52 protein-coding genes and 1 riboswitch are annotated in these 56,011 nt (G+C 68.5%); of the genes, 31 read left to right on the top strand and 21 right to left on the bottom strand.

What is annotated here, in order from left to right; translation table 11 throughout:
• Positions 1-219: 219 nt before the first annotated feature.
• The 3 genes from NX780_RS10545 (at position 220) to NX780_RS10535 (ending at position 2,872) form a co-directional block, all read left to right on the top strand.
• A complete protein-coding gene (locus NX780_RS10545; RefSeq protein WP_258827825.1) occupies positions 220-900 on the top strand; it encodes a choice-of-anchor J family PEP-CTERM protein in 681 nt (226 codons plus the stop codon).
• 108 nt (positions 901-1,008) lie between these two features.
• Complete coding sequence (locus tag NX780_RS10540) at positions 1,009-1,446, top strand: post-PEP-CTERM-1 domain-containing protein (RefSeq protein ID WP_258827824.1); 438 nt, start codon at positions 1,009-1,011, stop codon at positions 1,444-1,446.
• Entirely contained in the window at positions 1,436-2,872 is a 1,437-nt protein-coding gene (locus NX780_RS10535) for a PA domain-containing protein (protein WP_258827823.1), read from the top strand. Before NX780_RS10540 ends, NX780_RS10535 begins: the two co-directional genes overlap by 11 nt.
• A 75-nt stretch (positions 2,873-2,947) precedes the next feature.
• Here the strand turns inward: NX780_RS10535 and ppa are convergent, their stop codons facing one another.
• The 5 genes from ppa to hemC all read right to left on the bottom strand — a co-directional run bounded on the left by ppa (position 2,948) and on the right by hemC (position 7,795).
• Positions 2,948-3,484 carry an inorganic diphosphatase gene (gene ppa, locus NX780_RS10530; protein ID WP_258827822.1) on the bottom strand — a complete coding sequence of 179 codons (537 nt, stop codon included), beginning with the start codon at positions 3,482-3,484 and terminating at the stop codon, positions 2,948-2,950.
• 294 nt (positions 3,485-3,778) lie between these two features.
• Positions 3,779-4,975: a heme biosynthesis HemY N-terminal domain-containing protein gene (locus NX780_RS10525; protein WP_307732759.1), complete on the bottom strand. Its 1,197-nt coding sequence runs from the start codon at positions 4,973-4,975 to the stop codon at positions 3,779-3,781.
• A gap of 3 nt (positions 4,976-4,978) precedes the next feature.
• Positions 4,979-6,085 (bottom strand): uroporphyrinogen-III C-methyltransferase, encoded by a 1,107-nt coding sequence (locus tag NX780_RS10520; RefSeq protein WP_258827821.1) that lies wholly within the window; start codon positions 6,083-6,085, stop codon positions 4,979-4,981.
• Positions 6,082-6,855, bottom strand: a complete 774-nt coding sequence (locus NX780_RS10515) for a uroporphyrinogen-III synthase (protein ID WP_258827820.1) — start codon at positions 6,853-6,855, stop codon at positions 6,082-6,084. The genes NX780_RS10520 and NX780_RS10515 overlap by 4 nt, the downstream gene beginning before the upstream one ends.
• Positions 6,848-7,795: a hydroxymethylbilane synthase gene (gene hemC, locus NX780_RS10510; RefSeq protein ID WP_370663601.1), complete on the bottom strand. Its 948-nt coding sequence runs from the start codon at positions 7,793-7,795 to the stop codon at positions 6,848-6,850. Before hemC ends, NX780_RS10515 begins: the two co-directional genes overlap by 8 nt.
• 227 nt (positions 7,796-8,022) lie before the next feature.
• Between hemC and ppc the strand changes: the two genes are divergently transcribed.
• The 5 genes from ppc to bluB all read left to right on the top strand — a co-directional run bounded on the left by ppc (position 8,023) and on the right by bluB (position 16,977).
• Entirely contained in the window at positions 8,023-10,845 is a 2,823-nt protein-coding gene (ppc, locus tag NX780_RS10505; RefSeq protein WP_370663597.1) for a phosphoenolpyruvate carboxylase, read from the top strand.
• Between the two features lie 48 nt (positions 10,846-10,893).
• Positions 10,894-11,110: riboswitch (cobalamin riboswitch) on the top strand.
• A gap of 153 nt (positions 11,111-11,263) precedes the next feature.
• Positions 11,264-15,580, top strand: coding sequence for a cobaltochelatase subunit CobN (locus NX780_RS10500; protein ID WP_258827817.1), 4,317 nt, complete (start codon positions 11,264-11,266; stop codon positions 15,578-15,580).
• Positions 15,573-16,016 carry a MotA/TolQ/ExbB proton channel family protein gene (locus NX780_RS10495; RefSeq protein WP_258827816.1) on the top strand — a complete coding sequence of 148 codons (444 nt, stop codon included), beginning with the start codon at positions 15,573-15,575 and terminating at the stop codon, positions 16,014-16,016. Before NX780_RS10500 ends, NX780_RS10495 begins: the two co-directional genes overlap by 8 nt.
• Complete coding sequence (locus tag NX780_RS10490) at positions 16,013-16,321, top strand: DUF2149 domain-containing protein (RefSeq protein WP_258827815.1); 309 nt, start codon at positions 16,013-16,015, stop codon at positions 16,319-16,321. The genes NX780_RS10495 and NX780_RS10490 overlap by 4 nt, the downstream gene beginning before the upstream one ends.
• Positions 16,318-16,977: a 5,6-dimethylbenzimidazole synthase gene (bluB, locus tag NX780_RS10485; protein WP_258827814.1), complete on the top strand. Its 660-nt coding sequence runs from the start codon at positions 16,318-16,320 to the stop codon at positions 16,975-16,977. Before NX780_RS10490 ends, bluB begins: the two co-directional genes overlap by 4 nt.
• 1 nt (position 16,978) lies before the next feature.
• Here bluB and NX780_RS10480 read toward each other — a convergent pair whose 3' ends face one another.
• Entirely contained in the window at positions 16,979-19,183 is a 2,205-nt protein-coding gene (locus NX780_RS10480) for a family 10 glycosylhydrolase (protein ID WP_258827813.1), read from the bottom strand.
• 263 nt (positions 19,184-19,446) lie between these two features.
• On the opposite strand from NX780_RS10480, the gene NX780_RS10475 reads away from it, so the two are divergent.
• Complete coding sequence (locus NX780_RS10475) at positions 19,447-20,286, top strand: hypothetical protein (protein WP_258827812.1); 840 nt, start codon at positions 19,447-19,449, stop codon at positions 20,284-20,286.
• Positions 20,287-20,295: 9 nt separating this feature from the next.
• On the opposite strand, the gene NX780_RS10470 is transcribed toward NX780_RS10475, so the two are convergent.
• From NX780_RS10470 to rpoD, 3 genes are all read right to left on the bottom strand, one after another.
• Positions 20,296-22,194 carry a methyl-accepting chemotaxis protein gene (locus NX780_RS10470; protein WP_258827811.1) on the bottom strand — a complete coding sequence of 633 codons (1,899 nt, stop codon included), beginning with the start codon at positions 22,192-22,194 and terminating at the stop codon, positions 20,296-20,298.
• A 114-nt stretch (positions 22,195-22,308) separates the two neighbouring features.
• A complete protein-coding gene (locus NX780_RS10465; protein ID WP_258827810.1) occupies positions 22,309-23,079 on the bottom strand; it encodes a transporter in 771 nt (256 codons plus the stop codon).
• A gap of 111 nt (positions 23,080-23,190) precedes the next feature.
• Positions 23,191-25,878 (bottom strand): RNA polymerase sigma factor RpoD, encoded by a 2,688-nt coding sequence (rpoD, locus tag NX780_RS10460; RefSeq protein WP_258827809.1) that lies wholly within the window; start codon positions 25,876-25,878, stop codon positions 23,191-23,193.
• A gap of 92 nt (positions 25,879-25,970) precedes the next feature.
• Between rpoD and NX780_RS10455 the strand changes: the two genes are divergently transcribed.
• The 10 genes from NX780_RS10455 to NX780_RS10415 all read left to right on the top strand — a co-directional run bounded on the left by NX780_RS10455 (position 25,971) and on the right by NX780_RS10415 (position 33,260).
• Positions 25,971-26,447, top strand: a complete 477-nt coding sequence (locus tag NX780_RS10455; protein WP_258827808.1) for a hypothetical protein — start codon at positions 25,971-25,973, stop codon at positions 26,445-26,447.
• Between the two features lie 8 nt (positions 26,448-26,455).
• Entirely contained in the window at positions 26,456-26,965 is a 510-nt protein-coding gene (locus NX780_RS10450; RefSeq protein ID WP_258827807.1) for a ProQ/FINO family protein, read from the top strand.
• On the top strand, positions 26,962-27,624 hold the full coding sequence (locus NX780_RS10445) for a 3'-5' exonuclease (protein ID WP_258827806.1): 663 nt from the start codon (positions 26,962-26,964) through the stop codon (positions 27,622-27,624). Before NX780_RS10450 ends, NX780_RS10445 begins: the two co-directional genes overlap by 4 nt.
• Before the next feature lie 209 nt (positions 27,625-27,833).
• A complete protein-coding gene (locus NX780_RS10440; protein WP_258827805.1) occupies positions 27,834-28,559 on the top strand; it encodes a c-type cytochrome in 726 nt (241 codons plus the stop codon).
• Positions 28,556-29,821, top strand: coding sequence for a cytochrome c (locus tag NX780_RS10435; protein ID WP_258827804.1), 1,266 nt, complete (start codon positions 28,556-28,558; stop codon positions 29,819-29,821). Before NX780_RS10440 ends, NX780_RS10435 begins: the two co-directional genes overlap by 4 nt.
• A 29-nt stretch (positions 29,822-29,850) precedes the next feature.
• Positions 29,851-30,258 (top strand): DUF1428 domain-containing protein, encoded by a 408-nt coding sequence (locus NX780_RS10430; protein WP_258827803.1) that lies wholly within the window; start codon positions 29,851-29,853, stop codon positions 30,256-30,258.
• Positions 30,259-30,379: 121 nt separating this feature from the next.
• On the top strand, positions 30,380-30,919 hold the full coding sequence (locus tag NX780_RS10425) for a GbsR/MarR family transcriptional regulator (RefSeq protein ID WP_258827802.1): 540 nt from the start codon (positions 30,380-30,382) through the stop codon (positions 30,917-30,919).
• The gene (locus tag NX780_RS25205) at positions 30,916-31,332 is read left to right on the top strand and encodes a thiol-disulfide oxidoreductase DCC family protein (RefSeq protein ID WP_307732758.1); all 417 of its coding nucleotides are present in this window, start codon (positions 30,916-30,918) and stop codon (positions 31,330-31,332) included. Before NX780_RS10425 ends, NX780_RS25205 begins: the two co-directional genes overlap by 4 nt.
• 15 nt (positions 31,333-31,347) lie before the next feature.
• On the top strand, positions 31,348-31,809 hold the full coding sequence (locus NX780_RS25200; RefSeq protein ID WP_370663596.1) for a cell division protein: 462 nt from the start codon (positions 31,348-31,350) through the stop codon (positions 31,807-31,809).
• On the top strand, positions 31,806-33,260 hold the full coding sequence (locus NX780_RS10415; protein ID WP_258827801.1) for a TIGR01777 family oxidoreductase: 1,455 nt from the start codon (positions 31,806-31,808) through the stop codon (positions 33,258-33,260). Before NX780_RS25200 ends, NX780_RS10415 begins: the two co-directional genes overlap by 4 nt.
• 6 nt (positions 33,261-33,266) lie before the next feature.
• Here the strand turns inward: NX780_RS10415 and NX780_RS10410 are convergent, their stop codons facing one another.
• From NX780_RS10410 to NX780_RS10400, 3 genes are all read right to left on the bottom strand, one after another.
• Positions 33,267-33,614, bottom strand: a complete 348-nt coding sequence (locus NX780_RS10410) for a DUF2200 domain-containing protein (RefSeq protein WP_258827800.1) — start codon at positions 33,612-33,614, stop codon at positions 33,267-33,269.
• 18 nt (positions 33,615-33,632) lie between these two features.
• Entirely contained in the window at positions 33,633-34,754 is a 1,122-nt protein-coding gene (locus NX780_RS10405) for a type IV pilus twitching motility protein PilT (protein WP_258827799.1), read from the bottom strand.
• Between the two features lie 88 nt (positions 34,755-34,842).
• A complete protein-coding gene (locus NX780_RS10400; RefSeq protein ID WP_258827798.1) occupies positions 34,843-35,316 on the bottom strand; it encodes a DMT family transporter in 474 nt (157 codons plus the stop codon).
• A 220-nt stretch (positions 35,317-35,536) separates the two neighbouring features.
• On the opposite strand from NX780_RS10400, the gene NX780_RS10395 reads away from it, so the two are divergent.
• Entirely contained in the window at positions 35,537-36,316 is a 780-nt protein-coding gene (locus NX780_RS10395; RefSeq protein ID WP_258827797.1) for a head GIN domain-containing protein, read from the top strand.
• 42 nt (positions 36,317-36,358) lie between these two features.
• Here the strand turns inward: NX780_RS10395 and NX780_RS10390 are convergent, their stop codons facing one another.
• Together NX780_RS10390 and NX780_RS10385 are read right to left on the bottom strand one after the other, a co-directional pair.
• Positions 36,359-36,808 (bottom strand): copper chaperone PCu(A)C, encoded by a 450-nt coding sequence (locus NX780_RS10390; protein ID WP_258827796.1) that lies wholly within the window; start codon positions 36,806-36,808, stop codon positions 36,359-36,361.
• A gap of 39 nt (positions 36,809-36,847) precedes the next feature.
• Positions 36,848-37,390: a YaeQ family protein gene (locus NX780_RS10385; protein ID WP_258827795.1), complete on the bottom strand. Its 543-nt coding sequence runs from the start codon at positions 37,388-37,390 to the stop codon at positions 36,848-36,850.
• 126 nt (positions 37,391-37,516) lie between these two features.
• On the opposite strand from NX780_RS10385, the gene NX780_RS10380 reads away from it, so the two are divergent.
• The 10 genes from NX780_RS10380 (at position 37,517) to NX780_RS10335 (ending at position 48,965) form a co-directional block, all read left to right on the top strand.
• Entirely contained in the window at positions 37,517-38,548 is a 1,032-nt protein-coding gene (locus tag NX780_RS10380; RefSeq protein WP_258827794.1) for an NADP-dependent oxidoreductase, read from the top strand.
• Positions 38,549-38,747: 199 nt separating this feature from the next.
• Positions 38,748-39,314 carry a hemerythrin domain-containing protein gene (locus tag NX780_RS10375; protein WP_258827793.1) on the top strand — a complete coding sequence of 189 codons (567 nt, stop codon included), beginning with the start codon at positions 38,748-38,750 and terminating at the stop codon, positions 39,312-39,314.
• A gap of 112 nt (positions 39,315-39,426) precedes the next feature.
• Complete coding sequence (locus NX780_RS10370) at positions 39,427-39,780, top strand: KGG domain-containing protein (protein ID WP_258827792.1); 354 nt, start codon at positions 39,427-39,429, stop codon at positions 39,778-39,780.
• Between the two features lie 91 nt (positions 39,781-39,871).
• The gene (locus tag NX780_RS10365; protein WP_258827791.1) at positions 39,872-40,414 is read left to right on the top strand and encodes a M48 family metallopeptidase; all 543 of its coding nucleotides are present in this window, start codon (positions 39,872-39,874) and stop codon (positions 40,412-40,414) included.
• A 133-nt stretch (positions 40,415-40,547) separates the two neighbouring features.
• Positions 40,548-41,834 carry a hypothetical protein gene (locus NX780_RS10360; protein ID WP_258827790.1) on the top strand — a complete coding sequence of 429 codons (1,287 nt, stop codon included), beginning with the start codon at positions 40,548-40,550 and terminating at the stop codon, positions 41,832-41,834.
• Between the two features lie 8 nt (positions 41,835-41,842).
• Positions 41,843-42,280: a type 2 periplasmic-binding domain-containing protein gene (locus NX780_RS10355; RefSeq protein WP_258828026.1), complete on the top strand. Its 438-nt coding sequence runs from the start codon at positions 41,843-41,845 to the stop codon at positions 42,278-42,280.
• 2 nt (positions 42,281-42,282) lie between these two features.
• On the top strand, positions 42,283-44,979 hold the full coding sequence (locus NX780_RS10350) for a bifunctional diguanylate cyclase/phosphodiesterase (RefSeq protein WP_258827789.1): 2,697 nt from the start codon (positions 42,283-42,285) through the stop codon (positions 44,977-44,979).
• Entirely contained in the window at positions 44,976-46,085 is a 1,110-nt protein-coding gene (locus NX780_RS10345) for a GGDEF domain-containing protein (RefSeq protein WP_258827788.1), read from the top strand. The genes NX780_RS10350 and NX780_RS10345 overlap by 4 nt, the downstream gene beginning before the upstream one ends.
• A gap of 121 nt (positions 46,086-46,206) precedes the next feature.
• Positions 46,207-48,045: a glycoside hydrolase family 13 protein gene (locus NX780_RS10340; protein WP_258827787.1), complete on the top strand. Its 1,839-nt coding sequence runs from the start codon at positions 46,207-46,209 to the stop codon at positions 48,043-48,045.
• Positions 48,039-48,965, top strand: coding sequence for a carbohydrate kinase family protein (locus tag NX780_RS10335; protein ID WP_258827786.1), 927 nt, complete (start codon positions 48,039-48,041; stop codon positions 48,963-48,965). The genes NX780_RS10340 and NX780_RS10335 overlap by 7 nt, the downstream gene beginning before the upstream one ends.
• Here NX780_RS10335 and NX780_RS10330 read toward each other — a convergent pair.
• The 7 genes from NX780_RS10330 to NX780_RS10300 all read right to left on the bottom strand — a co-directional run bounded on the left by NX780_RS10330 (position 48,962) and on the right by NX780_RS10300 (position 54,713).
• Entirely contained in the window at positions 48,962-49,501 is a 540-nt protein-coding gene (locus NX780_RS10330) for an LOG family protein (protein WP_258827785.1), read from the bottom strand. The two genes, NX780_RS10335 and NX780_RS10330, sit on opposite strands and share 4 nt — an antisense overlap.
• A gap of 7 nt (positions 49,502-49,508) precedes the next feature.
• On the bottom strand, positions 49,509-50,204 hold the full coding sequence (locus NX780_RS10325; protein WP_258827784.1) for a TetR/AcrR family transcriptional regulator: 696 nt from the start codon (positions 50,202-50,204) through the stop codon (positions 49,509-49,511).
• A gap of 76 nt (positions 50,205-50,280) precedes the next feature.
• A complete protein-coding gene (locus tag NX780_RS10320) occupies positions 50,281-50,757 on the bottom strand; it encodes a phasin family protein (RefSeq protein ID WP_258827783.1) in 477 nt (158 codons plus the stop codon).
• A 59-nt stretch (positions 50,758-50,816) separates the two neighbouring features.
• Positions 50,817-51,596, bottom strand: a complete 780-nt coding sequence (locus tag NX780_RS10315) for a response regulator (RefSeq protein WP_258827782.1) — start codon at positions 51,594-51,596, stop codon at positions 50,817-50,819.
• 47 nt (positions 51,597-51,643) lie between these two features.
• Entirely contained in the window at positions 51,644-52,600 is a 957-nt protein-coding gene (locus NX780_RS10310) for an esterase/lipase family protein (RefSeq protein WP_258827781.1), read from the bottom strand.
• Positions 52,597-54,198 (bottom strand): GMC family oxidoreductase, encoded by a 1,602-nt coding sequence (locus tag NX780_RS10305; RefSeq protein ID WP_258827780.1) that lies wholly within the window; start codon positions 54,196-54,198, stop codon positions 52,597-52,599. The genes NX780_RS10310 and NX780_RS10305 overlap by 4 nt, the downstream gene beginning before the upstream one ends.
• Positions 54,195-54,713 carry a twin-arginine translocation signal domain-containing protein gene (locus NX780_RS10300; protein WP_258827779.1) on the bottom strand — a complete coding sequence of 173 codons (519 nt, stop codon included), beginning with the start codon at positions 54,711-54,713 and terminating at the stop codon, positions 54,195-54,197. Before NX780_RS10300 ends, NX780_RS10305 begins: the two co-directional genes overlap by 4 nt.
• Before the next feature lie 202 nt (positions 54,714-54,915).
• Between NX780_RS10300 and NX780_RS10295 the strand changes: the two genes are divergently transcribed.
• Positions 54,916-55,935, top strand: a complete 1,020-nt coding sequence (locus NX780_RS10295) for a sodium:calcium antiporter (protein ID WP_258827778.1) — start codon at positions 54,916-54,918, stop codon at positions 55,933-55,935.
• Positions 55,936-56,011 lie beyond the last annotated feature (76 nt).

The raw sequence follows: 56,011 nt of genomic DNA, 5'->3' as shown, positions 1-56,011 counted from the left end.
TCCTCACGGCCTCCCATCGCGGAGGCCGTTTTCATTTCGTCTCCGTTCAGTTCCCTTCCCGCAGTTGAGGCGGGCCGAGCCTTGGTCCGCCGGCATTGAATACATCTCAATGTTTGTTATCTCCTTGCTCATACCATAAAGACAACAATGGCTTCGACGTCAGCCAGCGCGAGCCGCGGTTCATCCACTTTCCATCTGGCTCAGCATGAAAGGGCAATCATGAAAAGTCTTACCCGGATTACCGGCGCGGCGCTGCTCGCCTGCGCTGCCTGGGCGCCCCTGTCCAGCCACGCCGTCGAGGTGCTCAATGAAGGCTTCGGCAGCGTCCCGAACCTCTCGGGCTGGTCGCAGCTCAACAACAGCGTACCGCCGGGCACCGGCTGGTTCCAGGGCTATACCGATGCCTTCAGCGCCCAGTCCGGCCCGGGCAACTCCTACGCCGCCGCCAACTTCCTCGGCGCAGCCAATGGGATTGGAACGGTCGACAACTGGCTGATCACGCCCACCCTGTCCCTGTCGGGCATTACCACCCTGTCCTTCTGGACCAGGAGCGAGGGCAACCCCGGTTTTTCCGACCTGCTCGAAGTGCGTTTCGCCTCCGGCAGCGGCGCTACCCCTGACGATTTCGACACCCTGCTGCTCGCCATCGGCGGGGAAGCCGCGTATCCGAACCGATGGCAGCAATGGAGCGCCGATCTGACGGTCGAAGGAGAAGGCCGTTTCGCTTTCCGCTACCTCGGCGACGCCGCCACGCTCGACTATATCGGCCTCGACACGGTTCGGGTCGTCACCGCGGTGCCGGAGCCATCGAGCTACCTGATGCTGCTGGGCGGGCTCGGCGCCCTCGGCGTCAGCGCGCGTCGCCTGCGCAGGCAAGCGGCCGACACCGCCGCCCGCTAGGCCGACGGACAGGCGGCCGGACGCGCGGCCGCCGCATTTCGGCCATCTGCGGCCACAGTTCGACCGGGCGCGTCCACGCGCCTGAAACCGTATCGCCAGGAGAAAGCCATGCCCACCCATACACCGAAGTTCCTGCTGCCGCTCGCCATCCTGTGCCTGCCGGCCGCCGCCCAGCAGGCCACGCAGGAGGCCACACCGGAGGCCCGGCAGCCGGCCGCGCCCCAGGCCGGGGCGCCCTCCGGAATGGTCGTCGTACGCGACGCCCAGACCGGCCAGCTGCGCACCCCGGCTCCCGCCGAAATGCGCGCACTGCAGCCACGCACGCCAAGCACCGCCCTCGCCCCGAGCCAGCCCAAGATGGTCACCGGCCCCGGCGGGCGGCGCTCGGTGCAGCTGGGCGAGCGCCACATGGTGTACTCGGTCGTGACCCGCGGCGCCGACGGCAAGCTCAGCGACCAGTGCGTCCACGGCGTGCATGCCGCCGAGAATGCCGTCGACCATCCCGCCCCCGCCAGCAAGCCAGAGGAGCATCGCCATGACCGCTAAATCCCTGCGCGGCCTGGCCGCCGCCTTCGCCCTGGCCTTCGCCGGCCTGGCCGGCACCAGCACGGCCCAGGCGGCCGCCACCATCGTCATCGTCAACCAGAACGCGCCGGGCGAAGGCTTCAACGACCCGACGCCGGCGGCGCCGGTGGGCGGCAACCCCGGCACCACGCTCGGCCAGCAGCGCCTGAACGCCTTCCAGCACGCCGCCAACATCTGGGGCGCCACCCTCACCAGCACGGTCACGATCCGCATCGGCGCGGCCTTCGTGCCGCTGGCCTGTAACGCCACCGGGGCCGTGCTCGGCTCGGCCGGCGCCTACGAGGTCTGGACCGATTTCCCCAACGCGCCGCGCACCAATACCTGGTACCCTTCCGCGCTGGCGAGCAAGCTGGCGGGCACCGACCTCACCGCCCCGACCGACCCGCACATCATCGCGCGCTTCAACTCGCGCCTGGGCCTCTTCCCCGACTGCCTGCCCGGCTCGCCCTTCTACCTGGGCCTCGACAACCGCCACGGCGACCAGATCGACCTGGTCACCGTGCTGCTGCACGAGATGGCGCATGGCCTGGGCTTCCAGACCTTCACGGACGACGAGAGCGGCGAGCAGTTCTTCGGCATTCCCTCGGTCTGGGACTACCACCTGGTGGACAACCGCAACAACACGCCCTGGGTCGCCATGACCGACGCCCAGCGCGCCGCCTCGGCCATCACCTGGCGCGGCCTGTCGTGGAACGGCCCCAACGTGAACGCCGCCGTGCCCAAGGTGCTGGCGCCGCGCTCCAACCTGAACATCGGCGGCGCCAACGCGGGCGGCGCGGCGGGCGACTATTACGTCGGCGACGCCACCTTCGGCGCCCCCCTGGCCAAGCGGGCCGTCAGCGGCCAGTTGATGCCGGTGGTCGACCAGGCCAACGGCACGGGCCTGGCCTGCGCGCCTTTGAACGCCGTCAACGCCCTCGCGGTGCGCAACAACATCGCCCTGGTGGACCGCGGCAGCTGCGACTTCACCGTGAAGGCGGCCAATGTGCAGGCGGCCGGTGCGATCGGCATGGTGGTGGTGGACAATGTGCCGGGTGACGTCGTCGGCCTGAGCGGCACCGACCCGAGCATCACCATCCCGGCGGTGCGCATCACCCTGGCCGACGGCACGGTAATCAAGGCGGCCCTGCAGCAGCGCTCGCGCACCAAGTCGGGCGTCATCGCCAGCCTCGGCCTCGACCTCAGGCAGCTGGCCGGCACCGATGCGCAGCGCCGCATCCTGATGTACACGCCGAGCATCAATGTGCCTGGCTCCTCGGTGTCGCACTACACGACGGAGGCCAAGCCGAACCAGCTGATGGAGCCGTCGATCAACGACGACCTGCTGCACGTCGTCAAGCCGCCGCGCGACCTCACCTATCCGCTGCTGCGCGATATCGGCTGGTAAGCCCTGCCTGGCCCTGAAACGCAAAAAGCCGGCGCCCCTTGCGGGACGCCGGCTTTTCCAACGAGCAGCAAATTATTACTGGCCCTTGACCTTGAACGCTTCCACGCCCTTGGTGATCTCGGCCTCGGCGGCTGCCTTGTCGGCCCAGCCTTCGATCTTGACCCACTTGCCTGGCTCGAGGTCCTTGTAGTGCTCGAAGAAGTGCTGGATCTGCTTCAGGCGCAGTTCCTCGACGTCGTCCAGCGACTGGATTTTCTTGTACATCGGCAGCACCTTCTCGACCGGCACCGCGATGACCTTGGCGTCGCCGCCGCCGTCATCGGTCATGTTCAGCACGCCCAGTGCGCGGCAGCGCACCACCACGCCCGGCGGCAGCGGGAACGGGGTGATCACCAGCACGTCGCAAGGGTCGCCGTCGTCGGCGATGGTCTGCGGCACGTAGCCGTAGTTGCACGGATAGTGCATGGCAGTACCCATGAAGCGGTCCACGAAGATCGCGCCGCTGTCCTTGTCGACCTCGTACTTGATCGGGTCGGCGTTCATCGGGATTTCGATGATGACGTTGAAGTCGTTCGGCACGTCTTTGCCGGCTGGGACGTTATTCAGGCTCATGGATATTCCTTGGTTGCTGAAGTTTCAATAAAGTTCGTCATTATAGCGAAACGCACCACGCTTGTGCGCCGCAGCAGGGGCAATGGTGCGGCAGCGTCACGGGGTCCGTAGGGTGGACGGCTCCATTGCAAGGTGTGATACGCCACCGCCGGAACTGCCGTCCGCGCGTTCAAGCGGCTGGTGCGTTGCCGAAGCGTCGTTCAATTCCTGCATCTGCATATTGCCCGATTTGACCGTGCAACGAATCATCGACTGTTTGAACGCGCGGACGGCGGAGCCGTCCACCCTACATGTTTACAGGATGCTGGCCAGCGCGCACTGGCGGTAATGGTTCGCCGCCTCCTGCTCCTGGCCCAGCGCCTCGTGCATCTGGGCCAGCTTCAGATGGGCCTCGCGCACCATCGCGCTTTCCGTGGCATCCGACAGCGCCTGCTCCAGGTAGCGCTGCGCCTTGCCCCACAGTTTCTGCTTCAGGCAGAGCGAACCCAGGGTCAGCGCCAGCTCGGCGTCCATCGGGCGCTCCTTGAGCCAGGTTTCGCAGTGCTCGATCTGCGCCAGCAGCGAGGCCGAGCCGGACGGGCCGGCGGCTTCGCGGTAGGCGCGCACCACGCAGTCGTCCCAGTTGGCCTTGAGCGCCTCCTCGGCGATCACGCGCGCTTCGTCATGCAGGCCGCAGGCATTGAAGGCATTCGCCGCGCGCGCCGCGATGAAGGGCACGGTGCGATCGAGCTGCGGCACGCCGGCCCAGACGCGGCGGATCGATTCGGCGTCAATGCCCTCCTCGCCCAGCAGCGCCTCGTAGGCCATCTCGCGCAGGCGCGTGGACAGCGCCGGGTGCAGGGCCTTGCGCTTGTCCAGGATGCGCACCAGGCGCAGCACCTCCGGCCAGTTGCGGGCCTGCTGGTTGGCCTTCATCGACCATTGCAGGGCATGGATGTGGCGCTGGCCGCTGGCGTTCAGTTCGGCCACCGCTTCCAGGGCCGCTTCCGGCTGGTGGTCGTCGACCAGCAGCTCGGTGATCGTCATCAGGCGCGCGGTCTTGAGCGCATTGTCGTGCACGATGCCGGCCAGCCAGGCGTCGCGCCTGCCTGGTTCGCGCATGCGGTGGGCGGCGCGCGCGCCGATCAGGGCGGCCAGGCCCGCGTTCTCGGGCAGTTCGGCGGCGCGCATGGCGGCCTTCTCGGCATGGCCGAAGCGCCCTTCGAACAGGGCCTTGAGCGCATCGCGCAAGCCCTTGTTGCCATCGCGCTCACGCTTGCGCTGGCGGTAGGCCGCCACGCGCTCGGGCATCTTCATGGTCGACTTGATCGCCCGCACCAGGCCGTAGACCAGCGCGAACAGCAGGACCAGCAACACGATGAAGAGGTTGAGCGACATGTCGAGCCGGTGCGGCGGGTAGAACAGCACCACGTTGCCCGGGTTGAAACGCGCCGTCACGGCGATGCCGATGGCCGCAGCCATCAGCGCAACCAGCCAGAGAAGGAGCCGCATCGATTAACCCTTCGCCTTGTAGTTGCGCACCGCGTTCAGGCTCTCGGACAGCGTCGGCATCTCGATGTTCAGGTCGTTCGCCTGCACCTGGCGCAGCGCGCCTTGCGCCGACTGGGTGGCACGGGCACGCGTGTCGAAGTACTTGAGCAGGATTTCCTGTGCACTGGCGAGGTCGTCGCGGAAGGTCGACTCGTTGCGCGACAGCAGCGCCAGGCGCGCGTTCAGCAGGCGCAGCTTGAGGTTCTCACGCACGAAGAAGGATTCGGTCGGCGACAGCATCAGCGCCTCCGGCGTGTCGACGCTGCGCACGCGCACCAGCTGGCGCACGTCGTCCCACATCTCCTGGCTCCAGTTGCGCCAGGTCTGGACCATGCGCTGGCCCAGGCTCAGCGTCTCCGGCGCCGGCTCGGCGCCTTTCTTGCGCAGCGAGCGCACCGGCGCGGCCGGCAGCAGCGGTTTTTCGTCCGACAGCATCGGCAGCGTGTCCACCTGGGCGATCACATTGTCCAGGCGCAGCGCCACACCAGCCAGGTCGACCGCCGGCATCGCCTTCAGGCGCTCGATGTCGGCGCCGATCGCGCGGCGGATGTTCAGGAACTGCGGCTTGTCCGAGCGGCCCAGCGAGCGGTCGGCATTCTGCAGCGCGATCAGGGCGCCCTGCACGTTGCCGGCCAGCTGCAGCTGCTGGCTGGCGGTGTTCAAGACCTGCTCGACCTCGGACAGCGCCCACTCGTCGCGGTTCTTGGAGAGGTCCTGGTAGAGCTGCTCCAGGGCCAGCTGCTGGGTCTGGGCCTCGCTCTGGCGGCTTTCCAGCACCCCGACCTTGACCTGCAGTTCCTTGGCCGTGTCCGCCACTTCGCGCGCCAGCGCGGCAGTCTCGGCGTTGACGGCATTGCCTTTCTGCAGGCTCTGCGCCATGTCGCGACGCAAGGTGTTGATGCGGCTGTGCGAGCTCACGGTCTGCACCGCCAGCAGCACGGCGAGCACGGTCACCGCCAGCGGGAGCGGACGCTGCAGCGTCTGCAGCAGGCCGCCGGTGCGCATCGGCGCCTTCTGGACGGCCAGGCTGGTCGAGGGAGTGTGGTCTGGATTGTTGGGCAATTCGTTCATTCTTGTGATTGTATCGCGGCAAGTAATCGTGCGTCGCCGGAACCCGTCAGCGTGATCCGGTTGCAAGCGAGGGCGCGCGCCGTCTCGGCGATGCGCGTGTGGGGAACGATCAGGTGCTGTGCGCGCAGGCGCGCGGGGCCGTCGACCGGATCGAGCTCCCGCACCAGGCTCGCCAATCCGCGCAAGGCTTCCGAGCTCGTGATTATCCAGTCGTTTGGCTGCGCCAGCAAGACGGCCAGCTGCGCGGCGAGCGCCGCGTCGAGCCGGGGCACGCTGCGGCGGTAGGCGGCCACGGTCTCGACCAGCGCCCCAGCCGCGCGCAAGGTATCGGCCATCAACTCGCGCCCGCTCTCGCCACGCACGATCAGCACCCGCTTGCCCCGCAGGGCGGCCAGGTCGAGACTGGCCAGCAGGTGTTCGGAATCGCTGTTGGCCGGGTCAGGCGGGCAATGGATGGTGGTGTTGGCAGGCGTGACGCCATGGCGCGCGAGCGCCAGGCGGCTGCCCTCGCCCACCACGCCGACCGGCACCCCGGCCGGCCAGGCGTCCAGGTGGGCAAAGGCGGCGTCCACTGCGTTCGGCGACACGAAGGCCACCAGGGCGTAGGACGGCAACCGGGCCAGGGCCGCCTGCAGCGCGGAGCTATCGTCAAGGGGGGCGATCTCGAGCAGCGGCAGCACCACCGCCCTGCGCCCGAGGGAGGCAATGGCCCGCGCCAGGCTGTCCGCCTGGGCGCGTGGCCGGGTGATGACGACCGCCCGCTCAGGCATCCCGGGGAGCAGCGGTGGCCTGCGAGGCCGCGGCGTCGGCCTCGGCGGCTTCCTGGCGGCAAGCCTCGAGGATGCCATGGGCGTCCTGGCTGTCCAGCAGGATGGAAACCTGTTCGCCGAGGAAATCCGGGTAATCCCAGGAGCCGGCCACCTCGCCGTGGGCGCTGCGCAGGCCGTCGGGCGTGGCCACCATGGCGCGCAGGCGCATGGTCGTGCCTTCCACGGTCGCGAAGGCCGCCAGCGGAATCTGGCAGCTGCCGCCAAAAATCTTCGACACCTTGCGCTCGGCCGTGACGGCGCGCGCGGTGGCGTCGTGGTTGAGCGGCGCAAGCAGGGCCTTCAGGTCGACGCCGTCGCTGCGCTCGCCCCTGACGATCTCGATCGCCATCGCGCCCTGGCCGGCGGCCGGCAGGCTGTCCTCGGGTTCGAGCAGGGCGCGGATGCGCTCCGGCAGGCCGAGGCGCTTCAGGCCGGCGGCCGCCAGGATGATGGCCGCGTAGTCGCCACGGTCGAGCTTTCCAAGACGGGTGTCGAGGTTGCCGCGCAGCGGCTTGATGACGAGATGCGGATAGCGCGCCGCGATCAGGGCCTGGCGCCGCAGGCTGCTGGTGCCGACCACGGCGCCCGGGGGCAGTTCGGCCAGGCTGGCGTAATCGTTGGAGACGAAGGCGTCGCGCGGGTCTTCGCGCTCGAGCACGGCGGCCAGCTCGAAGCCTTCCGGCAGCTCCATCGGCACATCCTTGAGCGAGTGCACGGCCAGGTCGGCGCGGCCCTCGGCCATGGCGACTTCGAGTTCCTTCACGAACAGGCCCTTGCCGCCCACCTTCGACAGCGTACGGTCGAGGATCTGGTCGCCGCGCGTGGTCATGCCCAGAATCTCCACGGAGCACTGCGGATATAATGCGGCGAGACGGGCGCGCACGTGCTCCGCCTGCCACATGGCCAGGCGGCTCTCGCGGGATGCGATAATCAGCTTCGCTGGCGCCTGCGGCGCCGTTTCATTTGCTTTCAACACGTATTCTTTCACTGTCGTCGAGCCCTACCAGGACGATGCCGGTAAAACGGCCCTTGCATAAGATCACAAATTTTAGCATGGGCCCTCTTGCAGACCGTGGCCAACCGCCATCGCACAATCGAGTCGTCATTCTCAATAACTTTGTGGTCGATATGGACAATCCTGCTGCATCAGTAAGCCCCCCCGTTCAGAATGTGAGTGCCCAGCGTGATCCCGACAAGGACGCGCCGCTGAAAGAAGACATCCGCCTGCTCGGCCGCCTGCTCGGCGACGTGCTGCGCGACCAGGAAGGCGAACAGGTCTTCGAGATGGTCGAAACCATCCGCCAGACCGCCGTGCGCTTCCGCCGCGAAGCCGACCCGAAGGCCGGCGAAGAGCTCGCGACCCTGCTGCACCGCCTCACGCGCGACCAGACCATCACGGTGGTGCGCGCCTTTTCCTACTTCTCGCACCTGGCCAATATCGCCGAGGACCAGCACCACATCCGCCGCCGCCGCGCCCACCTGCTCAAGGGCTCCGGTCCGCAGCAGGGCAGCGTCAGCTTCGCGCTCGGCAGGCTGCGCGACGCCGGCGTGCCGCGCGAGACGGTCGAAGGCTTCTTCCAGGACGCCCTGATCGCCCCGGTGCTGACCGCCCACCCGACCGAGGTGCAGAGGAAGAGCATCCTCGATGCCGAGCACGACATCGCCCGCCTGCTGGCCGAGCGCGACCGCGGCCTGACCCCGAAGGAATTGCAGAAGAACGGCCAGCTGCTGCACGCGCGCGTCGCCACCCTGTGGCAGACCCGCATGCTGCGCTATTCCAAGCTGACCGTGGCCGACGAGATCGACAACGCACTGTCCTACTACCGCATCACCTTCCTGCGCGAAGTCCCCGCGCTGTACGACGACATCGAGGAAGAAATCGCGACCCGCTACGAAGGCGATTCGAGGCCGATGGACGAGGCCCAGTTCCTGCAGATGGGCAGCTGGATCGGCGGCGACCGCGACGGCAATCCGAACGTCAATGCCGATACCATGCGCCATGCGCTGACGCGCCAGTCGACCACCATCCTCGACTTCTACCTGGAAGAAGTGCACGCCCTCGGCGCCGAGCTGTCGACCTCGACCCTGCTGGTGCCGGTCACGCCCGAGATGCAGGCCCTGGCCGACGCCTCGGTCGACACCTCGCCGCACCGCAGCGACGAACCCTACCGCCGCGCCCTGATCGGCATCTATGCGCGCCTGGCCGCCACCGCGCGCGAGCTCGGCGTCGGCCACATCCTGCGCAAGGAAGTCGCCGAAGCACCGCCCTACCTCGACGCCGGCCTGTTTGCCGCCGACCTGGAGGTCATCGCCGATTCCCTGCGCGCCAACCACGGCGGGATGCTGGTCGAGCCGCGCCTGGCGGGGCTGAAGCGCGCCGCGCGCATCTTCGGCTTCCACCTGGCTTCGCTCGACATGCGCCAGAGTTCGGACGTGCACGAGCGCGTGCTCACCGAGCTGTTCGCACGCGCGGGAAGCGAAAGCGACTACGCCAAACTGGACGAAGCGAAGAAGGTCGAGCTGCTGCTGGCCGAACTGGCCCAGCCGCGTCCCCTGTACTCGCCCTACGAGAGCTACTCCGACGAGACCAATTCGGAGCTCGCCATCCTGCGCACCGCACGCGAGATCCGCCTGCGCTACGGCAGCCGCGCGATCCGCAACTACATCATCTCGCACACCGAGACCGTGTCCGACCTGCTCGAAGTCCTGCTGCTGCAGAAGGAAACCGGCCTGCTGCGCGTGTCCTCCGGCTCCTGCGACGTGATGGTGATTCCGCTGTTCGAGACCATCCCCGACCTGCAGCGCGCAAGCAGCATCATGGACGAGTGGATGTCGCTCGAGCCGGTCGCGAAAGTGATCGAGCAGCAGGGCCGCCTGCAGGAAGTCATGCTCGGCTACTCGGACTCGAACAAGGACGGCGGCTTCATGACCTCGAACTGGGAGCTCTACCAGGCCGAGCTGAAGCTGGTCGACGTGTTCGCGGCCAGGAACGTCAAGTTGCGCCTCTTCCACGGCCGCGGCGGCACCGTCGGCCGCGGCGGCGGCCCGAGCTACGACGCGATCCGCGCCCAGCCGCCCGGCACCGTCAACGGCCAGATCCGCCTGACCGAACAGGGCGAGATCATCTCCTCCAAGTTCTCGAATCCGGAAATCGGCCGGCGCAACCTGGAGCTGCTGGTGGCCGCGACCCTGGAGGCGAGCCTGTCGCCGCGCGACGAGGATGCCGCCACCCGCGAACGCCTGTCGCGCTTCGAAGCGGTGATGGCCGAGCTGTCCGAGCGCGCCTACCGCGCCTACCGCAACCTGGTCTACGAGACCCCGGGCTTCACCGACTACTTCTTCTCGGCCACCCCGATCGCCGAGATCGCGGAACTGAACCTCGGTTCGCGCCCGGCCTCGCGCAAGTCGACCCGCCGCATCGAAGACCTGCGCGCGATTCCCTGGGGCTTCTCCTGGGGCCAGTGCCGCCTGCTGCTGCCGGGCTGGTACGGTTTCGGCGCCGCCGTCAGCGGCTGGCTCAACGACGGCGACCGTGAGTCGCGCCTGGCCCTGCTGCGCGAGATGCACGGCGCCTGGCCCTTCTTCGCCACGCTGCTGTCGAACATGGACATGGTGCTGGCCAAGACCGACCTCGCCATCGCCTCGCGCTACGCGAGCCTGGTGGCGGACGCCGAGCTGCGCGAGCGCATCTTCCGCCGCATCACCGCGGAACACGGCGAGACCCTGCGCTGCCTGGAAGCGATCACGGGAACGGGCGAACGCCTGGCCGGCAACCCGCTGCTGGCGCGTTCGATCCAGAACCGCTTCGCCTACCTCGACCCGCTCAACCACCTGCAGGTGGAACTCATCCACCGCCGCAGGAAGCTGGGCGACAACGCGGATCCACGGGTGCACCGCGGCATCCATCTCTCCATCAACGGGGTGGCGGCAGGCCTGCGCAATACAGGTTGAGAACTGCGGCTAAAGATGCCGTGACAAGGACGCCACTCGGCGTTACAATCCGCCGCTTGAGCGATTGGTGCCCTTCCGCAGGTCTGCGGGAGGGTGAAACGGGAAGCCGGTGACGCGCGGGATAGCCATCCCCGCCAGTCCGGCGCAGCCCCCGCTGCTGTAAGCCTGACGACGCCGGCCGTACGCCACTGTGCATTGCACGGGAAGGCAGGGCCGGCGAAGGACGAAGGCGAGCCAGAAGACCGGCCAGTCACGATGCACTTTGTAGCGCCCGGGGTGTGGCGCTGCCGGTTGGCTGTCCCTATTTCTTCGGTCCAGGTCTCGACACCGTGTGCGCCCTTAGCTGGCGCGCCGGGACGCGCGCGGCTGCTCCATGGAACACGGGGCCGCCCGGATTTCGTCCCGAGGTCGACCTGAATTGAGCGCTCGTCTATTCCTTCGCGTCCTGGCGGTCCTGTGCTGCCTGTGCGCCCTGCCCGTCCGGGCAGGCACCCTGTTCGCCGTCGTCACCGAGCGCGCGGCGCCCGGCGCCATCGAAGCGGCCCACCGCCACCTGGCGCGCCATCCGAAAGACCGCATCCTGCTGCGCACGCCGGCCCAGCTGATGGCGGCCAGCGAGCGCGACGTCGAGCGCTGGATCGCCGGCGCCGACAGCGTGCTGGCCGTCTCGGTCTTCGGCGACCCTGCGCGGCGCCTGAAGGACGCGGTCGCGCGCCACGCGCGGCCGTCCACGCAGGTGCTGGCCTTCAACGGCGAAGCCACCCTCAGCCTCATGACGCGCGGCCGCCACGGCAGCCTGCGCGACTTCTCGCCCGAGCTGCTGCGCCAGCTGTCGAACGAGGCGCCGCCGGAAACGGCCCTGCGGGCGGCGGCCAGCGATCCCGCCAGCGCGCACTGGCTGGCCGCGCGCCGCCTGTGGCAAGGGGGCGGCAGCGACAACACGGCGGCCCTGTTCGCCCACCTGCTCGCCCCCGCGGCGCCCGTTCCCGCGCCACGTCCCGCGCCGACGCTGCGCCTGCGCGTGGGCGAGCGTGAACTCGCCGACGGGGCAGCATGGGGGCACGCCGCCGAGCTCGGACTGAAGGACAGGCCCACGGTCGTCGTGCTGGATCTCGCCAATATGGATGCCGTGGTGCCGGCCGCGCTGTGCCGCCAGATCGAGTCCCGGGGCCAGCCCTGCGTGCAACTGCTCACCCGCTGGGGCGGCGCCTCGCGCGAAGCGCTCGAGCGCCTGGCCGAGCTGGTGGCGCCCGCGCGCCCGGCCGCGCTGGTCGTGCTGCAGGACTTCGTGGTGGGCGCAGCCGAAGGCCGCCAAGCGGTCGAGGAAGCATTCAAGCGCCTCGACATCCCCGTGTTCAAGGCCATCCGGCTGATGGACCGTACGGCCATGCAATGGCGCCTCTCGCCGGACGGCCTGAGTCCCGACTCGGTCCAGTACCGCGTGGCCCTGCCCGAGCTGCAGGGCATCGGCCAGCCCATCGTCGTCGCCGCGCTGGGCAAGGCGCGGCACGATGCGCGCACCGGCATCGAGAACCGTCCGCCCGAGGTACTGGAACAGGAAGCCGCCCGCGTCGCGGCGCGCGTGGACCGCTGGCTGGCCCTGCGCGCCAAGGCCAACCGCGACAAGCGCGTCGCCCTCGTCTACTACAACCACCCGCCGGGCCGCCAGAACATCGGCGCCGACAACCTCGACGTGCCGGCCTCGCTGTTCGACATGCTGCATGCGATGAAAGCCGCCGGCTACACGGTGGGCGAACTGCCGGCCTCGCCCGAGGCCCTGCTGGAGCGCATCATGGCGCATGGCGTCAACCTGCCCGAGGACCGCGCCGCCCTGCGCGAGCTGGCCGGTTCCGTGAATGGCGTCACGGGCGAGGATTACCGGCGCTGGTTCGCCACCCTGTCGCCGCGCGTGCAGGGCGAGATGACGAGCGGACTGCTGGGACGACTGCATGCCGACGTGCTGGCGGCCGAAGCCGGCCGCGAATACCAGCTCGGGCGCAAGCGCGCCGAAGTCGTGATCGCCGAGCTGCAGCACCTGGTCGAAGGCGCCGACCATCCCAGGCGCGAGGATGCGCTGCGCGACCTGATTGCCCTGCGCGAGGGCTATCTTGGCTGCCTGGAGGAGCGGGCCATGCGCCGCTGCGCCACCCTCGCCTCCCTGCAACGGCGCCTGGTCGGCTACGGCATCGAGGGCATGCGCGGCTGGGGACCGGCGCCCGGCAAGGTGATGGTCGAAGGCGGCAAGCTGCTGGTGCCTGGCCTCGTATTCGGCAACGTCTTCATCGGCCCCCAGCCGCCGCGCGGCTGGGAAGTCGACGAGGAGCTGCTGCACGCGAACACCAGCATCACGCCACCCCACCAGTACCTGGCCTTCTACCACTGGCTGCGTGACCGCTTCAGGGCCGACGCCCTGGTCCACGTGGGGCGCCACTCGACCTATGAATTCCTGCCCGGTAAAGCGGTGGGCCTGGCAAGCGACGACTACCCGAGCCTGATCGCGGGCGACCTGCCCGGCATCTATCCCTACATCGTCGACGGCGTCGGCGAGGGCACCCAGGCCAAGCGGCGGGGCCTGGCCGTGATGGTCGACCACCTGACGCCTCCTCTGGCCGCCACGCCCCTGTACGACGAGCTGCTGTCGCTGCGCCAGGTGGTCGAAAGCTACGAGGCCGCCAGCTCGGAGTCGCTGAAGACGCAAGCGGCAGCCTTGATGCGCGAACGCGTGATCAAACTGAACCTGCGCGCCGAACTGGAAGCCTCGATGGCCGACGTGCTGAAGGTGCGCGGCATCGGCTTCGACGCGGCCGACGACGACCTGCTGGCGCACGAGATCGGCCACTATCTCACCAAGCTGCAGGAGAAATTCATGCCCTACGGCCTGCACGTCTTCGGCCGGCCGTGGGAGCGCAAGTCGCTCGATCTGATGCTGGATTCCATGCGCAAGGGCGGCATCACTGATCCGGACATCGAGCGCAAGCTGGTCGACTCCCCGAGGCTGGAAATGCGCGGCCTGCTGGCCGGCCTGGATGGCCGCTACATCGAGCCGGGCAAGGGCAACGATCCGCTGCGCTCTCCGGAATCCCTGCCCACGGGACGCAACTTCCACGCGGTCGACGGCGACATCCTGCCGACCCGCCTCGGCTACGGCCTGGGCGAGCGCCTGGCCACGCAAGCCGCCGCGCGCGACGCCGGCAAGGAAGTCTCGGGCAGCGAAGGCATCATCCTGTGGGCCTCGGACGCGGTGCGCGACGAGGGTGTGATGGTCGCGTTTTCGCTCGCCATGATGGGCGCCGAGCCGGTGTGGAATGCGCGCGGCGTGGTGACCGACGTGCGCCTGAAACCGGACGCGATCCGGCGCGACGCCATCGTCACCACTTCCGGCCTGTTCCGCGACCTCTATCCGAACCTGATCCGCCTGATCGACCGCGCCGGCCGCCTGGCCCTGGCCGCTTCCGCTTCCACCCTGGCGGAACAGGACCCGCAGCTGCGCGAAGCCCTGCAGGCAGCGCTGGCTCCCCTGCCCGGCAATACGGCATGGGGACGCGAACCGCTCACGCGCAACCGCGTGGCGCACGAATGGCTGGCGCGTACCCGCGCCCTGCACAAGGAAGGGCTGGCGATGGGGGATGCGGGCCTGGCCGCGACCCAGCGCATCTTCGGCGACGCCCCCGGCGCCTACGGTACCGGCGTGAACCGCCTGACCGAGCGCTCGGGCGCCTGGCGCGAGCGCGAGGAACTGGGCCGCGCCTACCGGCTGCGCATGGGCCATGCCTATGGGCTGGACGCCGGCGGCGAGACGCATCACGCCGCCTTCGACGTGGCGCTGGACGGCATCGCGCGCACCTACCACGGCCGCGCCAGTAATCTCTACGGACTGCTCGACAACAACGACGCCTTCGACTACCTGGGCGGCCTGTCGCTCGCCATCGAAACCCGCACCGGCCGCGTGCCCGAAGCCCTGATCCTGCAGCACGCCCAGCCGGGACGCGCCGACGTGGAGCCGCTCGCGGCCGCCCTGCTGGGCGAGCTGCGCGGCCGCTTCCTGAACCCGGCCTGGCTCAAGCCCCTGATGGAGCACGGCTACGCGGGCGCGCGCACCATGGGCCAGGAATTCATCGAGAACCTGTGGGGCTGGCAGGTGACGCGCCCCGACCTGGTCAGGAACTGGGCCTGGGACGAAGTCAAATCCGTGTACTTCGACGACCGCTACGGGCTCGGCCTGCCGGAATTCCTCGGCCGGCGCCACAACGCCCACGTCAAGGCGCACATGCTGGCCGTCTTCATGGTGGCGGCCGAAAAAGGCTTCTGGAAAACGGATCCAGCCACCATCCGCCGCATGGGCGGCGAGCTGGCGCGCCTGGTGAGCGCCAACGGCCTGCCCGGCAGCGGACACGCGGCGCCGGACCACCCCATGTGGCAGTGGCTGGCCCCGCAGCTCGATGCGCGGGAGGCGCGCCAGCTGGGCGTCACCCTGGCGCGGGCGCGCGGCGAGCTGCTGCCGGCCGCGCCGCGCGCGCAGGCGCCAGGGCCGTCGCCGGCATCAGCCCCTGCGACAGGCAAGGCCGCACCCGCCCCGCGTACCTACGAATTGAGCCGGCTGGATGAGCCGGCCCCACCCGCCAACCGCCGCGTCGCGGGCGTGCTCGCCATTCTTGCCGGGGCCCTGGCCCTGTTCTCGCTCGGCCTGTGGCGCGGGCGCACCCTTCCCCAACCCTTGAGGAGATTCCATGCTTGAAATCCTGTCCTTCGCCTGGCTGCACGATGCCGTCAGCTGGCTCCTGGTGCCCGCCCTTGCCCTGCTGCTGCTCGCCTGCGCGGTGGCGCTGGTCGAAGCCGGCATCGCCGTCGGCGAGCGCTTCCACGGCCTGAAGCAGCTGGGCGCGAGCGGCGACGTCGAACGCATTCACCTTCTTGCTCGCAAGCGCCTCGAACGCGCCGACCTGCTGGCGCGCATTCCGCCGATGCTGGGCCTGATGGCCACCATCATCCCGCTCGGCCCGGGCCTGGCCGCCCTGGGGCGCGGCGACCCCGCCCAGCTGGCGAGCGCCGTCACCGTGGCCTTCGATGCGACCGTGCTCGGCCTGGCGGCCGGCATCGGCGGCCTGGTGATCGGCAAGCTGCGCCGCCGCTGGTACGAAGAGACCCTGGAAGCGATGGAGGGCGCGGCATGAGCGGCAAGCGCCTGCGCCTGTACTCGCGTCTCGACGCGCGCTTCGAGCAGGGCGACGAAGACCCGCGCGCCAGCCTGGTGAACCTGGTCGATGTGATGCTGGTCTTCGCCTGCGGCCTGATCGCCGCGGTCGCCGGCACGCAGGGAGCCCGCACCGTGCCGCAGCCGGTGGAAAAAGGCCGCCAGATCGAGCGTCCGGCAACTGGCGCCGGCATGGCCGGCAGCGGTTACGACCGTGTCGGCGAAGTCTACCGCGACCCCAGGACCGGCAAGCTGGTGCTGGTCGAACCGCCGCCCGCGAAATGAACGCGCACGCTTTCCCGCCCGAAGAAGTCGCCGGCGTCTACCGTGCGATCCGCGAGCGGCGCGACATGCGCCACTTCCTGCCCACGCCGATCGAACCGGCGCAGCTGGCGCGCTTCCTCGATGCGGCCCACCGGGCGCCCAGCGTCGGCCTGATGCAGCCCTGGCGCTTCATCCGCATCGCCGACCGCGGCTTGCGCGAACGCATCCACGCCCACGTCGAGGAAGAACGCCTGCTGACCGCGCTGGCCCTCGAGCAGCGCGCGGACGACTTCATGCGCCTGAAGGTCGAGGGCATCCTCGATTGCGCGGAAGTGCTGGTGGTGGGGCTGATGGACAAGCGCGAGCCCTATGTGTTTGGACGCCGCACCATGCCGCAGATGGACCTGGCCTCGGCGTCCTGCGCGATCCAGAACTTCTGGCTGGCCGCGCGTGCGGAGGGGATCGGCGTCGGCTGGGTATCGCTGTTCGATCCCCTGCGCATCCGCAGCCTGTGCGGGATGCCGCCCGGCAGCCAGCCGATCGCCATCCTCTGCGTCGGCCAGGTCGAGGCCTTCTACCGCGCGCCGATGCTGGAAGAAGAAGGCTGGGACCGGCGCCGTCCCCTGTCCGGCATGCTGTACGAGGACAGCTGGGAGACGGCGCCGCAGGAGGGCTAGGTCAGGCGCCGCACACGCCGACTGTCCCGCCCTTGCGCACGTGCGCCTGCACCGCATTGGGCGAGACGCAGATCTGCGTGGACGGATTGCCGGCGCTCCCCGTCGCATGGCAGACCAGCACCTTGTCGCCGTTCCCGCAGCGCGCGTCGATGACCTTGACGGTGCTTGACGCTTGCGCGAAGCAGGCCTCCGGGCTGGCAGCCTGTGCCGCGAAGGTGAAGCTGCCCGGGTTGGTGGCAGTGAAGGTCGTGACGGGGCCGGTGCTGGTCGACAGGCCTGCCGTCGGACTCCAGGTATAGGTGCTGCTGCCCGCCGCGTCGCTGGCGCCGAGCTGCACGCTCTGCGGCCCGTAGCCGAGGGCGATCGTGCCCGCCGGCAGCCCGGTCTCCTCGCCCGCGCCGCGCGTCACGCTCACCACCGGCTGCGGCGCATGGCCCTCGACCCGCACGGTGGCTTCGCCGCTGGCGACGTTGCCGCCCTTGTCCGTGACCGACAACGCGACCTGCTGCGCCCCGATGTCGGCGCAGGAGAAGGTGGTGCGCGAGGCGGCGAGCGACTCCACGCCCCAGTTGTCGCTGCTGCCGCCGTCGATGTCGGCCGCCGTGATCGATGCCGTGCCGCCGCTTAGTCGCACCGCCACGTCGCGCGTGCGCACCACGGGCGCCTCGAAATCGTTGCTGACGGTGTTCGTGCGCGGGCCTTCCGCGCTCAGGCGGTTCAGGGCCGTCACCGTATAGTAGTGATACTGGCCTGGCGCCACCGTGGCGTCCGTGAACGCGTTGGTCGCGGTGTCGGTCACGCCCAGCAGGGTGCCCGGCGCATCGAGGTCCATCTCGCGCTGGGCCGAGCGGTAGATGGCGTACCTGCGGGTCTTCTCGAACTCGTCCCCGGACTCCGCCGCCGACGCCCACGCAAGCTGCACCGCATTGTTCTCGATCACGCTGGCGGCAAGCTGGCCGGGCGTGGCGGGCGTACCCATGCCCTTCCAGGACATCACGGGAAGCAGGGCCGGACGCGCATAGGTGCTGTTCTTCAGCGCGCTCCGATAGCCCAGCACGTCTCCCTGCAGAAAGGCATGGCGGAAGTGGATCTGTCCGCCAATGTTGGCGCTGGCGCGGTTCAGGGCGATCTGGCGGTTGATCTGGTTCGGGTCCGTCCAGCCGCTCGTGTTCATCTTGTAGTCGGCCAGGCCGATATACATGTGGCGCTCGTAGGCGTTGTCGTTCCACCAGGGGACGAGCAGCTGGTAGTCGGAACCCGGCTGGCCGATGTACCAGTAGACCTGGGGCGCGAGGTAGTCGACCCAGCCCTGCTGGATCCACTTGCGGGTGTCGGCGAACATGCTGCTGTAGTGCTGCGAGGCGCCGCTGGACGTGGGCGAGCCGACCGCCGGATCAAGGCTGCTGCGGTAGATGCCCGATGGCGAGACGCCGAACTTCACCCAGGGCTTAGCGGCGCGGATCTCCTCGTTCACGCGGGCGATCAGCATGTTGATGTTGTCGCGTCGCCAGTCGGCGCGGCCCGCCGTGGTATTCGGGAAGCCGCGCGGATCGGCGTCATAGGCGGCATCGTCGAGGATGGCGCCGCTCGGGTAGAAGTAGTCGTCGAAATGGATGCCGTCGATGTCGTAGCGGTTGACGATGTCCATGATGACGTTCACCACATGGTCGCGCACCTGCGGCAGGCCCGGGTTCAGGATCTTCACGGTGCCGACCGTGAGCAGCCAGTCCGGATGCGTCTTCGAGATGTGGTTGCCCGCGTACTGGGCCGGGTTCGATTCGTTGGCGACGGTGGCCACCGCGCGGTAGGGATTGATCCAGGCATGGAATTCCATGCCGCGCGCGCGGGTCTCCCCGATGGCGAAGGCCAGCGGATCCCACATGGGGCTGGGGGCGCTGCCCTGCTGGTTGGTGAGGTAGTAGGACCAGGGTTCGAACTCGCTGGGATACATGGCGTCCGCCTGGCTGCGCACCTGCAGGAAGGCGGCGTTCATGCCGGTCGCCTTGTTATGGTCCAGGATGGCGCGCAGGGCCGCCTGCTGCTGGCTTGGGGTCTGGGTGCGGTTCGGCCAATCCAGGCTCAGGTGGGTACTGATCCAGACGCCGCGCATCTCGCGCTTGGGCGAGACGGCTTGCGGATCGTTCTGGGCATGGGCAAGGGATGCGGTCAGCAGGGCGGCTGCCGCGGCGAGCAAAAGTTTTTTCATATTCGTTGTTTTTGCAGGGGTTGGGATGAGCGCCCCTGGAACCCGGGCGCCGGTGGCATCCGGCGCCTCTCCACGCACCGTGTTGCCATCCATGAAACAGCGTACGCCCGAGCAATTTTGACAACCAATGAATTTCCTGCAAGATCACATAACCAGCGTACATACGTAGCGATCGCGCCACATGATTCGGCAAGGAAACGGAACAGCCCGGTCGAGACTGCCTGCAGTGCTAGCATGTCTCATCGATCGCATGGAGGCACCCCATGAAGATGAGACATTCGATACTTGCGGCCCTGCTCGCCGCATGCGCCGTACCCGCCCTCGCCCAGGTCACCAGCGGCGCCACCCTCGGCAATCTCAACTACACGCTGTTCGACCTCGACCTCAGTGACGCGACCACGCCTTCGCTGGTGTTCAGCGTGCCGGACGGCGTGGCGCCGCCGCACAACAGCCGCGATGGCTATACTTCGATCCACTATGCGGAAACGGTCGACTACCAGCCGGTCCTGATGCAGACCGGCGGCACCACCCACAATGCCATCAGCCGTACCTCCAGCTGGGACGGACGCTCCGGAACCGGCACCGTCACCCTGACCGGACGCGGCGGCACAGGGATGGACCAGCAGCTGATACGCTCGCTCGAAGTGCGCGAGTCATCCAGCGTGCAGGCACAACTCACGCCTTACAGCTGGAGCGACGCCATCTATTTCACGCTCTCGCCCGGCGCCGGGGTGACCTTCACCGCGACGCTGGGCGCATGGGCCGGCTTCGACGTGGCCGACACGCATTACGGCCACGCCTCGGTACTCGGCTCGCTGGAGATCAGGAATCTGCTGAACGTGAACAACGATCACGTCGGCGACGCCCGACTGTTCTCCGGCGGGACCGAGCCCGGGGGCCGGCCGGCGTTCGACGAGAACGTACTCCTGAGCGTCACCTACGAGAACCGCGGCGCCGCGCCGGTCCATGCCTACGCCCAGATGGATCTGGGTGGCGCGGCCTATACCATCCCGGTCAGCATGGTGCCGGAACCGGGGCAGCTGTCGATGCTGCTGGCGGGCGTGCTGCTGTTGCCGCTGGTCCGGCGCCGCGCGCGCACTTGACCAGCGCTTTCAGGCGGCGATCGCGAGGGTCGTCGTGTCGAGGCGGAAGCCGCCCACGACCTGGGCCAGGCGCGCGGCCTGCTGCTCGAGCGCGGCGGCGGCAGCGGCGGCCTCTTCGACCAGCGCGGCGTTCTGCTGGGTGACGTCGTCCATGGTCGTGATCGAGCCATTGACCTGGGTGATGCCCTCGCTCTGCTCGCGGCTGGCCGCATCGATCTCGCCCATCAGGTCGGCCACGCGCCGCACCGCCTGCACGATGCCGGTCATCGCGCTGCCGGCATCGTCGACCAGCCGGGCGCCCGCCTGGACCTGGCCCACCGAATCGTTGATCAGTTCCTTGATTTCCTTTGCCGCGGCGGCCGAGCGCTGGGCGAGGTTGCGGACCTCGCTCGCCACCACCGCAAAGCCGCGGCCCTGCTCGCCGGCGCGCGCCGCCTCGACCGCCGCATTCAGCGCCAGGATATTCGTCTGGAAGGCGATGCCGTCGATGACGCCGATGATGTCGGCGATGCGGCGCGAGCTTTCGCTGATCGCGCCCATGGTCACCACCACCTCGCCCACCACCTGGCCGCCCTGCGCGGCCTGGCTGCTGGCCGAGCTCATCAGGGCATTGGCCTGGCGCGCGTTCTCGGCGTTCTGGCGCACGGTCGACGTCAGTTCTTCCATCGCGGCGGCCGTCTCCTCCAGGCTCGAGGCCTGGGCTTCGGTGCGCTGCGACAGGTTCTGGTTGCCGGCCGCGATCTCGCTGGACGCCCCGGCGATCGCCTCGGTGCTGTCGCGCACCTCGCTCATGGTGCGGTTCAGCGAGGTGACGAAGCGGTTGAAGGCGCCGGCCAGCTGGCCGACTTCGTCCTGCGACTCGACCGGCATGCGGCGGGTCAGGTCGCCATTGCCGTCGGCGATCTCGCCGAGCATGACGGCGGCGCGCGCGACCGGCGCGGCGATCGCGCGGCTGACCAGGAAGATCACGAACAGGCCGATGCCGCCGCCGATCACGCCGGCCACCAGGGCCGAGAATGCCGTGGTGCGCACCAGGTCGCCCAGCACTTCGCTTTCCGGCACCTCCGCCACCACATAGAGGTCGAGTTCCGGAATGAAGGATGCGGCCACGATCCGCTCGCCGTCTTCGGCCCTGCGGCTGGCATGCGCGAAGCCGCTCTTGTCGAACAGGCGGGCAATCAGCTCCGGCGTGAAGCCGGCCAGGTCCTTCATGCCGTGCTTGCCATCGGCGAGCTTCGGGTCGCGGTGCAGCACGATGGCGCCGTTCGGGCGGGCCAGGAACACGTGGCCCGACTTGCCGATGGTCTGGGCGCGCACGGCGTCGGCCAGGGCCTTGACCGAGATCCCGAGGCCGGCCACGGCCGCCTTGCCGTCGCCGAGCGTGACGCGGGCGTTCACGAACAGCTTCATTTCGCCGGTCTGCGGGTCGGGGTCGAGGTTCAGTTCATACGGGCGGCCGCTCGCCAGGAAGGCGTCGAGCCAGGCATCGCGCGGATTGCCCTTCTCCAGCATGTAGGCCAGGCCGCCCTGGTCGAGGAATTTCATCTGCGCGGGCGAGGCCCAGAACACGGTCGTGACCTTGTGCACGTCCCTGAGCCTGCCGGCATAGGCGCGCCAGGCATCCATGCCGGTGTCGGGCAGGCCTTCGCCTTCCCAGGCATGCAGGTAGGTATTGTTGGCCACGGCCAGCGAGGCCGTGAGCGGCTCGCCGATCTGGCGCAGCATGTCGTTGCGGATCTGGCCGACCACCGCCGGCAACTCCTGGGTCACGGCGCGCCCGCGCAGGCCCTTGCCGGCCAGCGCGACGCTGAACAGGGTCGAGATCACGATGAAGAGCAGCAGGCAGGCAGCCATGCTGAGCATGAGCTTGGCCTTGATCGAAAAGCGGTGGAGGAAGCGGGCGAGCATGATAGTCGATGAGAGTTTCCTTACGGCATCATGCGACACGCATAAGTCCAAGGTCAACGATTTCGGCGTCGACCGTGTTCAAGCTGACAAGAAAGCGTTGCGTGCGCGCCGCGCTCAGCGCCTGAGCGATATGCCGAAGGTGAAGGCGACATCCGGCGTACGGCTGTTCAGGCCGCGCGAGAACATGGCGTCGAGCTGGACGTCCTTCGACAGCAGGTATGCCGCGCCGATGTCGAAGGTGGCTTGCGTGCCGCCATGCCGGCTGCGCGCGATCTGCGGCAGGGCCAGTTCGGCAAAGCCACGCAGGCGCTCGCCGAGCGGCTTTTCGATGACCGCCCCCAGGATGCCGTAGCGATAGCGGCCGTCCTCGTCGCGTTCCACGCCGATGCCGGGCATCATGCCGAGCGACATCTCGTCCGGCAGATCCCATTCGGCCGCCACGCGCAGGCTGGGACGCAGGCCCTGGCCACGGAAGGCGCGCGAGCCGCTGTCGAGTTCCGCCGCCACCAGCACCGCCACCGAAGGCAGGCTTCCCGCCGCGTCCCAAGCATGCCAGCTGAATCCGAGCGCGGTGTCGGCGTAGCCGGCTTGCGTGCTGCGGCGCCCGTCTTCGGTCTCATGGCGGATGCTGCGGCCATCCGTTTCGATGCGCAGCTCGAGGTTCTCGCTCACCCCAAACCGCAGCAGGGTCGGCATCGACAGGGTGCGTTCGCGCCCTTCCCCGCTGCGGTCGCGCTCGAGCAGCAGGCCGGTTTCCAGTTGGACCCGCCCCTTGCCTACGACCTGGCTCGATTCGACGAGGTCGGGACGGTCGCTCGCGAGTTCGTCCTGGGCGTGGGCGATGGAAGCGAACAAGGCGCAGGCGGCGATGGCAAGGAGTTTCATGGCAAAGATCTGTTGACGATGATCTCGACAATAGCCGAAACGGGCTGCGCAAGACGCACACGCAAAAACGCCGCCCGGGATGGGGCGGCGTTTTCGGTCAGCGCACCAGCATTACTGGTTGTGCAGGAAGGTCTTGAGCTTGTCCGAACGCGAAGGCTGGCGCAGCTTGCTCATCGCCTTGGCTTCGATCTGGCGGATACGCTCGCGGGTCACGTCGAACTGCTTGCCGACCTCTTCCAGCGTGTGGTCGTTCGACATCTCGACGCCGTAGCGCATGCGCAGGACCTTGGCTTCGCGCGGGGTCAGCGAGTCCAGCACTTCCTTGATCACATTGCGCATCGAGGCGTGCAGCGCGGCGTCCAGCGGCGCCAGCGTGGTGTTGTCCTCGATGAAGTCGCCCAGCTGCGAATCGCCGTCCTCGCCCATCGGGGTTTCCATCGAAATCGGCTCTTTCGCGATCTTCATGATCTCGCGAACCTTGTTCTCCGGCATTTCCATCTTGGCCGCCAGGGTCGGCAGGTCCGGCTCGCTGCCGGTTTCCTGCATGATCTGGCGCGAGATGCGGTTCATCTTGTTGATGGTCTCGATCATGTGCACCGGCACGCGGATGGTACGGGCCATGTCCGCGATCGAGCGGGTGATGGCCTGGCGGATCCACCAGGTCGCGTAGGTCGAGAATTTATAACCACGACGGTACTCGAACTTGTCCACCGCCTTCAGCAGGCCGATATTGCCTTCCTGGATCAGGTCGAGGAACTGCAGGCCGCGATTGATGTACTTCTTCGCGATCGAGATCACCAGGCGCAGGTTGGCGACGGTCATTTCGCGCTTGGCCTGGCGGGCGCGCTTCTCGCCCGCCGCCATCTGCTTGTTGATGCGGCGCAGGTCGGCCAGCGGCAGCGCCACGCGCGCCTGCAGGTCGATCATGCGCTGCTGCAGCTCTTTAATTGCCGGCAGATTCCGGCCCAGCACCGCGCTGTACGGGTAGGCGCAGTCGACTTCGCGGTCGCCCCACGCAAGGTCGGTCTCGTTGCCTGGGAAGACCTTGATGAAGTGGGCGCGCGGCATGCCGCAGCGGTTCACGCAGATGTCCAGCACGGCGCGCTCGATCGAACGCACTTCGTCCATCTGGCCGCGCAGGGTGTCGCACAGCTTTTCCACGATCTTGGCGGTGAAGCGGATGCCCAGCAGCTCGTTCGAGATGATGGCTTGCGCCGCCTCGTACTCGTCCGAACCGTAGCCCTGGGTCTTGAAGGCGTGGCCCATGCGGTCGAACTGCTGCTCGATCAGGGCGAACTTCTCCAGCGCGCTCTTGCGCAGCTGGGCCAGCTGTTCGGTCGAGTAGCCGGCCGCGCCGCCGCCGACGGCGCCGTCTTCTTCCTCTTCCTCGACTTCCTCTTCCTCCTCGTCCTCATCCGAGGACGACGCGGTCGACGCGCTTGGCGCCGGCGCCGATTCGTTCAGGTCGACGAAACCGTCCACCACGTCGTCGATCTTCATCTCGTCGCTGGCGATCTTGTGCGACAGGGCGATGATTTCCGAGATCGTGGTCGGGCAGGCCGAGATCGCCTGCACCATGTCCTTCAGGCCCTCTTCGATGCGCTTGGCGATCTCGATCTCGCCTTCGCGGGTGAGCAAGGACACCGCGCCCATTTCACGCATGTACATGCGGACCGGGTCGGTGGTGCGGCCGAAGTCCGAGTCCACGGTCGACAACGCGGTGGCGGCGGCCGCTTCCACTTCGTCTTCGGTGGTGGCGGTCGGCACGTTATCGGACAGCAGCATCATTTCCGCTTCCGGGGCGCGCTCGTAGACGGCGATGCCCATGTCGTTGAAGGTCGCGATGATGCCTTCGATCGCTTCCGGATCGATGATGTTTTCCGGCAGCTGGTCGTTGATCTCGGCGTGGGTCAGGTAGCCGCGCTCCTTGCCCATATTGATCAGGTTCTTGATCTGCTGGCGGCGCTTTTCCAGTTCCGCTTCCGAGAAGCCGTTCTCGCCGCCCATCATGCCGGCCAGGCCCTTGGCCTTGCGCTCGCGCAGCTTCGAGGCCGCCTTCATTTCGGCGCGCTCGACCGCGTTCAGCGCCGCGACCTCGTCGTTTTCCGGCACGAATTCGCTCGGCTTGCGGCCGCGGCGGCCCGGGACCTTCACCTGCGGCAGCAGGTAGCCCGAGGTGTCGATCGCGGCCAGGGCGGCGGCATCGGTGGTGGCGCTGACGGCGCCCACGGCGGTCGGCGCTGCTGCCGGCGCCGAAGGATTGCCAACTGCGGCATTCGCATCGGTGCGGCGGGTGCGGGTGCGCACGGCCTTCGGCGCGGCCGGGGTCTCTTCAGCGGCGGCAACCGGAGCCGGTGCGACCGTGGCTTCCACTTGCGGGGCTTCGGCAGCGGCGGCTTTCAGGGCGGCCAGCTTCGAACCGCGCTTCTTCACGACGACGGTCGCGGCGGCGTTCGGCACGGCGGCGGTATAGTCCTCGAAAGCGGCAGGCTCGGCTTCGACGGCCGGCGCGGCGGCGAGCGGCGCTTCCACGGCCGGCGCTTCGACAGGCTCGGCCACGGCCGGCGTGTCCAGCACCGCTTCGTTCGCGGCGACGTCCACGTCGGCCGGCGACTGCCCGGCGTCCAGCGCGGCCTTGGCCGAGGCCAGGCGCGAACGGGTCTTCACCACCGTCACTTTGGCCGCCGCTTCCGTTTCGAGGAAGTAGGAGGTCGCGGTTTTCGGCACTGCCAGCTGGGCCGTTGCCTTGCTTGGGGCTTTCTTGGCGGTCAGTGTCAGTGTCTTGGCGGTGTTTTTCATAGTAAAACTCTCTCCAGTCGAGGCGGATGGCGCGCCTGCGAAGTCAATAATCCAGCGGGACCCGCGTACGGGTCCGGGTTCGGGAAGCGGAAGTGGCCCTAGCTGAGGGCGGACAGGCGGACTTCAAGCAGCTTTTCCCTGCGGCCGCGCATCGGGGAACAGGGGCGGCGCATGGTCTGGGAAGGGCTGGCGGTCAAAGTCAGGTTGTGCATGTCGGAACGAAAAAAAGCCCGTCGGCTGAAACGGGCTTGCATCTAGTGTTCAGGGAAGAACAACAGGAAAGGCGATATTATGCCGCATTGCAAGTTTTGGTGATAATTGAAATATCCGATAAGGGATATCACCAGACTGAATATGACGGCGATGTGACCGTTTCCGGCTTCCCGATGGGTCGTCACGATTGCGACGGCACAAGCCGAGCGCAAGGCAAGGGGCGGATCATACACGATTTCGTGGGTGCACGCGCATCGCAGGCGGCTCCTCGCTCCTCATTTTTATTGGAACAAGTACAATACGCCCCGCACTCGCGTACGGGCGCCGTGCTATCCTTCGCATTCCCGTTCTTATAATGAAGTCAATGAATACCATTTCCGCTGCCCAGCCGGCCGACACCAACGCTGCTGCCACTCCCGAAACTCCCGACACGCCACAGGCCCCGGCCGCCGCACCCGCTGCCACCGCGGCAGCTCCGGCCATGTCGGCGCGCGCGCTGCTCAAGCAGCTGCAGCAGGAGTTCCCGGCCTTCCGCGACTGCCTGCCGCTGGCGATCGGCATCGACAAGCAGCTGCTGGCACGCATGCCCGGCCTGGACCGCAAGACCATGCGCGCCGCGCTCGGCATCCACACGGGCTCGATGCGCTACCTGCGCGCCATGGAAAAGGCCAAGGTGCGCTTCGACCTCGACGGCGCCCCGGGCGCCGAAGTGACCGACACCCACCGCCAGCACGCCAAGGAACAGCTGCAGCAGCGCTTCAAGAAAGAAGCCGAGCGCAAGAAGGCCGAGCGCGACGCCGCCGCGGCCGAGGAAGCGGCCCGCCAGCGCCAGGAAAAGCTGCAGGCCCTCGCCAACAAGTTCTCGCGCCAGTGAGCGTAGCGGAGCCGCTGGGGGGCGAGCCGGACGACGGCCTGCCCCCCTACCCCGGCCTGGCGCTGGCCGACGTGCGCATCGTGCGCACGCCGCAGGACGCCGCCCGGGCCCTGGAGGCGCTGTCGCAGGCCGACGTGATCGGCTTCGACACCGAATCCAAGCCCACCTTCATGAAGGGCGAAGTCTCGACCGGGCCGCACCTGGTGCAGCTCGCGACCGACGAGCACGCCTACCTGTTCCAGATCGGCGCCAAGGCCGGCATCGCCACCGAGGCGCCGCATCTGCTCGACGTGCTGAAACCCGTGCTCGAGTCGGATGCCATCCTGAAGGTCGGCTTCGGCCTCGGCGACGACCTCAAGCGCCTGCGCGCCAAGCTCGGCATCGAGACGCGCAACGTGCTCGACCTGGCCACGGCCCTGCGCCGCCGCGGCGAGCGCAATACCCTCGGCGCCAAGACCGCCGTCGCCCGCTTCTTCGGACAGCACCTGCAGAAGTCGCGCCGCATCACCACCACCAACTGGGCCATGCCGCAGCTGAGCGAGAAGCAGGTGCTGTACGCGGCCGACGACGCCCACGTCTCGCTGCGCCTGTACCGCCACTGGCGCGCGCATCCGCCGGTCGAGGACAAGACGCCGCTGCCGCCGCGCAAGGCGTCGTAATCTAGGGATCATTGTAGGGTGGTCGGCTCTGCCGACCGCGCGTTCAACAAGCCTGAGAATGGACGATGCGCTAATTAGCATCGTGTATTTGAACGCGCGGTCGGGAGGACCCGCCTTTCGTGGCCCGGACCACCCTACCAGTGCACCGCAGCAAGACTAGCAGCCGCATCCGCGTTATCATCCAGGCATCGCCACTATCGGGTCGTTCGATGCCACATCCCCGCATGTTCGCCTTCGCGCTGCTCCTGGCCGCCGGCGCCGTCCAGGCGCAGGTGCTGCCCGCGCCCACGGTTCCCGACACCCTGGCCCAGCGCCTGCTGGCCTGCACCTCCTGCCATGCCCGGGTCGATGCGCGCGGCAACCCCGTCAACGACAGCTACTTCCCGCGCATCAGCGGCAAACCGGCCGGCTACCTCTACAACCAGCTGCGGAACTTCCGCGAAGGCCGGCGCCAGTATCCCCTGATGACCTACCTGGTCGAGCACCTTCCCGACGCCTACCTGCGCGAGATCGCTGGCCACTTCGCCGCCCAGCCGCCGCCGGCGCACGCGGCCCAGGCGGAGGGCCTCGCGCCGGCCGCGCTGGAGCGCGGCCGGCAGCTGGTCGTCAATGGCGACAGCGCGCGCAAGATCCCGGCCTGCGTCGCCTGTCACGGCGCGACGCTCACCGGCGTCGAGCCCGCGATCCCGGGCCTCGTCGGCCTGCCGCGCGACTACGTGAACGCCCAGTTCGGCGCCTGGCGCAACAAGGCGCGCCGAGCCCATGCCCCCGACTGCATGGCCGAGATCACGGCCAGGCTCTCGCTGGAAGACGTGAACGCCGTCTCCAGCTACCTGGCCAGCCAGCCCGTGCCGGCCGACCCCAGGCCCGTGGCGGCGACGTCGATCGCGCGTCCCTTACCCCTGACCTGCGGCAGCGTCCCGGAGCAGCCATGAAGAAGCTTACCCTGGCGTTTGCCGCTATCACGGCCGCGGCCATCGCCGCCGCCATCGCCTGGCCGCGTGCGGAACATGTCCCTGCCAGCTCACCGGCCGCCTGGGCGTCCACGCCGGATAACATCGCACGCGGCGCCTATCTCGCGCGCGCCGGCAACTGCGTGGCCTGCCACACGGTGCGCGGTGGCCCCGAATATGCCGGCGGCCGCGCCCTCGACACGCCATTCGGCCGCCTCTATGGCCCGAATCTCACGCCCGACATGGAGACCGGCATCGGCCGCTGGAGCGCCGACGACTTCTGGAACGCCCTGCACAACGGCATCGCCCGCGACGGCCGCCTGCTCTATCCCGCCTTCCCCTATACGAACTACACGAAGGTCTCGCGCGCCGACTCGGACGCCCTGTACGCGTTCTTCCGCAGCCTGGCGCCGCAGCGCCGTCCGAACCAGCCCCACGACCTCGACTTCCCCTACAACCAGCAGGCCCTGCTCGCCGGCTGGCGCCTGCTCTACTTCAAGCCGGCCGTGTTCGCGCCACAGAGCGCGCGCAGCGCGGAGTGGAACCGCGGCGCCTACCTGGTCGAGGGCCTCGGGCACTGCAGCGCGTGCCACAGCACCCGCAACCGCCTGGGCGCGAGCGGCGACGCGCTTTCGGGCGGCCTGATTCCGACCATCGGCTGGTATGCGCCTTCGCTCACCGCCAGCGGCGAAGCGGGACTGGGAGACTGGGACCAGGAACACATCGTGGCGCTGCTGCACACGGGCGTATCGCCGCGCGGCAGCGCGACCGGGCCGATGGCCGAGGTGGTGGCGCGCAGCCTGCAGCACCTGACGCAAAGCGACGTCGGCGCCATGGCGTCCTACCTGAAGTCGCTCCCGAGCGTCGATGCGCCGCCACCCGCGGATTTCGAGCCTGCGGGCGAGCAACTGCTGGCCGAGGGGCGGCGTCTCTACACCACGCACTGCGTCGACTGCCATGGCGCGGACGGCAAGGGCAAGGCGCCAGCCTATCCGCCCCTCGCGGGCAACCGCGCGGTGACCTTGACACCGGCCGTGAACGCGATCCGCATGATCCTGAATGGCGGCTTTCCGCCCGGGACGACAGGCAATCCGCGCCCCTACGGCATGCCGCCCTACGGCCACGAGCTGAACGACGCCCAGGTCGCGGCCGTGCTGAGCTACGTGCGCGCCAGCTGGGGCAATGCGGCGCCGCCGGTTACTACCCCGGAAGTCAACCGCTGGCGCAGCGTGCCGCTCGACTGAGCCGGCTTCCCATTACGAGGGAGAGTGACATGGCGTACATCGATTGCTTCCTGGCGCCGGTCCCGCGCGCCAACCGGGCCGCGTACGAAGCGCTGGCCCGGGTGTCCTGGGAGGTCCTGAAGGACCACGGCGCGCTCGTCGTCACCGAATGCTGGCTGGACGAGAGCGGCCCCGATGCCGCGACCTACCACGGCGCGGATGCGCGCCAGGCCAGCGACGCCTACGCCACCTTCATCGGCGCGGCCGGCGCCAAGGAAGACGAGACCGTCGTGCTGTCCTGGGTCGAATGGCCGGACAAGGCCACGCGCGACGCCGGCATGGACAAGGTCACGGCGGACCCGCGCATGCAGTTCGGCGACGGCCCCATGATCTTCGACGGCGCCCGCCTGGTCGCGGGCGGCTTCCTGCCGATGCTGCGGCGGACGGCGCCCGCCTAGGCCGTGCGCACAAGGATCCTGGCGCCCCGGCGCCAGTCGGCGACGCCTGAGAGAGAAATTGCATTGACTTTCCATTCATTTTATTCTTTAATTTCTGCATTGACAGAAATTAGTGAAGAAAATGAAGCTCAGTCCAACCGCACAGAAGTTCGTCCTGCACTGGGGCGAGATGGGCACCCGCTGGGGCGTGAACCGCACCGTGGCGCAGATCCACGCGCTGCTCTACCTGGCCGAGCGCCCCCTGAGCGCCGACGACATCGTCGAGACACTGGGCGTGGCGCGCTCCAACGTCAGCAACAGCCTCAAGGAGCTGCAAAGCTGGAAGCTGGTGCGCGTGACCCACGTGCTCGGCGACCGGCGCGACCACTTCACGGCCCTGCAGGACGTCTGGGAAATCTTCCGCGTCATCCTGGAAGAGCGCAAGCGCCGCGAGATCGACCCGACCCTGAGCCTGCTGCGCGAGTGCGCCATCGAGGGCTCGCAGGACGAGGAGCTTCCGGCTGAGACCCTGGCGCGCATGCAGACCGTGCTCGACTTCCTCGAACTCTTCAGCGCGACCTTCGAGGATTACCAGCGCCTGCCGCCGCAAACCCTGCAGAAGATGCTCAAGATGGGCGGCAAGGTGGCGCGCTTCCTGCCCGGCACGAAGGAACGTGCATGAACGCCGAACTCACCCTCTACTACGACGGCCGCTGCCCCTTCTGCGCCACCGAGATGGCGCGCCTGCAGTCCTGGAACCGCGCCGGGCGCCTGGCTTTCGTCGACATCGCCGCGGACGGCTTCGACCCGCTTCCGCTCGGCCTCGACATGGCGGCGCTCAACCGCGAATCGCATGCCCGCACGGCGGACGGCGCCCTGCTGGTCGGCATCGACAGCCTGCTGGCCGCCTATACCCTCGTCGGCCGGGCCTGGCTGGTATGGCCCTTGCGCGTGCGCTTCCTGCGTCCTTTCCTGGGATTGGCCTACCGCAGCTTCGCCCGCCACCGCTACACGATGTCGCGCTGGCTCGGCTACCGCCTGCCCCCGCGCTGCGAGGATGGCGCCTGCGCGCTGAAGCACCCGTTTGCAAAATAAGCCCTGGAGAAGACCGTGAACAATGACGTCGTGCGCACCTGGATGATCCGCTGGCTGCTGGCGCTCGCCGCTTTCCACGTGCTGGTGGGCGGCCTGCTGCCCTGGATCGCCTCGAGCGAGGCCTTCGACCTCTACCACGCCGGCGTCACGGGCGCCTTCTGGCCGGCCGATGCGCCGGGCCAGGCGCGCCGGATGCAGGCTTGGTGGCTGTCGCTGTTCGGGCCCACGGTGCTGCTGATGGCCCTGTGGATGATCGCCCTGATCCACCTGGCCGACCGCTTGCGCCAGGCGCGCATCTGGCTGTGGCTGGCCGCTGGCCTGTTGCTGTGGGCGCCGCAGGACATGCTGGTGTCGCTGCGCGCCGGCTACTGGCCGCACGTGTGGATCGACCTGCTGGCCCTCGCCGCCATGCTGCCGCCGCTGCTCTGGCTGTGGCGCCACGACCGCGCCGCGGCGCTTGCCGGGAAGCAGGCATGAACACCCACCTGCTCGCGCTGCAGCTGATGGCCCTGCAGGGCTGCCTCGGCGCCTTCGATACCCTGTACCACCACGAGTTCAACGAAGCCCTGCCCCAGCGCACCGGCGCCCGCCGCGAACTCGGCATCCATGCGCTGCGCGCGGCCATCTACGGCCTGCTCTTCGTCGGCCTGGCCTGCTGGGAGTGGCACGGCCTGTGGGCCTGGGTGCTGGCGGGCGCCTTCACGGTCGAGATCGGGCTCACCCTGTGGGACTTCGTGGTGGAGGACCGCAGCCGGCTGCTGCCGGCCAGCGAACGGGTCACCCATACCATCCTCGCGATCAACGGCGGCGCCTTCATCGCCCTGCTGGCCTTGCTGCTGCCCGGCTGGGCGGCGCAGCCGACGGCGTTCGCCTGGAACCCGCAGGGCTGGCTGAGCGCCTTCCTGGTGCTGTGCGGGGCCGGTGTTGCCTTGTCCGGCCTGCGCGACCTGCTCGCCATGCGCCGAATGAAGCGCGTGGTCGCATCGCCGGTCTTTTTCGACGAGACGAAACGCACGGTGCTCGTCACCGGCGCCACCGGCTTCGTCGGCCAGCACCTGGTGCGCGCCCTGCTGGCCGACGGCCATGCGGTGATCGCCCTCAGCCGCCAGCCCAGGCAGGCCGCCTGGCTGTTCGACGGCCGGGTGCGTTGCGTCGCCGCGCTGGACGAACTGCCGGCCAGCACGCAGGTCGACGTGGTGGTGAACCTGGCCGGCGCCCGCATCCTCGGCCCGCGCTGGACCGAAGGACGCAAGGCGGCGCTGCGCCGCAGCCGCGTCGAGCTGACGCGCGCGCTGGCCGACTGGATCGGCAAGGCAGAGCACAAACCCTTCCTGTTGCTGTCGGCTTCCGCGATCGGCTACTACGGCATCCAGCGCATCGGCGACGACACGCCGCTGGGCGAGGACTCCCCGCCCCAGCCCATGTTCATGTCGGACCTGTGCCGCGAATGGGAAGAAGCCGCCTGCGCCGCCGCGCGCCACGGCACGCGGGTGGAGTGCATGCGCTTCGGCCTGGTGCTGGGCATGGGCGGCGCCCTGCCGATGATGCTGCTGCCCATCCTGCTGGGCCTTGGCGGACGGCTGGGCAGCGGCCGGCAGTGGCTGTCGTGGATCCACGTGGACGACGTGGTGCGCGGCATGGCCCACCGCTGGCAGCGCGCGCGCAAGGGGATCGATCAGGAACTGACGGGCGCAAGTAATTTCACCGCGCCCGAGGGCGTCACCCAGGCACGCTTCAGCGAAACTGCCGCGCGCGTCTGGCGACGCCCCAGTTTCATGCCGACGCCGGGATGGCCGATGCGTGCCGCTTTGGGCGAGCAATCGGATCTGCTGCTCGAAGGCCAGCGCGTGGCGCCTGCCAGGCTGCAAGGGGAAGGTTATGTCTTCCGCTATCCCCGCCTGGAAGACGCGCTGCGCAGCCTGAAGTGACGCGGCCTACTGGCGCAGGATCTTTTCCAGCGCCTTGCCCTTGGCCAGTTCGTCGACCAGCTTGTCGAGGTAGCGGATATTGCGCATCAGCGGATCCTCGACCTCCTCCACCCGCACGCCGCAGACCAGGCCCGTGATCAGGGTGCGGTTCGGATGCATGCGGGGCGCCTCGGCGAAGAAGGTGCGCAAGTCGGCCTGCGCATCCAGCTGGCGCTGCAGGCCGGTTTCGTCATAACCGGTCAGCCAGCGGATGACCTGGTCGAGCTCCGCGCGCGACCGCCCCTTGCGCTCGGCCTTCTGCACGTACATCGGATAGATTTTTGAGAACGGCGTGCTGAAGATGCGGTGTTCCATCACGCTCTCCTTCCAGTGTCAGACCATGTCGGCGAACCCGACGCGGTCGGTGGTGGCATGACGCGCGTCCTCGACGCGCACCTTGTGCGCCGCCAGCAGCTGCTCGAGCGCCGCGTTCATCGTGTGGCAGCCCGGATCGCGGCCCAGGTTCATGTGAGCGCGAATCGCCCCCACGTCGCCGGTCTCGATCATGCGCATCACGGCGCTGCTGGGGACCAGGCATTCGGTGGCCAGGTGGTAGCGGTTGCCTTCGCTCGACGGCAGCAGGGCCTGGCACAGCACGCCGCGCAGGGCATGCGCCAGCGCCTGGGCCTGGGCTTCCGAATTGCCCAGCAGGCGCAGCATCTTCTGCAGGCCGAGTTCCGTCGAGCGCGCGTGCAGGGTCGCGAACACCAGCGGGCCGGATTCGGCCAGGGCCAGCGCCTCCTGGGCCGTCTCGGCGTCGCGGATCTCGCCGATCACGATCACGTCCGGGCGCTCGCGCAGCGCGTCCAGGGCGCCAAGGTAGTAGCTTTCCACGTCGGCGTCCACCCCCACTTCGCGCTGGGTGATGATGCACTTGCGCTGGGGAATCAGGGTTTCGACCGGGTCTTCGATGGTGATGATGTGGCCCGAGCGCTGCTTGTTGATCTCGTCGATCATCGAGGCGATCGTGGTCGACTTGCCTTGACACGTGTCCCCGATGATCAGCACGAGGCCGCTCGAGAGGCGCGCGAATTCCTGCTCGTCCGGCCACAGGCCGAGTTCGGACAGCGCGATCGGCTCCTTCGGGAAGCGGCGGATCACGCAGCCCAGACGCTTCTTGCCCTGGAAGCTGAAGCAGTTGGCGCGGATGCGCGCCGTGTGCAGGTCGATCGAGCGATCGAAGGCCCGCACGGCGATGCGCTCGGCCCAGTTCGGCTCGATGACGTCGAAGAATTCTTCCAGCTCTTCCTTGGTGATCGGCGAATCCGTGACCGCCACCAGGCCTTTCGGCTGGCGCAGCATCAGCGGGCTGTTCTGGTGGATGATGATGTCCGAGAACACCAGGCGGGAATTCAGCAGGTGCAGGATCTGCTCGACCAGGGTCCCGAATACCGGGTGGTCTTCGTTCTCGATATACGACAGGGTGGGGATCTGCGAGGACTGGTGGTATTCCATCTGGCCGGCACGTGGTTAAAGGTTAGACAGTGCCGGACATTATAAAACCATGCCTCGCCGAAAGATTGCAAAACTGAAAGAAAAATGTTCAGCGTGTTAATGTCGCAACGATACGGTCGCCGAAGATCGTGACAGCCACGCCCAGGGCGACGATGCAGGCCCCCGCCACCCGCACGTTCGACACCTTTCTCACCGCCATATTGATCAGGCCAAAGTGGTCGATCGCCATCGAGGTGAGCAGCTGGCCCGCGATCACCAGCACGATCAGGCTCAGCAGGCCAATGCGCGGCGCCAGGAACACGGTGCCGAAGACAAACGCCGCACCCAGGAAGCCGCCGGCGAACTTCCAGACCGGCTGGCCGGCCAGGGCCGCGAAGGTCGGGCCGAGGCCGCCCCGCGAGAGCGCCACGCCGCCCAGCACGATGGTCCCGCAGGCAAAGGAAACAAAGGCCGCGACCACGGAATTGGCGCCGATCGAGGACGCCAGCTGGGTGTTCACGGCCGCCTGGATCGACATGGCCATGCCGACGCAAAAGGCCATCAGGAGGAAAATCAGGTTCATCGCTAGCTCCACCCGGCTTCATGCCGGAGCAAAAAGCGCACGATTCTAGTGCAATCCGGGCGTTCGGGATAGCCATGCGGGACGCATGGCCGGGCGACAGCCTGTCCGCTCGATGCGCATTCCAGTCCCAGACGTGTGCAATTCGTCGCATTCGGCATACGGCGAACCCGGCATTTCCCTAGGATGAGGCCATCGACACTCACCATCCAAGGAGACCACCATGAACAAGACCTCCCGCCCGCTCTTCCGCACCCTCCTGGTCCCGGCCGCCCTGGCCGCCGCCCTCGCCTGCGCCGCCGCACCCTCGATGGCCGGCGGCTGGCCCTGGGGTGGCGAACAGGTCCAGGGCAACGGCAGCATCAAGCGCCAGGCGCGCCAGGTCTCGCACTTCACCGGCCTGGCCCTGGAAGTGCCGGGCAAGCTGGAACTGCGCATGGGCGACAGCGAAGGCGTGAGCATCGAGACCGATGACAATGTGCTGCCGCTGATCGAGACCGTGGTCGAGAACGGCACGCTGAAGATCCGCCCCAGCAAGCGCAACCTGAACCTGAAGACCAAGAACCTGAAGATCGTGGTCAACGCGCGCCAGATCGAGCGCCTGGCGCTGGGCGGCTCCGGCTCCATCGATGCCGACGCCCTGCGCGCGCCGCGCCTGAACATCGACCTGGGCGGCTCGGGCGACATCCAGGTGCGCGGCCTGGAAAGCGATACCGTCGCGGTGAACCTGGGCGGCAGCGGCGACTTCAAGGCCGGCGAAGGCCGCGCGCGCAAGCTGTCGGTCTCGATCGGCGGCTCGGGCACCGTGGACATGGGCCGCGTGCAGTCGGACAGCGCGAGCGTGAGCGTGGCCGGTTCCGGCGAAGCGACGGTGTGGGCGAAGAGTGAGCTGAGCATGACGATCGCCGGCTCGGGCGACGTCAACTATTATGGCGACCCGCGCCTGAGCAAGTCGATCGTGGGTTCGGGAGATGCGCGCCGGATCGCGGCCGCGCCGCGCTGATCGCGTTTTGTCTGGTGGCCGGCCGCGCCGGCCGCCTAGCGGTCAATGGCCGGAATGGGCGCTGTAGGTCAGCGGACGCACCGGCGCCGTCACCTTCACATCCTGCTTCTTCCCGCCCGCATCCTGCACGGTCAGGGTGATGGCGACATTCTCCCCTTCCTTCACCTGGCGCTTCAGGTCGAACAGCATCACGTGGTAGCCGCCGCTGGCGAGATTGACCGGTTTCCCTGCGGGCAGCTCGATCGCCTCGACCCGGCGCATGCGCATCGTCTGGCCATCCATCGCCATCTCGTGCAGCTCGGCGCGGCCGGCCACGTCGGCCTGCACGCCGACCAGGCGCGCAGGCAGGGCGGAATGGACGCGCATGAAGGCGCCGGTCACCTTCTGGGCAGGCACGGTGGCGCGCACCCAGGGCTCGGAAACGCTGACCTGGGCGAACGCGGCGCTGGACAACAGGCTGCCGGCGATGAGGGCGAAAAGCTGACGTTTCATGGCGTGCAATAAGTAATGAAGTGAAGGGAAATTATAGCTTCACGGCGCGCCGCGCAGGTATTCGCGCTCGATCAGCACGGTGTCGACGCCGTCGGTCAGCCACACCTGGCCGTCCTGGATCGTGCACTGCAGCTGCATATTGCGCTTGGCCATGCGCTCGAGCTGGACGCTGGCCTCGTTCGGGATGTTCACCACCGAGACGTTCTTCGCACGGTCGATGCCCTTGGCCAGGCCCTTGAACCAGATGTCGCTGGTCGAGCTGTAGCTGTACACGACGACTTTTTCCGAGCGGCCGGCGGCCTTGAGCAGGCGTTTCTCGTCCGGCTGGCCGACCTCGATCCACAGCTGAATCGCGCCGGTCAGGTCCTTCAGCCACATGGCCGGTTCCTCGACGTCGAACAGGTCCTTGGTGAAGGCCAGGGCCGGGTCGGCGTGCAGGGCGAAGGCCAGAACGCGGATCATCACGCGCTCGTCGGTTTCGGACGGGTGGCGCGCGATGGTGAGGCTGTGGTCGCCGTAATAGTTGCGGTCCATGTCGGCGATCGACAGGTCGGCTTTGTAGATGGTTGCTTTGAGCGCCATGCGGGTTCTCGTACGGGTGCGATGCGGATGGATAAACAGGGGACAGCCCGCTATTGTCGCATGCGGCGCGCGGCGAGTGGACGGAAACGGTATAGTCACGTTGCCAAAACACTCCCGGAGACCACAATGACCAATGCATTCCCGCCGAACCAGCAATTCCGCCTCGCCGCCCGCCCCCAGGGCATGCCGCGCAGCGAAGACTGGGACTTCCATGAAGAAGCCGTGGGCGAAGCGCCCGAAGGCGGCATCGTCGTCAAGGTGCTCTACCTGTCGCTCGACCCGGCCATGCGCGGCTGGATGAACGAGGGCAAGTCCTACATCCGCCCGGTGGCGATCGGCGAAGTCATGCGCGCCGGCGGCCTCGGCATCGTGGTGGCCTCGAAGTCGCCGCGCTTCCAGGAAGGCGACTACGTGGCCGGCGGCACCGGCGTGCAGCGCTACTGGGTCGGCCAGGCCGACGACAAGACCGCCGCCTTCACGAAGGTCGACCCGGCTGCCGCCCCCCTGACGGCCTGGCTGAACACCCTCGGCATGCCCGGCATGACGGCCTTCTTCGGCCTGCGCGAAGTCGGCCAGCCCAAGCCTGGTGAAACCGTGGTGGTCTCCGGCGCGGCCGGCGCGGTCGGCATGACGGTGGGCCAGGTGGCGAAGAAGATGGGCTGCCGCGTGGTCGGCATCGCCGGCGGCGCGGACAAATGCCGCTTCGTGGTCGAGGAACTCGGCTTCGACGCCTGCATCGACTACAAGGCGGGCGCCGTGCATGCGGGCCTGAAGGAACACTGCCCGCAGGGCGTGGACGTCTATTTCGACAACGTCGGCGGCGAGATCCTGGACGCGGTCCTCACCCGCATCAACATGAAGGCGCGCATCGTCATTTGCGGCGCCATCTCGCAGTACAACGCCACCAGCCAGGTCAAGGGGCCGGCCAACTACCTGTCGCTGCTGGTGAACCGTGCGCGCATGGAAGGCATGGTCGTGTTCGACTACGCGCCACGCTATGCCGAGGGCGTCGCGACGCTGGCCGGCTGGATGCGCGAAGGCAGCGTCAAGAGCATCGAGTACGTGACCGAAGGCTTCGAGCGCTTCCCGGAAGCGCTCCTGATGCTCTTCGAGGGCAAGAACCTCGGCAAGCTGGTGCTGAAGGTGGCCGACGCCTGATCGGCCCCCACAAGGTGGCGCGCTGTTGACCCGCGCCACCACCTCGTCTTCTTCCGGGAACTTCCCCTCGATGCGAAGGTCTACGCGGTTTATGCGCTTGCGCCTTCCGCTCCTTCACGCTTCATCATGAGGTGACCATGGTTTCCCCCCGCCCCCGCAGCACTCCTGCCGACGTCGAACGGCGCTAGCGGGAGGCGTCGTGCATCACTTCCACGCCCCACCCCAGCCCGACGTCCCGGGCGGCATCCTGGCCCAGCTGCGCGCCGACCACGCCCGCGTGCGCGCCCTCTTCCACGCCTTCGCCATGCTCGATCCCGCGGAGGAAGAAGAACGCGAGCGCCTGGTCGACGAACTATGCCAGGAACTGCTGCTGCACGCCATGCTCGAGGAAGAGCTGTTCTACCCGGCGCTGCGCGCGCTGGTGGACGACAGCCTGCTCGAGGACGCGGCGCTGGAGCACGACAGCGCCCACGAACTCGTCGACCAGCTCGAGACCCTGTTCCCCGGCGACGACTATTTCGACGCCACGGTCGCGGTGCTGGCCGAGGAAGTCGCCCATCACGTCGCGCGCGAGGAAACCCTGCTGTTCCCGGTGCTGGCGCGGGCCGGCCTGGACGACGCCCTGCTGGGCGAACGCCTGCGCGCGCGCCGCCTGGAACTCGAAGCCGGCCTGGCGGCCGCGCCGCAGGACATCGACGGCATGGAGCCGCGCGGCCTTGCGCCCACCCTCCGCGGCGCGCGCGAACGGCGCACGCGCCCGCGCTAGTCGCATGCGAACGGAACTAAGCCCCAAGTCCCGCCTCTAAACGGCACGAGCGCATCCATAAGGCGCTCGCGGGTTCCACTTCGACAGCACCAGGGCAGACAAGGAGAACGACATGGCGACAAGCAAAGACAGCGGCAAGAGCAGCCAGGGAGGCAATGGCTCCGGCAGCGCGCAGAAGAGCGGCGGCCAGGCGCCGGCCAAGCGCGGTTTCGCGGCGATGGACCAGAACCAGCAGCGCGAGATCGCCAGCAAGGGCGGACAGGCGGCACACCAGAAAGGCACGGCGCACGAATTCGATTCCGAGGAAGCGCGCCGCGCCGGGCAAAAGGGCGGCGAAGCAGTGAGCCGCAACCGCGCCCACATGGCCGACATCGGCCGCAAGGGCGGCGAAAGCCGGCAGTCGGCCCAGCGGGCCGCCGCAGCCGCCAAGAATGCCGGCAACCGCCAGGGCGAAAAGGAAGGTTGATCGTTTGCTTTTCGTAGGGTGGGCGGGAAACCCGCCCACCCTACCAAAGCAAAGCCACACCACCGCCGCACTGTGCTACATTTGCGGCCCCATGCACAAGCTCCCCTACCTCAGCGGCTATCCCGACAACCTGCGCAGCCAGGTCCTGCAACTGGTCGACGCCGGCCGGCTCGGCGAGGTCCTGCTGCAGCGCTATCCCGAGGCCCACGGCATCCGCACCGACCGCGCCCTGTACGACTACGTGCAGGAGCTGAAGATCGACTACCTGCGCCAGGCGGCGCCGGTCGCCAAGGTCGCCTACGACAGCAAGATCCACGTGATGCAGCACGCGCTCGGCCTGCATACGGCCATTTCGCGGGTGCAGGGCAGCCGCCTGAAGGCCAAGCACGAGATCCGCATCGCCAACGTGTTTCGCGACGGTCCCCTGCCCTTCCTGCGCATGATCGCCGTGCACGAACTGGCGCACCTGAAGGAGAAGGAACACGACAAGGCCTTCTACAAGCTGTGCTGCTGGATGGAGCCGGATTACCACCAGCTCGAATTCGACCTGCGCCTCTACCTCACCTGGCTGGACCTGGGCGGGCGCCGCCTGTGGGGTGCGGACAACGAAGGCGCCCCACCCGTTGCCGTCTAACAACAATGATTGTCACATTGTTTCGTTGCTGTACGTAAAGATCTCGACTTTGGCAGTTGCGTTCGGTAAAGTTTGAGGCCACGCGTCACGACGCGCATCCTGCTTCCCTGGCCGCCTCGCCACGATCCTGAACATGACGCACCCGCTTTCTCACCCCGGCAAATCGCTGCAGGTCATCCTGCGTTGCGGCGCGCTCGCGAGCCTGCTCGCAGCGAACGCCGGCGCACTCGCCTCCGAGGCGATGGTCGATCCGGCGGCCGACAAGGGCCCGGCCTGGAAGTTTTCCGGCTTCGGCACCCTCGGCGCCGTGCATGCCGACACCCGCGACGCCGACTACACCTCGACCGTCATGCACGCCACCGGCGCCGGCCGCAGCGCGCCCTGGAGCGTGGAAGTCGACAGCCGCCTCGGCGCCCAGCTCGACGTCTCGCAGGGCCGCTGGTCGGCCGTGCTGCAGCTCGTCAGCGAACAGGACCTGGAAGGCAGCTACCGTCCGCGCCTCGAATGGGCCAACGTGAAGTACCAGGCGAGCCCGGACCTGGCGATCCGCCTGGGCCGCATCGCCCTGCCGGTGTTCCTGGCGGCCGACTACCGCAAGGTGGGCTACACCCTGCCCTGGGTGCGCACCCCGGTCGAGGTCTATGGCAGCCTGCCGATCTCCAGCAGCGACGGCATCGACGCCACCTGGCGCTGGAGCGGCGGCGCCACGCGCCATGCGACCCAGGCGTTCTGGGGCCATACCAACACCCGCCTGTACGAAGACCGCCGCCTGCACGCGCGCGCCATTGCCGGCCTCTCGCACAGCATCGAACGCGGCGCACTGAGTGCGCGTGTGTCGGCCCTGACCGGAAATCTCACGACGGACATCGGCAACGAGCTGTTTACCGCGCTGCGCGCCTTCGGGCCGCAGGGCGAAACCCTGGCCGCCCGTTACGCGATCGAGAACAAGCGCGTGAGCATGGTCAGCATGGGCGCGAACTACGACCCGGGCGCCTGGTTCCTGAGCGCGGAGATCGGGCGCTCGCACACCGATTCCCTGCTGGGCCGCACCACCGCCCTGTATGCTGGCGGCGGCTACCGCTTCGACAGCCTGACGCCCTACGCCGGCTATGCCAGGGTGCGCGCCCATGGCGCCACCAGCGACGCCGGCCTGCAGCTGGCCGGCCTGCCGCCGCAGGTCCAGGCCGCCGGCGCCTTCGTCAACCTGGCGCTGAACACCTACCTGGCGACCGTCCCGCAGCAGTCCACCATCAGCGCCGGCCTGCGCTGGGACGCCGCCAGCAATATCGCGCTCAAGGCCCAGTACGACCGGATCAGCCCGGGCGCGGGTTCGCGCGGCACCCTGATCAACCCGAGCCACGCCTTCCGCCCGGACCGCACGGTCCACGTGGTCAGCGTCGCGCTCGACTTCGTATTCTGAGGGGGCGCATGAGCTATCGCATCCGCCGTTTCCTCACCACCGCCGTCCTGCCTCTCGCGCTCGTGCTGTCATCCAATGCCAGCGCCGAGCTGGTGGTCATCGTATCCGCGCGCAGCCCGGCCCAGGGTCTCACGAGCGACCAGGTCGCGGCGATCTTCCTCGGCCAGGCCGGACGTTTCCCCGACGGCCAGGAAGTGCTCGCGCTCGACCAACGTGTCGGCTCGCAGGAACGCAACGCGTTCTACCAGCAGGTCACGGGCAAGACGCCCGCCCTGCTCAAGGCCCACTGGTCGAAGATGGTGTTCACGGGCCGCGGCCAGCCGCCGCGCGAAGCCGCCGACAGCGCCAGCGTGCGCCGCATGGTGGCCGAGAACCCGTCCATGATCGGCTATATCGACCGCGCCGCGCTGGACGCCAGCGTCCGTCCGGTGCTGGTGCTGCGCTGACCATGGACCGCCCGCAGAGCCAGGCCCCGGCAGCCGCCCCGCCCGCGCACGCGCGGCGCACGGCCGTGATGCGCCTGCTCGGCCGCGGGCTCGAGACCCACGTCGCCCTGCCCCTGTTCGCCCTGCTGCTGGTCGCGGCCCTGTGGCTGGCGACCCTGCACATGGTGCGCGAGGAGGAAGCCGCCGCACGCGAGACGGCGGCGGAAGCCACCCGCGAGCTGGTCGACACCTACGAAGCGCAGATGGCGCGCAGCCTGTCCGGCATCGACCAGACCCTGCGCGTGCTGCAGTACGCGGTCGAGATGAACGGTCCCGGCGCGGCCCTGGGCGCGATGAGCGCCAAGGGCCTGCTGCCGCCGGGCGTGGTGTTCCAGGTGGCGATCGTCGGCGCCGACGGCCACATCCTGGCCGCCAACCCCTCGGTGCGGCGCGGGGGCGACGTGTCGAACTCGCCCTGGTTCGCCGTCCACCGCGAGCGCGACGGCAACATGCCCTTCGTCAGCGAGACCATCGGCCGGCACGAACCGCATGTGGTGTTCTCGCGCCGCATCAACGATGGCGCGGGCCGTTTCGCCGGCGTGGCCAGCGTGGCGGTCGACCCGGCCTTCTTCACCTCGTCCTACGAATACTCGCGCCTCGGCGCGCGCGGCCTGCTGGGCGTGGCCGGCGAAGACGGCGTGGTGCGCGCCGCCCGCGTCGGCGACGAGGTCAGCTGGGGCCAGCGCATCGCGCCGGGCAAGCCGGAGCGGGTGGCGCTGGGCCGCGTGGGAGTGGACGCCGAGCGGCGCTATGCCAGCAGCCGTCCCCTGAACGGTTTTCCCCTGGTCGCGGTGGTGGGCCTGTCCGAAACCGAGCAGATGGCCGCGTTTGCCCAGCAGCGCCGCACCTGGCTGCTCGGGGCGGGCGCCGGCACCGCACTGCTGCTGATGGTGGTGTCCCTGGTCAGCGCCTGGTCCTGGCAGCTGGCCAAGGCGCGCCGGCGCGAACGCCTGGCGCAAGAGACCTATGCCGCCGCTTCCGAGGCCAGCCTGGACGCCTTCTTCGTGCTGCGCACCGTGCGCGCCATTGATGGCGCCGTGCTCGACTTCCTGATCGAGACCACCAACAGCCGCGCCGAGCAGCTCACCGGCCTGGCCAAGGAACGCATGCAGGGCAAGCGCATGTCGATCCTGCTGCCGACCTACCTCGGCATCGGCATCTTCGACGACCTCGCGGCGGTGGCCAGCGACGGCGTGGCGCGCGAAGCCGAATGGCTGGCGCACCAGCTGCCGCAGCCGGACCGCTGGCTGCACCGCCAGGTGGTGCCGGTCGAGGGCGGCGTGGTGGCGATCGTGCGCGACATCACCGAGCGCAAGCTCGCCGAGCAGCGCATCCGCCACCTGGCCCACCACGACGACCTCACCGGCCTGCCCAACCGCAGCCTGCTGCGCGACCGCCTCGGCCAGGCCATCCGCGACGCCGAGCGCAAGGGCGGCAGCGTGGGCCTGGCCTTCATCGACCTGGACGGCTTCAAGCTGGTCAACGATGGCCTCGGCCACAACGCCGGCGACGAACTGCTCAAGGTGGTGGGCGCGCGCATGGGACGGTGCCTGCGCCGCAGCGACACCCTGGCGCGCTTCGGCGGCGACGAATTCGTGATCCTGCTGCCCGACTTATCCAGCGATCCGCTGGCCCTCACGCCCCTGCTGGAAAAGGTGCGCCAGGCCGTCACCGAGCCGGTCGAGGTGGAGGGCCAGGAAGTCCAGGTCAGCTGCAGCATGGGCGTGGTGCTCTATCCGCGCGATGGCCAGGACGCCAATACCCTCATGATGAATGCCGATGCGGCGATGTACCGCGCCAAGGAGAACAAGAACAGCTTCCAGTTCTACGCCAGCGAGATGAACGCCAGCGTCGAGGAAAAGCTGGTCCTGCTGGAGGGGATGCGCAGCGCACTGGACGCCTGCCCGGGCCAGGCCTGCCAGTTCCAGCTGCTGTACCAGCCCAAGGTCGACCTGCGCACCGGCCGCCTGTTCGGCGTCGAGGCCCTGATCCGCTGGAACCATCCCGAGCACGGCCTGATCTCGCCGCTGCGCTTCATCGGCCTGGCCGAGGAGAGCGGCCTGATCGTCCCGCTGGGCGAATGGGTGCTGCGCACCGCCTGCGCGCAAGGCCAGGCCTGGCGCGACGCCGGCCTGCCGGAAGTCGCGATCTCGGTCAACGTGTCGGCCCGCCAGTTCGAAGAAAAGCGCCTGGTCGAGCGCATCGACGGCGCCCTGCGCGACAGCGGCCTGCCGCCGCGGCTGCTGGAAGTCGAGGTGACCGAAAGCTCGCTCATGCGCGACCTCGCGCGCGCGGTCGACAAGATGCGCGAGATCGAGGCGATGGGCGTGGCCCTGTCGATCGACGACTTCGGCACCGGCTACTCGAGCCTGTCGGCGCTGAAGTCCTTCCCGATCAGCCGCCTGAAGATCGACAAGAGTTTTGTCGCCGACCTGGCCCACAGCCGGGACGACCAGGCCATCGCGATGGCCGTGATCTCGCTCGGCCACAAGCTCGACCTGCGCGTCATCGCCGAAGGCGTCGAGACCGAGGAACAGCGCGACTTCCTGCGCGCCAACGACTGCGACGAGATGCAGGGCTACCTGTACAGCCGCCCGGTGCCGCCGGAGCGCATCGCCGAGCTGCTGGCCGAACAAGGCACTACCTTGGTGGCCGCATGACATTGCCGCGCCGCCTCGCCGCGCTCCTGCTCGGCACTGACACCAGCCTGCGCCGCATGCTGCAGTACTGGGCCGCCACCTACGTGCTCTACGTCGCCTGCACCCTGATCCTGCTGACCCAGGTCCACCATGGCTTCAGCGCCACCACCACGGCGCAGACCCTGATCCGTTGGGGCTGGGGCACCGCGGCAGGCTTCTATTTCGTGATCCGCCTGAGCCCGCGCATCGGACTCAAGCCCGACCAGCTGGCCGTGCTGCAGGCCCTGTTCTCGCTGGTCTGCACCATGTTCCTGTATGCGGTGTCCGGACCGCTGCGCGGCGCGACCCTGGTCATGACCCTGGTGACCATCGCCTTCTGCATGTTCGCCGCGCGCCCGCGCCAGACCATGCTGCTGTCCCTGGTCGCCCTGGCCGGCATGGGCGTCACCATGTGGTGGCTGGCCCTCCATGACCCGGCGCGCTTCCCGCCCGCCCAGGAAGCGATGAGCTTCGGCTACCTGGCCGCGGCCCTGCTGTCCACCGCGGTGCTGAGCGGCGAGATGCACAAGCTGCGCTCGCGCCTGAAGCGCCAGCGGCGCGAGCTCACCGAGGCCCTCGATACCATCCGGGTGCTGGCCACCGTCGACGAACTGACTTCGCTGGTGAACCGCCGCAGGATGCATGAAGTGCTGGAAGCGGAGGAACGCCGCCAGCCATCGAGCCGCAATGGGCAGGCACTGAGCTGCATCGCCCTGATCGACATCGACTTCTTCAAGCAGGTCAACGACCAGTATGGCCACGCCGCCGGCGACAGCGTGCTGCGCAGCTTCTCCAGCGCCGCGCGCGCCTGCCTGCGCGGCGACGACGTGCTGGCGCGCTGGGGTGGCGAGGAATTCCTGCTGCTGTTGCCCGACGCCTCGCTCGACGATGCGCGCGGCGTGCTGGAACGCATGGCGGAACAGGTGCATACCATGCCGGTGCCCGGCGTCGAAGGACGCCGCATCAGCTTCTCGGCGGGCCTGGCCACCCGCAACGCGGGCGAACCCTTCGCGGACGCCATCCACCGCGCCGACAAGGCGCTGTACCGGGCCAAGGAGTCGGGGCGCGACCGCATCGTGCAGGCTTGAGCGGCGCAATTGCGCTGGCCGTAGCCGTGAAATAAAACTACAGCTTAAGGCAAGAATTGCTTGCGCGATAACAGGATAGGCTGTTATTTTACTACATCTCAACTCATCAGGAGGCGATGTGGTGAAGGTCCTGTTTGCAATTACGGCATGGCTGGCTGCTTCACTGGCCGTCGCGGCGCCCCACAGTATCCGGCGTGTCGAACCACCGAACTGGTGGACCGGCATGGCGGGTTCGTCCCTGCAGCTGATGGTGCATGGCGACCGGATCGCCGAACTGGCGCCCACCCTCGCCTACCCCGGCGTGCGCATCACCGGCGTGGAGCGCACCGACAACCCGAATTACCTGTTCGTCAACCTCGACATCGGCAAGGATGCGCACCCGGGCGAGCTCGATCTGCAGTTCCGGCGCGGGCAGCAGACCGTCACCAGCCACCGCTACCGCTTGGCGCCGCGCCGCGCCGGCTCGGCGCAGCGGGCCAGCTTCGGCGCCGCCGATGCCATCTACCTGCTCATGCCCGACCGCTTCGCCAGCGGCGGCGCCGCCAACGACCAGGCCGGGATGCGCGAGGGCGCCAACCGCGCCGATCCGGTCAAGCGCCACGGCGGCGACCTGGCCGGCATGCGCGCCCGGCTCGACTACATCCGCGACCTCGGCTTCACCATGGTCTGGCCCACGCCCCTGCTCGAGAACGACCAGCCCTCTTACTCCTACCACGGCTATTCGCTGACCGACTACTACCGCATCGATCCGCGCTTCGGCAGCAACGCCGAATTCCGCGACTATGTGGCGGCCGCGAATGCGCGCGGCATCGGCGTGATCAAGGACATCGTGCTGAACCACATCGGCACCAAGCACTGGTGGATGCGCGACCTGCCGGCGCGCGACTGGATCAACCACGGCAACAGCTTCGTGCCGACCAATAACCAGCACACGATGGCCCAGGACATCCACGCCGCGCCCGAGGAACGCGCGCGCTTCTTCGACGGCTGGTTCGTGGAGACCATGCCGGACCTGAACCAGCGCAATCCGCTGGTGGCGCGCTACCTGATCCAGAACACCCTGTGGTGGATCGAGTACGCAAACCTTTCCGGCATCCGCGAGGACACCTATTCCTATTCGGACAAGGACTTCCTCAACGAGTGGAACCGCGCGGTGGCGGCGGAATACCCCCACATGAACGTGGTCGGCGAGGAGATGGATGCGCGTCCGCACATGGTGGCCTACTGGCAGAAGGGTGTCGTCAACCGCGACGGCTACCGTTCGGAACTGCCGACCGTGATGGATTTCCCCCTGTCCGACACCGCCCCGGAAGCGCTGACCGAGCCCGAGACGTCTACCCGTGGCCTGATCCGGATCTACGAGATCATCGCGGCCGACTACCTGTACGCCGACCCGATGCGGCTGATGGTCTTCCCCGACAACCACGACCGGCCGCGCATCCTGGCCCAGGTGGACAACGACGTCGACCTGGCGAAGACGAATGTGATCCTGATGGCGACCACGCGCGGCATTCCCCAGGTGTTCTACGGCACCGAGGTCCTGATCAAGAGCCCGAAGCAGCGCGACGACGGCGTGCTGCGCGCGGACATGCCGGGCGGCTGGGAAGGCGACAAGGTCGACGCCTTCAGCGGCGCCGGCCTGTCGCCCCAACAGCGCGACATGCAACGCTTCGTGCGCACGCTGTTCAACTGGCGCAAGACCAGCCCCGCTGTCACGCAGGGCAAGCTGACGCACTACCTGCCGCGCGACGGCAGCTACGTCTACTTCCGCCACGACGGCAGGCAGACCGTGATGGTGGTGCTCAACAAGAATGCGGGCGAAACGACGCTCGACCTGGCGCGCTTTTCCGGCATGATCAAGGGGGCGCGCCGCGCGACCAATGTGCTGACGGGAGAGGCCGTGGACCTGGGCGCGCCCCTGCGGCTCCCGGCCAGGACCTCGCTGGTGCTGGCATGGTGAGCGCATCCGGCCGCCGCGTGCTGGTGGCGGGCGGCGTGGGCATCGACACCATCGTGCGCGTGCCTTCCCTGCCCCTGGCGCAGCGTGACTCGATCCATGTGCCGCCGGTCGCCGACTACGTGGCGCACACCGGCAATGGCGTCGCGCTCGGCCTGCTCGCGCTCGGCCACCGGCCGCGCCTGATCGACTTCATCGGCGCGGATCCGCAGGCCGAACTGGTGCACGAGCGCTATCGCGAGCGCGGCCTGGACTTCGACTACCTGGTGCACCCGAGCGGCACCCGGCGCAGCGTCAACCTGGTCGAACCCGGCGGGCGCCGGCTCTCGCTCTACGACGGCCGCCATCCGGACAGCCTGCGCATGCCGCGCGACTTCTACCTGCCGCGCATGCGCGGGGCCGAGCACGTCCACCTGAGCATCGTGCCCTGGGCGGCCGAACTGTTCGACGATGCCGCGGCGCTCGGCCTGCCGGTGTCGACCGACCTGCACGACTGGGATGGCAGCAACCCCTATTACCACCCCTTCGCCTGGCGCGCGGACCTGGTGTTCCTGAGCGCCGCCGCACTGGGAGAAGGCGTATTCGAAGCGATGCGCGCGATCCTGCGCGCGGGACGCGCCCGGGTGGTGGTGGCGACCGACGGCGCCGCCGGCAGCTACGCCCTGGCGCGCGACGACGGCATCGTCAGGCATACGGCCTGCGCCGACCCGGGCGGGCCCGTGGTCGACAGCAACGGCGCGGGCGATGCCTTCTCCTCGGCCTTCCTGCATGCCTGGTTCGAGGGCGCGCCATTGGAAGCCTGCATGCGCACGGGCGCGATCGGAGGCGCTTTCGCCTGCCGCTTCCACGGCACGGCCGAGCGCAGCCTCGGCCTCGAGGAACTGGCCCGATTCCGCCAGGAACAGGCGGCTGGAAGAGGCTAGCGGCCGCGCAGGCGCTGGATCAGCGCGGCCGGATCGGCATCGATGCGCATCAGGCTCAGGTGCTCGGGACGCACGAAGCCTTCCCTGCTCTGGTGCTGGACAAAGGCGACCAGGCCGTCCCAGAAGCCGTTCGGGTTGTATAGCCCGATCGGCTTGGCGTGGATCCCGAGCTGGGCCCAGGTCACCATCTCGAACAGCTCTTCCAGCGTGCCCATCCCGCCCGGCATGGCGATGAAGCCTTCCGACAGCTCGGCCATCATCGCTTTGCGCTCGTGCATGTCCTTCACCACGAAGAGGCGGGTCAGGCCGGCGTGGCCGACCTCGCGTTCGACCAGCGCCTTCGGGATGACGCCGGTGGCTTCGCCGCCGAGGCGCAGCACCTCGTCGGCGATCACGCCCATCAGGCCGACCTTGCCGCCGCCGTAGACCAGGCCGATATTGTGTTCGACCAGCGCCCCCGCCAGGGCGCGCGCCGCATCGGTGTAGAGGGGATTGGCGCCGTGCGAGGCGCCGCAGTAGACAGCCAGGGTTTTCATTGGGACCTTAAAGGAATTCGGCGCCGGGCCTGGCCTCGGCGGACAGCTTCTTGAGGTATTCCTCGGACAGCTTCTCGAACAGCAGGCGGGTGTCGCCGCGCAGGTAGGGGCCAAGCATCGCCAGCACCTGGTAGCAGCCGCGCGCGAGCGCATCGGCGATGGCCTGCTGCTCGCTGTACTTGCGCGGGTTGCGCACGTATTCGTAGGACAGCCAGTAGGTCGCCACCACCACCATATTCGTCGCCATGGCGCCGATCTGCTGGTCCGACGCTTCGAGCGAGCCTTCGCTGCGCAGGTCTTCGCAAAGCTGGCGCGCGACCTTGATCTTGTGGGCCAGGATGGCCTTGAAATGCAGCTCGAGCTTGCGGTTGCGCGAGAGCAGGTCGTTGAGGTCGCGATAGAAGAAGCGGTAGCGCCAGATCAGCTCGAACATCAGGTGCAGGTAGAGCCACACGTCTTCCATGTTCGAGCGGCGCCCGGCCGGCACGGTGAGGATGCGCTCGATCTCGGTCTCGAACTGGGCGAAGATCGAATTGACGATGTCGTCCTTGTTGCGGAAGTGATAGTACAGATTGCCGGGCGAGATATTCATCTCCTCGGCGATGACGGTCGTCGTGATGTTCGGCTCGCCGAACTCGTTGAACAGCCTGAGCGAGAGCTCGAGGATGCGTTCGCGGGTCCGGCGCGGAGCTTTTTGTTGCATGAAGGGCGAGGTTTATGGTTCCAGCCGCGAGGATAACACCAAATGGTGGCAAACAGGCATTGCCGGCAATGCGCCTTCAGGCGCCTTCGCCGTCCTCCGGCTCGGGAGCCGCCCTGGCGCCGCGGCGCGCAGCACGCGCCGGGCTCGCCGGCAGGCGGCCGGCCAGCTCGGCCAGCATGCGTTCGAGCTCGTCCACGCGGCGGCGCAGGGCCTCGACTTCGCTGGCGGCGGGCACGCCGATGGTGGCCAGGGCGCGCGCCACGCGGTCTTCGAAGACCTGCTCCAGCTTGCCCCAGGAGCCGCCGGTGCGGCGGTTTTCGCGGGTGACGGCGCGGCTGGCCTTGCGGCCGACGATGTCGGTGGCTTCCTCGACCTCGCGGGCGCGCTTCTGCAGGGCGCTGCCGTCGCGCACCAGGCGCGTGAAGGCGCTGCCACCCTCTTCCTGCGCCTTGGCGAAGGCGCCCAGGCCGGCCTGCCAGATCTGCTGGGCCGAGTCGCGCACGGCGCGCGCGAGCGCCTCGTCGTCCTCGGGCGCGGGGAGTTTCTTGCTCATGATGGTGTTCTCGTGAAACGGTGCATCCTATTTTAAGGACGCACGCTAGAAGCAGGTGTCTAAAGCGACCTGCGCGCCTCTTGCCGGCGCAGCGCCTCGGCCATGCACTCGCGCAGGCTCTTCGCGGACACCGGCTTGGCGTAGTGGGCGTCGGCCACGCCGCTGTGCACGGCCGCCTCGACGCCGGCCAGGTCCTGCTGGCCGGTCAGCATCAGGCGCACCGTATGCGGATACAGCGTGGCGGCGCGCGACAGCATCTCGGTGCCGCTCATGCCCGGCATCGACTGGTCGCACAGGATCACCTCGACCGCTTCGCGCCGGAGCAGCTCCAGCGCCTCTTCTCCGGAGGCGGCGCTCAGGACGCGGTAGGGTTCGTCGGCCAGCATCTCGCCCAGCACGGCCAGCATGAAGGGGTCGTCGTCGACCAGCAGGACGGTTCGCTCGCCCTCGCGTGGAGCCTCGGCCGCTGCGGGCGGGGGCGCCAGGAAGGCTTCCAGCTCGGCCACGAAGCTTTCCGGTTCGATCGGCTTGCTGATGTAGCCGTCGAAGCCGGCCGCCAGCACCTTCTCGCGGTCGCCCGCCATGGCGAGGGCCGTGACGGCCAGCACCGGCACGCCGGCCAGCTGCGGCTCGGCCTTGAGGACGGCGAGGACCTCGAAGCCGTTCATGCCGGGCAGGTTGACGTCGCAGGCCACCAGGTCGGGCCGTTCGGCGCGGGCGGCCGCCACCCCGCGCGCGCCGTCGGGAGCGCTGACGGGGGTGTGGCCATAGGCTGCGAGCAGGAACGCCATCAGCTCGACGTTGGCGGGATTGTCTTCGATGATCAGGATGCGGGCCAAGGCGGCGCTCCGGTTACGGCGTTGCGCCTACTGTAACACGGTGCCCGTCAATACGCCCTCTCCCGATCGCTTGCAGCGGCGATCTCGCGCATGACCACGTCCAGCACCCGCGCATTGCGCCCCAGCGCCACGTGGCCGACGCCGCCGAAGGCCAGGTTGCGCGCGCCGGGCAGCTCGCTCGAGGTCTGCGGCGAGATGATGTTGTCGTGATGGCTGTAGAGCGAGGTGACCAGGGCGCGCGCGCCCGCGTCCTCGCCCTGGGCCAGGTCGCGCAGCCAGGCGCATTCGGGCGGCACGTCCCGGAACGCCCTGCGCATCTGGGTGGCGTTGATGCCGATGCCGAAGGCGGCCAGGCAGGTGCCGTGGTGCGGCGTGCCGAGGGTGATCACGCGCGCCACCCGGGTGCTGCCGCAGGCGCGCATCCAGGCGCGCGCCACCAGGCCGCCCATGCTGTGCGCGACGATCACGATCTTGTCCCTGCCAGTTGCCGCGAGGAGCCGCTCCACCGCCTGCTGCACGCGCGGCGCGTAGTCGTCGATGTCGCCGGTCAGCGGCTCCAGGTCGACCGTCGCATGGCTGATGCGCGCGGCGTCCAGGCGCGGCGTGAGGTGCGACCAGTAGCCGCTGTTGCAGCCATAGCCGTGCAGGAGCAGGACCGGCGGCTGCGTCGACTCCTCGTAGATGCGCGTGCAGGGCCGCGCGCGCGGCATGGTCCAGGAAGACTGCAGCATGCTGGCCGTGAACTCCTCGCCGAACATGCGCAGGGCCGCCAGCGGCTTGATGCGGAAATCCTGCGGCGTCGGGCTGGCGTAGCGCGCGCTCATGAAGAAATTGTTGGCGTTGATGAGAAGGCGCACCAGCACCACGCTGCCCAGTCCCGCCAGCAGGCCTTCCCAGCGGCTGGCGCCAAGGATGTTCACGGCGGCCAGGCCGATGCCCAGCGCGGCCAGCGCCTGGATCACCAGGATCAGGCGCAGCAGCTGGCGTGAGCTAAGGCTCTTCATGCGGGGCGTCCCCGCAAGGACGTGGCCAGGCCGCTCGCCAGCTTGGCGGCGAGGCCGTAGATCGACAGCTGGGGGTTGGCGCCGAGCGAGGTCGGGAACAGCGAGCCGTCGTGCACCGAGACGTTGGCCAGGCCCCGGTAGCGGCCTTCGGGCGTCGTCACGCCGAGCTTCTCGTCGCCGGACATGGCGCAGCCGCCCATCACGTGGGCCGAGGCCACGCGGGTCAGCTGCAGGCCCTGCGGCAGCGCGGCGATCGCGGTCTTCGCCTCGCTCCATGAGCGGTAGCGGCGCGCCATCTCGTGCGCCGGCAGCACCTCTTTCGCGCCGGCCGCGAACTGGATCTCGGCCATGGTGAGCAGGGCGCGGCGCGCGCCATCCCACAGGTAGTCCGTGAGCGGATAGTCGAGCTCCGGGCTGCCGTCGCCGCGCAGCCTGACCGTGCCGCCCAGGGCCTCCTCGTGGAAGCCGTCGCGCAGCAGGGCCAGCATGCCCTGCAAATGCGGGAACTCGCGCATCATCTGCGCGTGCTGCTCGCCGAAACCGTTCATGGTGGTGGCCAGCAGCAGCGGATGCAGCGGCGGGGCCTCGAGCTTGTAGCCGATCGGGCCGTCGGGTTTCCCTTGTAAGAAGTGGTCGGAATAGACGGTCTGCGGCGCGCCCTGCCAGGCCTCGACCCGCTGCGGGAAGAAGGCGGCCGAGATCACGGTCGGGTGCAGAAAAGTGCGCTTGCCCAGCAGGCCGCTGGGGTCGGGCGCGCTTGAGCGCAGCAGCAGGGCCGGCGAGTTGATGGCGCCGCCGGCGACCACGTAGTGACGGGCGCGCAGGCGCAACTTGCGCCCTGTGGTGTGCACGCCGGGCGCGTCGAGGGCATGGCACAGCAGTTCGGTGGCGCGTTCGCCCTTGAAGGTGAAGCGCTCGGCGCGTGCGCGGGTGACGAGGGTCGCACCCAGTTCGAGGGCGGCGGGAATCGTCGTCACCAGCATCGACTGCTTGGCATTGGTCGGGCAGCCCATGCCGCAGTAGCCGAGGTTCCAGCAGCCGTTCACGTTGCGGCGGATGAGGCTTGTCGCGATCCCGAGCTTGCGGGCGCCGCGGCGCAGGACCTCGTTGTTCTCGTTGGGCGCGCCCGGCCAGTCGGCGATGTGCAGGCGCTCTTCCATCATCGCGAACCAGGGCGCCATGGCTTCAGGCGTCATGCCGGGCAGCGCATGGTGGCGGCGCCACCAGTCGAGCGTGGCGGGCGGCGTGCGGAAGCTCGAGGTCCAGTTGACGGTGGTCGAGCCGCCCACGGTGCGGCCCTGCAGGATATTGATGCCCTTGTCCGCCGTCTTGCGCGCGGCGGATTCCTGGTACAGCGAGGGATAGGCATCGCTTTCCCGCATCTTGAAGTCGCTCGAGGTCTTCAATGCGCCCTCTTCCACCACGATGACGGACAGGCCCGACTTCGCGAGGATCTCGGCCGTGACGCCGCCGCCGGCGCCGCTGCCGACGATGACGACGTCGGCTTCCAAAGTGCGGTCTGTGGCAAGGGTCGAGGCATCGACGACCTTCCAGCCCTTCTCGAGACCGGCCCGGATGGGATCGTGCACGATGCTCATGCCAGCTCCTTCATCGGGCCGGGATAGCCGGTCGCCGCCCAGCTGCCTGGATCAGCATACCAGGCGCCCAGCACCAGGTCGTGCAGCGCGTGGTAGGCGCTGCGCAGGAGACCCAGGCGATGCAGGCGCCAGTCCTGCAGGAAGGCGCTCACCTCGTCGGTGCGCGCGCCCTCCCAGACGCCGGAGATGCCGGTGAGCAGGCGCCGCGCGGGCGCCAGCGCGAGCAGGCCGAACAGGTCCTGCACTTCCTTCTGGACGGCGGGTGGCAGGCCGAGGATGGCCTGGTGCACGCCGTCGATGGCGGCGGCGAGCGCGGCGTCGCGCCCTGCGTCCCGCGGCAACGCTCCCGCCAGGATCGCCGGCGCGATCGCCTGCAGGGCGGCGCGGGCCTCGCCGTCGAGGGCGAAGCGGTGCGGCGTGCTGGTGTGGCTAGCGCGGTAGAGTGCACCGCCCGCGGCAAGTGCGAGCGCGGCCAGGCCGCCGGCTTTCAGGAAAGTCCTGCGTGATGTCCCCATTGCTGCCTCTTGTGTTTTGGCTAGTGTACGCCAACGACGCAGCAAGCCCGTGGAGGAAAACTAGAGGCGGGCGTCTAGGCTACCAGCCGCGTCCTGCCGGGACTGCCGTGCGGGCCAAGCCTCGATATTGCGCTACAGTGCGTCCGGGCGCACGCCCGTTCCCTTCAACCGATGGACAGCGTATGGCGCCGGGAGGCTCACGATGAACGGCATGGCGGGAAGCTGGATCCAGTTCCTGGCCTGTATGGCGGTGATCGGCTACGCGGGCGGCAAGCTGGCGCGCTATGGCGACATCATCGGCCACAAGACCGGCTGGTCGGGCAACCTGGCCGGTCTGCTGCTGCTGTCGACCGTGACCTCGCTGCCCGAGCTGGCCACGGGCATCAGCGCCGCCGGGTTCGCCGGCAAGCCGGATATCGCCGCAGGCGACGTATTCGGCAGCTGCGTCTTCAACCTGCTCATCCTGGTTTTCCTCGACACCTTGCGCCGCAAGGAGCCGCTGTACGACAGCGTCAGCCAGAACCACATCCTGTCGGGGGCCTTCGGCGTGGGCCTGCTGGCACTGGCCGGCGTCGCCCTGGTGCTGGGCAAGCGCCTGGACGGGGCCGCGCTGTGGCAGGTCGGCATCGTCTCGCCCCTGCTGGTCATCCTCTACGTGCTGGCCATGCGCGCCATCCATACGCAGGACAAGCGCCACGGCGACGAGAACCGGGACCAGGAACAGGACCAGGGCGGCGATGTGGGCATGCGGCGCGCCATCCTGATGTACGCCGCCTCCGCACTGGCCGTGGTGGCGGCCGGCGGCTACCTGCCATTTGTCGCGACCCGGCTGTCCGAGCTGATGGGCTGGGAAAGTTCCTTCGTCGGCACCTTGTTCGTCGCCGCCGCCACCTCGATGCCCGAGCTGTCGGTGGCCATCACGGCCTTGCGCATCGGGCAGGTCGACATGGCAGTCGGCAGCATCCTGGGCAGCAATATGTTCAATATGGCGATGCTGGCCGTGGACGACGTGGCCTACAGGCCCGGTCCGCTGCTATCGCAGGTTTCATCCGTGCATGCGGTGAGCGTGTTCGCCGCACTGGCCATGTCCGGTCTCGTGATCGCCGCCCTGGTGACACGGACCAGGACACGCGTTCTGGGCATCATGAGTTGGTACAGCGTCGGCGCCCTCGTCCTGTTCGGCCTCAACAGCCTTGCGCAGCACCGCTTCGGCGCCGGCTAGCGCACTTATCGCCCCGTCCATCCGTGCGTGGAATATTTGCATTCCAGGCACTAGATGCAAATATTCTTTGCACAAG

Origin of the sequence: Massilia agri (assembly GCF_024753255.1) — a bacterium.
In the GTDB taxonomy this organism is placed as follows: Bacteria; Pseudomonadota; Gammaproteobacteria; order Burkholderiales; family Burkholderiaceae_D; genus Telluria; species Telluria agri.
This window is presented reverse-complemented; position numbering and strand designations above follow the sequence as displayed.

Excerpts from the sequence above, each read along its gene's own strand:
- NX780_RS10345 (WP_258827788.1), top strand. The coding sequence starts at position 44,976 with ATGACATTGCCGCGCCGCCTCGCCGCGCTCCTGCTCGGCACTGACACC.
- NX780_RS10400 (WP_258827798.1), bottom strand. The coding sequence starts at position 35,316 with ATGAACCTGATTTTCCTCCTGATGGCCTTTTGCGTCGGCATGGCCATG.
- NX780_RS10425 (WP_258827802.1), top strand. The coding sequence starts at position 30,380 with ATGAAGCTCAGTCCAACCGCACAGAAGTTCGTCCTGCACTGGGGCGAG.
- NX780_RS10480 (WP_258827813.1), bottom strand. The coding sequence starts at position 19,183 with ATGAAAAAACTTTTGCTCGCCGCGGCAGCCGCCCTGCTGACCGCATCC.
- NX780_RS10440 (WP_258827805.1), top strand. The coding sequence starts at position 27,834 with ATGCCACATCCCCGCATGTTCGCCTTCGCGCTGCTCCTGGCCGCCGGC.
- NX780_RS10330 (WP_258827785.1), bottom strand. The coding sequence starts at position 49,501 with ATGAAAACCCTGGCTGTCTACTGCGGCGCCTCGCACGGCGCCAATCCC.
- NX780_RS10470 (WP_258827811.1), bottom strand. The coding sequence starts at position 22,194 with ATGCTCGCCCGCTTCCTCCACCGCTTTTCGATCAAGGCCAAGCTCATG.
- NX780_RS10390 (WP_258827796.1), bottom strand. The coding sequence starts at position 36,808 with ATGAAACGTCAGCTTTTCGCCCTCATCGCCGGCAGCCTGTTGTCCAGC.
- NX780_RS10325 (WP_258827784.1), bottom strand. The coding sequence starts at position 50,204 with ATGCAACAAAAAGCTCCGCGCCGGACCCGCGAACGCATCCTCGAGCTC.
- NX780_RS10490 (WP_258827815.1), top strand. The coding sequence starts at position 16,013 with ATGAGCGGCAAGCGCCTGCGCCTGTACTCGCGTCTCGACGCGCGCTTC.
- rpoD (WP_258827809.1), bottom strand. The coding sequence starts at position 25,878 with ATGAAAAACACCGCCAAGACACTGACACTGACCGCCAAGAAAGCCCCA.
- NX780_RS10430 (WP_258827803.1), top strand. The coding sequence starts at position 29,851 with ATGGCGTACATCGATTGCTTCCTGGCGCCGGTCCCGCGCGCCAACCGG.
- NX780_RS10525 (WP_307732759.1), bottom strand. The coding sequence starts at position 4,975 with ATGCGGCTCCTTCTCTGGCTGGTTGCGCTGATGGCTGCGGCCATCGGC.
- NX780_RS10335 (WP_258827786.1), top strand. The coding sequence starts at position 48,039 with ATGGTGAGCGCATCCGGCCGCCGCGTGCTGGTGGCGGGCGGCGTGGGC.
- NX780_RS10405 (WP_258827799.1), bottom strand. The coding sequence starts at position 34,754 with ATGGAATACCACCAGTCCTCGCAGATCCCCACCCTGTCGTATATCGAG.
- NX780_RS10515 (WP_258827820.1), bottom strand. The coding sequence starts at position 6,855 with ATGCCTGAGCGGGCGGTCGTCATCACCCGGCCACGCGCCCAGGCGGAC.
- NX780_RS10495 (WP_258827816.1), top strand. The coding sequence starts at position 15,573 with ATGCTTGAAATCCTGTCCTTCGCCTGGCTGCACGATGCCGTCAGCTGG.
- NX780_RS10380 (WP_258827794.1), top strand. The coding sequence starts at position 37,517 with ATGACCAATGCATTCCCGCCGAACCAGCAATTCCGCCTCGCCGCCCGC.
- NX780_RS10540 (WP_258827824.1), top strand. The coding sequence starts at position 1,009 with ATGCCCACCCATACACCGAAGTTCCTGCTGCCGCTCGCCATCCTGTGC.
- NX780_RS10475 (WP_258827812.1), top strand. The coding sequence starts at position 19,447 with ATGAAGATGAGACATTCGATACTTGCGGCCCTGCTCGCCGCATGCGCC.
- NX780_RS10410 (WP_258827800.1), bottom strand. The coding sequence starts at position 33,614 with ATGGAACACCGCATCTTCAGCACGCCGTTCTCAAAAATCTATCCGATG.
- NX780_RS10365 (WP_258827791.1), top strand. The coding sequence starts at position 39,872 with ATGCACAAGCTCCCCTACCTCAGCGGCTATCCCGACAACCTGCGCAGC.
- NX780_RS10395 (WP_258827797.1), top strand. The coding sequence starts at position 35,537 with ATGAACAAGACCTCCCGCCCGCTCTTCCGCACCCTCCTGGTCCCGGCC.
- NX780_RS10360 (WP_258827790.1), top strand. The coding sequence starts at position 40,548 with ATGACGCACCCGCTTTCTCACCCCGGCAAATCGCTGCAGGTCATCCTG.
- bluB (WP_258827814.1), top strand. The coding sequence starts at position 16,318 with ATGAACGCGCACGCTTTCCCGCCCGAAGAAGTCGCCGGCGTCTACCGT.
- NX780_RS10385 (WP_258827795.1), bottom strand. The coding sequence starts at position 37,390 with ATGGCGCTCAAAGCAACCATCTACAAAGCCGACCTGTCGATCGCCGAC.
- NX780_RS10350 (WP_258827789.1), top strand. The coding sequence starts at position 42,283 with ATGGACCGCCCGCAGAGCCAGGCCCCGGCAGCCGCCCCGCCCGCGCAC.
- NX780_RS10310 (WP_258827781.1), bottom strand. The coding sequence starts at position 52,600 with ATGAAGAGCCTTAGCTCACGCCAGCTGCTGCGCCTGATCCTGGTGATC.
- NX780_RS10535 (WP_258827823.1), top strand. The coding sequence starts at position 1,436 with ATGACCGCTAAATCCCTGCGCGGCCTGGCCGCCGCCTTCGCCCTGGCC.
- NX780_RS10305 (WP_258827780.1), bottom strand. The coding sequence starts at position 54,198 with ATGAGCATCGTGCACGATCCCATCCGGGCCGGTCTCGAGAAGGGCTGG.
- ppa (WP_258827822.1), bottom strand. The coding sequence starts at position 3,484 with ATGAGCCTGAATAACGTCCCAGCCGGCAAAGACGTGCCGAACGACTTC.
- NX780_RS10435 (WP_258827804.1), top strand. The coding sequence starts at position 28,556 with ATGAAGAAGCTTACCCTGGCGTTTGCCGCTATCACGGCCGCGGCCATC.
- hemC (WP_370663601.1), bottom strand. The coding sequence starts at position 7,795 with ATGTGGCAGGCGGAGCACGTGCGCGCCCGTCTCGCCGCATTATATCCG.
- NX780_RS10370 (WP_258827792.1), top strand. The coding sequence starts at position 39,427 with ATGGCGACAAGCAAAGACAGCGGCAAGAGCAGCCAGGGAGGCAATGGC.
- NX780_RS10300 (WP_258827779.1), bottom strand. The coding sequence starts at position 54,713 with ATGGGGACATCACGCAGGACTTTCCTGAAAGCCGGCGGCCTGGCCGCG.
- NX780_RS10450 (WP_258827807.1), top strand. The coding sequence starts at position 26,456 with ATGAATACCATTTCCGCTGCCCAGCCGGCCGACACCAACGCTGCTGCC.
- ppc (WP_370663597.1), top strand. The coding sequence starts at position 8,023 with ATGGACAATCCTGCTGCATCAGTAAGCCCCCCCGTTCAGAATGTGAGT.
- NX780_RS10415 (WP_258827801.1), top strand. The coding sequence starts at position 31,806 with ATGAACACCCACCTGCTCGCGCTGCAGCTGATGGCCCTGCAGGGCTGC.
- NX780_RS10545 (WP_258827825.1), top strand. The coding sequence starts at position 220 with ATGAAAAGTCTTACCCGGATTACCGGCGCGGCGCTGCTCGCCTGCGCT.
- NX780_RS25205 (WP_307732758.1), top strand. The coding sequence starts at position 30,916 with ATGAACGCCGAACTCACCCTCTACTACGACGGCCGCTGCCCCTTCTGC.
- NX780_RS10355 (WP_258828026.1), top strand. The coding sequence starts at position 41,843 with ATGAGCTATCGCATCCGCCGTTTCCTCACCACCGCCGTCCTGCCTCTC.
- NX780_RS10295 (WP_258827778.1), top strand. The coding sequence starts at position 54,916 with ATGAACGGCATGGCGGGAAGCTGGATCCAGTTCCTGGCCTGTATGGCG.
- NX780_RS10320 (WP_258827783.1), bottom strand. The coding sequence starts at position 50,757 with ATGAGCAAGAAACTCCCCGCGCCCGAGGACGACGAGGCGCTCGCGCGC.
- NX780_RS10520 (WP_258827821.1), bottom strand. The coding sequence starts at position 6,085 with ATGAACGAATTGCCCAACAATCCAGACCACACTCCCTCGACCAGCCTG.
- NX780_RS10465 (WP_258827810.1), bottom strand. The coding sequence starts at position 23,079 with ATGAAACTCCTTGCCATCGCCGCCTGCGCCTTGTTCGCTTCCATCGCC.